Here is a 57,671-nt window from a genome sequence, read left to right as displayed (position 1 = left end):
GGAGACTCCGGCCGATTGTCACTACGGCTGTTGGCTCTCCCGTGCAGCAGGTCGAATTCTTATGCGTTTGGTAACCGGGATGGAAAGGGCCGGTGGCCATTGCCCCTGTTCCTCTGCTAGAGCAGTTCCTTCAGCATCGGGGGCGAGGCGGACCATGAACAAGGAAATCCATATCCAGTCTGGGGAACTTGCGGACGCAATAAGGATAGGGGGGCGGGCGGCGGCGCAGCCTGTTGTTTTCAATCGGACGATTGGACTTTTTCAAAGGGCTGATGCGGATCATCCGGGCAGTACGGCGGTGCTTTTCGCCAGCCCGTGGGGGCTGGAAGAACTGTGCACCCGCAAATTCTGGCGCATCATTGCGGAGAAACTGGCTGAGAAGGGCATCCCGTCCTTCCGCTTCGATTGGCCGGGAACCGGTGACGCGCTGGATGATGGCGACTTTTCCAGGGGACTGGCGGTCTGGAGTGACGCGCTTGTGGCCGGGGCGGAGCTGTTGAAGGACCTCTCGGGCTGCCAGCGCATCATCGTTCTGAGCCAGGGATTGGGTTGCGTTATCGCCGCCGATGCAGCGGCTCGGATGGACGGGCTTGAAGCCATTGCGTTCATGGCGCCGGTTGTTTCAGGCCGACACTATACGCGTGAACTATCAATCTGGTCCGGCATGGTTGACGCCGACCTTGGCTTGCCGGAAGCCCAGCGCGACAAGACTGGCGTGTCGATTGCCTCGTTGAAACTGCCCACCGAAGTGGCGGAAGGATTGCGCCGGGCAAACCTGATGACACTTGGCAGCAAGATTGCAGCGGAATGTATGGTCTTGGCGCGGGTGGACCGACCGTCCGACCGGGAGTTCGCGGCGCATCTCAGCCAGCTCGGCATGGATACGGTGACCGAGGACTACACCAGCTATGACAAACTGGTTTCCAATCCTGTCATCTCGCAGCTGCCGCTCGCCGTTGCCGACCGCATTGTCGATTGGGCCGCCGGTGTTGCAGGACGCTTCCCGCCCATCGAAGCCCGTGCACTTGTCGTTCAGGACGTGAAAGCCGGGACGTTGCAGGGCGATGGTTTTGCGGAAACCCCGCTGCGCTTCGGCTGCGGTGACCGGCTCTATGGCGTGCTGTGCGAGCCGCAAGGTACACGGCGCGGGGCGACGGTGCTGTTCCTGACCTCTGCCTATGACCGGCATGCGGGATGGGGACGCACGATTGTCACCACAGCGCGCGCGCTGGCACGGCGCGGCGTCGCCTCGCTCCGGTTTGATACGGCCAATGCGTCCGATAGTCCGCCGGTGCCGGGTATTCCGGATCAGGTACTTTATCATGATGCACAGAATGCTGACGTTGCCGAAGCGTTGTCTTTCCTCAATAGTCTTGGCACTGCGGCAATCATCGCTGCGGGCCGTTGCAGCGGCGCTTATCTCGGATTTCAGAACATCGTTGCCGATCCGCGGCTGTCCGGTGCGGTCCTCGTCAATCCCATTACCTTTTACTGGGAACCGGGACGTTCGGTCGATGAGGCCGTGCGTGAAGGCAGCCGAACCCTGGAAGAATATGGCAGCCGGCTCTTGCGCGCCTCGACATTCAAACGTCTCGTCCGCGGCGAACTGGATTTTGTCGGCATTGCCCGAAACGTTGCCGGAGGAATGGTCCGGCGCATTGCCAAACGGGCGCGGCATCTGCTTCGCGGCCGGACGACAGAAGGCCGGGCCGTCTACAAGGCATTCGGCGTGTTGAAGGAGAGGCAGAGTCCCGTTGAACTGCTCTACAGCTACCGGGATCCCGGACTTGAATATTTCGGCTACTATTTCGATGCGCGGGAAGGCAGGATTGCCGGGTATCCCAATGTGTCGGTCAAGAAGATCGCCGATGCGGATCACAATCTCACACCGCAACACGCCCGCGATATCTATATTGACGCGCTCGAACGGATGGCGGTGCGTTTTCCGGGCTGACGATCACTCAAACCAGACGGTGCGAGGACTTCCGGCAATGCGGATTTCGCCGGCTGGGCGGGTTGAAAGCGCGGTGCCGTCCCGCGGGATCAATTCGAGCCGCTTGGTCTCGCCAGGCGCCAGATGAAACCAGTTGTCATCGGGGCGGTATCCCTCGATATCCACATGGACTGACTGGGCGAGCACGGGCGTGGTCAGCTCAAGGAACCAGACATTCCCCTCCAGGGTAAGGGCGGTTTCCACTGCCGCCTCATGGAAGGCTTTCGTCCGGCCTTGCGGAAAATGGAAAGCCTCGGCGAGAACCCTGCCGGACTGCGGTTCTTTCAAGCGGGCCACGGTCACGTCATGGGAAACCGGGCCAAAGCGATAGGCATAGGTTGTGTCAAAGAAGGCACCGAACAGATCCGTCGCCGCCAGCGTCAATTGCTGGCCCGGTTCGAGTGTCAGATCACGGCGGCCCGACACGACGGGCTGCCTCCCGGCGCGCAGGCACGTGACTTCGACGAAAGCTGCCATGCTCTTTGGCCGTTCATTGACGATGTGAAGCGCAAGACCATTAACGCCCTCATCGGTGAGGGTGAGATTGATGGCGCGCCAGGCACGTTTCAAGCCGTACCATGCGGCCTTCGGCTCACCCGTGCTGTCGATGACGCCCCAGCCCGCACCTGGCAAAAGATCCTGCAGCATCCAGACAAGCCCGCCCCAGCAGCTGCTTCCCGGCCGCCGCCATTCGGCAAAGGTGGCTTCCATCACTTCGGCCGTTACCGCCCGGGACAGGTGCAGGTAGGACGGCATGTCTTCGCGGCGCAGTGTCGTCGGGTCGAAGCCGTACAGCATGGCGAGATAGGCCTCCCGCACATCCTCGAAGTCCCAGGATACACCGTTGTCGCGGGGTACCCTTGCCTTCCAGCGGGGATGGTGGACCGCAGGCACGTTCAGGTGCGCCGTCAATGTGCGGGCTTCCGGAACGTTGGAAAACGCCAGGCATTCCGTGGCGAAGCGGACATTGGCGCGGCGCGCATCCTCCAGCGGGCGGCAATAGGCACTGACGCCGTAATAGTGGCTGACGCCGGCATTGGCGATAAAGGGCAGCGCACCATCGCATGGCGAATTGGCGACGTAGGGTACGTCGGGACGCAGACTGCGGGACAGGGACGGCAGGATTTCCTCGGTCAGCGGCCCTTTCCAAACGGTTTCCGGCAGGCCCAGCATGGAGCCCTGCTGGTAGATTTCGCTGCCACCGCACAGGACCGCCAGGGATGGGGCCGCGCGTGTTCGCTTGAGCAATTGCCGGGCTTCCGCGTCGACCTGCGCCGCGAATTCCGCGTCCTTCACCGGATAATCGAAATTGGCGAACATGAAATCCTGCCAGACCAGGATGCCGAGCTCGTCGCACAGATCGAAGAAATCATTGCTTTCGTAGACCGTTATGCCGCTGATACGGATCATGTTCATTCCGGCTTCCGCGGCAAGGCGCAGCCAGACTGCGTAATCCTCGCGCTTGCCCGGCAGGCGGACAATGTTGGCGGAGCTCCAGACCGCGCCCCGGCAGAAAATGCGCCTGCCGTTGACGATCAAGGCAAAGCCCTGGCTGTCCTCACCCCGGTCGATCTCCAGGCTCCTGAAGCCGGTGCGCCCCAGCCGATATGTTTCATGCCCGGCACGGAGCACGACGTCATGCAGGACCGGCGAACCGTGCGTGTGGGGCCACCACTGGGTCACACCCGGTAAATCAAGACGCGCATGCCAGCGGCCGTCATCGTTCAGAACGGCTTCGCTGCTGCAGCCGGCACATTCCACCACGGGATGTTCAAACGGGCCCGACCAGGCAAAGCTCACGCGGAGAACGCCGTCGCCACCGCCGGTCAATTCGCTGTGGATGTCAATATCCGCTATCGGCTCGGAGCCCGGCCGCAACAGCCTTACCGGGCGCCATGGACCTGCCGGGTGAATTTCGGGACACCAGCCAGGCATGTAGCCCAGAGGCGTGGTCCGCAGCAGACGCAGGCCCTGTTCGTTCATCAGTTGCGTGCGCCAGCGTGCGCGCGGCCCCTTCCGGTTGAGAAGAGGCGCCAATGCGCGAAAACATATGGCGAGCTCGTCCCTGCCGGTCAATTCGACTGTGACGTCCGACGACAGGAACATATTGCCGGACTGCAGAATGCGGCTGCCGTTCCAATAGACTTCAGCGATTGTCGCCAGCCCTTCGAAACGAAGAATGGCCGTTCCCGCCGGTTCGTTGCCGAATGCCCTGATATACCAGGCGTCCTGTTGATTGAGCGGAAAGGGAGCGCCACGTTCAAACCGGCCGGCCTGTTCCAGGGCTTCCGCTACTGTGCCGGGTACCGGGACATTGGGCAAAGCGCCTTCGCGGCGCAACTGATCCAGCTCGGCTGCTTCGCCCGATGCCGTCAGGATGAGGTGCCACGCATCGCCGAGAAGTTGACCACCCTTGTTACTGATCGGCAGCGGCACGCTCTCCATCCGCGTCAGGCGTCCACGCGGCTTTCGGCAGCGGCGTGCACTTTGGGATGGCCGAGTTCCGAAGCCAGAATATCCATCATGCTGTCCCATGCATCGGCGGCGGGAAGGAGCGCATCGGCCAGCGGGGCAAATTTCTTGCGCGTGACGGCACGGGCAAGCTGGAACTGCGCCGCCTTGGCGACCTCGGCAATGCGGATCGCATCCTTTGCCGCCGCCGCAAAGGCCCCATCCGGGCGCAACCATGTGAGATGGCTGGCGGCAAGCTCGAAGTTGGCGCCCAGTTGGCGCATCGTGTTGAAGGCGTATTTATGGAAGAACGCAAAGGGCCGTTCCGCCACGGCCTCGGCCTGCAGCGGAAACACATCCATGAACGCACGAATGGGATTTGCTGCGGGCCGGCGGGCGAAATGGCCGGGCAGCAGACGTGCGGATTTCGCGCGTATGGACGCGGCATCGGCTGGCTGGTCCGGGAATTTTGCAAATTCCGTGTAGGGCAGGAACGGCATGTCCTCATCAGTCAGATGACGCTGAAACAGGCCGTCAAAATCGTCGCCGTCCAGGCGGAAGAAGCCGCCATTGTGGAAATAATCGAGGCTGCGGTTTTGCGGATCCATGCGGTTGATGGCGACCGTCGTCTTGCCGTGCTCGCTGCGGTAGCCCACCCCATGGGTGTCCGGCATGAAATAGCTGTCCATCTCCACGAGGGTGAGGCGGCCCCGTGCCATCTGCGCGGCCACGTGGCTTTCCACCGTGTCAAAGATGGCAAGCTCGCCGACGCGAATGCCATAAAGCGTCTCCAGATCCTCCAGCGGCACCTTGAAAAACGTGAACTGATCGCCTTCAAAGTCCTGGTTCAGGGTGAAGCCCAGCATTGCTTCCGGCGGCAGGTTCTGTGCGGCAAGAACCTCGATCCACAGATCTACATAGCAGTTGGTCTCCGGCCAGATCCGGTCCTGCGCATGCAGGGCATGCGGCCGGTAGGTCTGCGGATCGATATGGGGGAAAACAGCTTGCATGCCGCCGGTCAGCCCCACAATTCCTGGCGAACCTGTTCCGGCCAGGCTTCGATGTCCAGGCCATGGTGGTGGAACAGGGCAAGCGCAATCCGCTCCAAGCCAAATCCGACACAGGCAGTATGGGCTGTCGTGCCATCGGCGAATTGAATGCCCCATTTCGTGCCGAAATGATCCTGATGATAGTTGAAGCTCATGCAGGCGGTCGGATTCTCGGTCGATGTGATCGGGATAAGCAGTTCGAATTTCAGGTTCTGGTCGCGCTGATTGTTGACCAGCATGCGCCCGGCGCGGCCAAAGAACGGATCGTTGGCAACGTCGATGTGAACGGGAAGGCCCACCCGCTGCATGATGTCCGTGCCGCGCTCGATCCAGAGCTGGCGAAACTCCGTCACGTCATCGGCCTTGCCCATGCGGACATATTCACGCATGCGGAACATCTGCTGGCGCGCCGGGTCTTTCGACGGTTCGTGCCGGAAGCAATAGGATTGCAGGTCGAACAGCCCGCCATCGGCCGGCAGGTCGCCGCGCTGGGCAACGACGGGATAGAGCGGATAGCAGGCGGCCGGCGTCAGCACGATGTCGGTCGCTTGCTGTTCCTTCGTCCAGTCTTTGCCGGCATCCATGCACTGGATGAGATTGACATGATCAAGCTCGCATCCGCAGAAACTATGGATGGTTCCGGCCAATTGCGGAAAACTCTTCATGTAGCCGCTTTTTTCGAAGATGGCGCGGTTCATTCCGGGCGGGAAGCGGATGACTTCGGCACCATCGCTGCCGCCGGTGCGGTCAATCAGCCGCTCGAACGCGGCAATGACGTCCTCGAAACGGCCGCTGCGTCCATAAAGACCGTCAACGCCGGTATCGAGCAGGAGACCAGCCGAAAACAGGCGGTCGAGAAAAGATATTTGAGCGTCCATGCCGTGTTACCCCAAGAGACTGGTGTTCTGTTTATGGATGAGCAGCATCGTGGCCGTGTTGCCAAGAATGCGCTCATTGGAGACCATGAGCTGTGCCGAATTGGCATCGCGCAAATGCCGGCCGAGGCTGTAGGGTGTTCCGTTCTTGTAACCCATGATGCCGCAGACGAGCATGGCATGATTGATGATCTGGAGAATGGATTGCGATGCGCCAACCTTGAGGTTGTTCATCGTAATGGCAAAGCCCATCGAGGCGAGCTTGTCGCTGTCGTCCTTGGCATGCCGGTAGGTATTGAGGCAGGCGACGATTTCGGACTTCAGCATCTGCAGCATGTTCGACGCTTCGGCGACGCGCAATGCTCCCGGCTGCTGAACGCCGGGCGTACGCTTGGCGGCCGCCCTGACGAAGGACTGGGCCCTGGTGACAGCATCGACTGCAATGCCATACCAGAGCGCGCTCCAGAGGAGATGTGCCATGGCCAGCATGGACTGCGCTGCGATTTCCGCGAAAGGGTGGGGCAGTATCTGTTCCGTGCTGCCGGTTCCCCGAAAAACAAAGCCTTCCGAGCAGGTGCCGCGCATGCCGAGAGTATCCCAGCCGTTTGTCTTCTCCAGCGTATACTGATCCCTGACAAAAACGGTCATGACTTGGTCGGAAGATGCGGCCTCCGCGCCCGAGCGGGACGTGATCAGGATCGCATCGGCTTCGGTGCCGTAGGAAATGACTGTCGCGTTCTTTTCGAGGCGACAGGTATCGCCGTCAATTTCGATGGCGCACAGGCTGTTGCGCAAATCCCCGCCAATGCCGCCTTCGGTGGTTGCAGACGCCAGCAGCAGCTGTTCGGCCGCAACCCGGTGCATGAAGGCCCGGTGCCATTGCGCGGATTGGCCATGTTCGACAAGGCTCGACAGCTTGATGTGGTGCATCGCGAAAATCATCGCGCTGGCAGCACAGGACTGTCCGATAATGGAACATATTTCCGCAATCTGCTCGACCTGCGCCGCTTCGCCGCCAAGATCGGTGGGAACTTGGATACCAAGCAGATGCTCGGCCTTCATCGCATTGATGGCTTCGCGCGGAAAGCGTGCTTCGGTATCGACATTGTCGGCGAACTGGGCGGCGATGGCGGCAACGCGCGACGCGCGCTGCTGCAGACTGTTACCGGCGCCGGCGTTCATCAGGCGTCCTCATTGTTCTTGAGGATCGCTTCCACTGTCCGTTCGATAGCCTTGATGCTGGCAAAGGATTTGCGGTTGAGGAACTGGTCGGAAAATTCGATATCGAATGTGTCCTCGATGCCCAGCATCAGCTGGACAGAGGCGAACGAGGACAACCCCGCATTGTATAGGTCTTCTTCATCGCTGATCTGATCGACCGCGACCGGCAAACCGCCTACCTTAGCCAAAAGTTCCCGAATGGCTTCATTCATTGGATGCACCCCCGCACATATTTATCGCTGTCTGCAATACGCGAATATGTCGGCAGTTTCTATCGTCTGAAGTCTTTATTTCTAGTTATGGTTGTTTTTTTGGGAATCACGGCAGGAACGGGTTGATTGCGACCCGAGACTTGTAAGTCCAGCATCCGGTCATTCCACCTCATAGCGGCTTGCGCCTTCGATGTGACGGCGCAAAAGGGCCTCGGCAAAGATCACGTCGTTCTCGGACAGGGCGTCGAGAATGGCAATGTGTTCGATGCAGACCTGACGGATGCGTTCGTGCGGGAGCCTTTCGAAATAGGCATATTCGGTAATGCGCCGCAGGCTGTTTTGCTGGCGAACGGCCTGAACGAGAAAGCGATTGCCCGACCAGACCGCCAGGGCTTCGTGGAACGACGCATTGACGTTGAACCACTGATCCCGCTGAACCGATGCGGGCGGGATGCGCATGATATCCGCCTGCGCGGCGCGGATGGAAGCAAGATGGTCCTTGTCCACCTTGAAGCCCGGATGCCGCAGGGCGCCGCATTCCAGAATCATACGGAACTGATAGCTTTCCTCCTCCACCTGGTCGGTATCGAGGCTTTCGGCAAAGGCCCAGCCGTGGCCCCTCTGGCGCTGGACCAGGCCTTCGGCGGCAAACCGCAGCAGGACTTTGCGAATGGTTCCGCGTGTGGAGCTGTAACGCTCCGCCAGCAGCGTCTCTGATACCTCCATCGGTATTGCGCCCGTCGCCCGGTCAGCCATCAGCCGTTTGTGGATGTCTTCCAGCTCCGACGGGGGCGCGATACCATCGATATCGCCGTTGCCATCAGGCAGGAGAGCCAGGACATAGCCCCGGCCGGGCGCATGAGCCAGAACGCCGCGGCTCGCCAGCAAGGCAAGGGCCGAGCGGATCGGCGATCGTGAGACCCCCAGCCTTCTGGCCAAAGCAAAATCCGATACGCGCTCCCCGACAGGCCAGCGCTCCGACGAGGCCAAGGAAACGATCTGGCGGGCGATTTCTATTTGCAGGTCACTGACGGTCAATCCTAGCTCCATATCCTATGCGGCTTATTTTTGCATAAAAGCCAATTGACACGCAATCATTACGTATTAAAGTGTACGTAAATTGAACAAAATACACTATAAGGCGCAGCGATGAGTTCATATCCGACATCCTTTCCCTTCGTAACCGTCTCCGGGACGCCGTTTGAGCGCGGGCGCCAATACGGTGCTGCGGTGCCCGAGCGCGTGAAAAAAAGCGTTGCGCTGTATGGCGACCAGCTTGCCAAGCTGGGCTACAGCGCATCCGAAAAGACGCGGCTTATCGAGGAGTTTGCCGGGGAAATCGCGAATTTCGGTGCGCACTACATCGAGGAGATGCGCGGCATCGCCGAGGGCGCTGGCGTTGCTTTCGACGATATCGTCATGATCAATGCGCGCACCGAAGTCATCGCCAAGGCGCGTCTGGAAAAGAACGCGCCGCTGGACGAGGAAGATGAGATCGACGACGGGTGCACCGGCGCGGTCATTCTTCCCGAGAGAAGCCTGGACGGCACTCTTATTCACGGCCAGAACTGGGACTGGAAGACGGAGTGCGCCGAGACGGCCATCGTCTTGCGGGTTCTGCAGGAGGACGGCCCGGATTTCCTGACATTCGTCGAAGCGGGCGGTCTTGCGCGGAACGGCATGAACAGCGCCGGCGTCTGCATCACGGCAAACTATCTTGAATCCGATCGCGACTACCGGCAGCAGGGCGTCCCCCTGGCGCTGATCCGGCGCAAGGCATTGGAGCAGGAGCATTTCGCCCTTGCGATGCGGGCGGTGGCGGGAACGCCGAAGGCCTGCTCCAACAACATGATCCTTTCGACCGGCGCGGGTTTTGCAATCGACCTTGAGTGCGCGCCGGATGAGGTATTCCATATATTGCCGGCCAATGGGTTGGTTGTTCACGCCAACCATTGGGTGAGCCCCGTGGCACTTTCAAAACTCCGGGACACAGGACTGCCGCATGTGCCGGAAAGCCCGTACCGTGACTGGCGCGTGCGCAAGATACTGGAGGAAGCCGGGGAAAAACTCGGCATTGCCGATATGAAGCGCGCGTTCTTCGATGACTTCCTGACGCCCTATGCCGTTTGCAGGCCGCCGAGATTGAACACCGAAGGGAACCTCTCGGCCACGGTTGCCATGGTCATCATGCATCCCGCCAGCGGCACCATGGAGGTTGCCTGCCTGCCGGCCATCAACCGCAACTTCACCCGTTACAGCCTTCGGTCGGACCCGGTTCAAGTCGCGGCCGCTTAAGGGGCGGAAATCTTTCCTTCTTCAACCAACGGGCGCCTAAGCCCGAATGAATAATGGGGTTCAGAATATGAAGAATGCTATTTTGATGTCATTGGCATTGGGGCTGATCGCGGCGCCTGCCGCCGCCCAGTCGATTACCGCGGCAATTCCGGCTGACATCCGCAGTTCCAATCCCGGCGTCAACCGCGACGACTATACGGATGCGGTGGTCCTGCACACGGTGGAGGGTCTCGTTGGCTATAAAGAAGACGGCTCCGTTGGACCGCTGCTTGCGCAGAGCTTCGAGCTTTCGCCGGATGGGCTGACCTACACGTTCAAGCTCAGGTCCGGCGTTACCTTTCATAATGGAGAGCCGTTGACCGCTGCCGACGTGCTGTGGAGCTGGACCCGTTACATGGACCCAAAGACCGAGTGGCGCTGCCTGCCGGAATTCGACGGCCGCAATGGCCTCAAGGTGGACGCCGTCACGACACCCGATCCGCAAACCGTGGTCATGAAGATCAATCACCCGAGCGCGATTTTTCTCGATACGCTGGCGCGCACGGATTGCGGGATGACCGCCGTCCTGCAGAGGGCGTCGGTCAAGGCCGATGGCAGTTGGGACAAGCCCATCGGCACCGGGCCATACAAGTTCGGCAACTGGAAGCGCGGGGAATACATCACCCTCGACGCCTTTGAAAACTATGTTTCGCCGGGCGGAGACAAGGCCGATGGCTATGTCGGCTCCAAGCGCCCGCTGATCAAGGAAATCAAATTCCTTGTCGTACCCGATCCGGCGACGGTGAAAGCCGGTCTATTGTCCGGCGCGCTGGATGTCGCATCGGTTCTGAGCACCGACATTCCGGAGTTTTCAGCCAATGCGAATTTCACCGTAACGACGGGAGCGGAAGCGTCCAAGCATACATTCCTGATGCAGACCAAAGATCCGCTGCTTTCCAAGGTGGAGATGCGGCAAGCCATCGCCGCGGCGCTCGATCTTCCCACCCTCGTCGCGCAGGCGACCAACGGAACCGGCCGCCCCAACAATTCCGCGATCTTCCCCGGCTCGCGCTACTACAGCGATATCCAGAAAGAAGCCTTTGCCCCTGATCCGGCAAAGGTGGCGGACCTGCTCGCCAAGGCCGGCTACAAGGGCGAGGAAATCAACATCATCGCCAACAAGCGTCCCACCGCACCGAGTTTCGATGCGGCGGTGGTGGCGCAGGCCATGCTTCAGGCCGTCGGCATCAACGCCCGCATTGAGGTCCTCGACTGGTCAACCCAGCTCGACCGCTACAATTCCGGCAAATACCAGATGATGTCCTTTTCCTATTCCGCGCGTCTCGATCCGGCTCTGAGTTTCGAGCAGTTCTCCGGGCCCAAGGACAAACAGCCGCGGAAGGTCTGGGACAATCCGGAGGCGCTGGGGCTGATTGCCAAAGCCATGGAAGTATCCGATCAGGCGCAGCGGCAGGTCATCTTCGACGAGCTTCACAAAAAGCTGCTGCATGATGTTCCCCTGATCATTTACTGCAATGGCACGGGTGAAACCGTCAACAGCAAGCGCTTGAAGGGCATACCTGTCTGGCAGGCAAAACTCCGGCTTTGGGAGCTCGGTCTCGAGCAGTAGACGCTGTGTTCCCGTAAGCCCGAGAGGTCAGCATGCTGAAGTTCGCCATTACCCGCGTTGGCACTGCGATCCCGACATTGTTCATCGTGGCGGTGTCCGTGTTCTTTCTCATCCGCCTCATTCCCGGTGATCCGGCATCGCTGATGCTGGGTGACCTGGCGGATCCGGCGAGTCTTGCGGACCTGCGCGCCAGGCTGGGGCTCGACCAAAGCATTCCGGCCCAGTTTGCAATCTGGCTCGGCAATCTGCTGCACGGGGATTTTGGCCGGTCGATCACCAACCAGCAGGAGGTTCTGCCGCTGATATTGGCGCGTTTGCGCATCAGTGCGGAAATCGTCCTGATCGCAGTTTTCCTGGCGAGCATCGTTGCCGTGCCTGCAGGAATGATTGCCGCCTGGCGACAAAACAGCATGACGGACGTGGCGCTGGTCGGCGGCGCAACCATCCTGCTCTCCATCCCGGCGTTCTGGATGGGGCTGCTCCTGCTGTTGTTCTTCGGGCTGAAGCTGGGCTGGCTTCCGGTGCTGGGTTATGTCTCCATGTCCCAGAACCTTCCGCAGGGATTGCTCTATATCATCCTGCCGGTGGTAACGCTCTTCCTGCACGAGATCGGCGTGATCCTGCGCATGGCGCGCGCCTCGACGCTGGAAGTCATGCAGCTGGATTACATCACCCATGCCCGAGCCAAGGGCCTGTCGGAATCCGCGGTCCTCTGGCGGCACGCGTTCAAGAATGCCTTTGGCCCGACCTGGACCCTGATCGGCATCGTCCTCGGCAATCTGCTCGGCGGTATCGCCGTGGTTGAAACGGTGTTCACCATACCCGGTCTCGGACGTTTGCTTGTCGATGCCATTTTCGCCAGGGACTATCCGGTGATCCAGGGCTGCCTTCTGCTCATTGCAACGGTGTACGTGCTGGTGAACCTCATTGTCGATCTGCTCTATCCCCTATTTGATCCGAGGGTGACTGCCGAATGAGAAATCTCGCTCCCAATGCGCTCCTTGGAAGCGCACTGATTGGAACATTGCTGGCCGGGGCATTCATGGGGGCGGTATGGACGCCCTATGATCCGCTCGGCCTCAACTTCAAGCTCAAACTTGCCGGGCCAAGCGCCGCCCACTGGCTGGGAACGGACGAGTTCGGCCGCGATGTGCTCAGCCGGTTGCTGGCAGGTGCTGCGACCAGTTTCTGGATAAGCCTGCTTACCGTGGCGCTCGCCGTAACCGCCGGCACGCTGATCGGGATATTGACGGGCTATTTCCGCGGCTGGGTCGATCGGATCGTCATGACCTTCAATGACGCGCTGCTCGCCTTCCCGGGCATCCTCTTGGCGCTCGGGCTGCTCGCGATTGTCGGGGCGAACAAGTATGGCATCATTCTGGCGCTTGGCCTCGCCTATACCCCGACTGTCGTGCGGATTGTCCGCGGCAACGTGCTGTCACTGCGCGAGCGGGAGTTCATCGAAGCCTCGCGTGTCATGGGCAACTCGAACGCCTATACGATGGGCCGCCACATCCTGCCCAACTGTGTCGCACCGCTCACGGTCCTCGCCACGTCGATGTTCGGCTGGGTGCTGCTTGCCGAAAGCGCGCTCAGCTTCCTCGGCCTCGGCGTGCCGCCGCCCGCGCCGACCTGGGGCAACATGCTTGCGAGCGGACGCCCCTTCATATCCCAGGCGGTGTGGCTGGCCATATTTCCGGGTCTCTGCATCTCGCTGACGCTGCTCGGGATCAATCTGCTTGGTGACGCTCTGCGTGACAAACTTGATCCAAGGATGAGGGGCTGACGATGCAGGAGAACACACCACTGCTGGATGTGCGCGGCCTTTCCCTTGAGGTGGCACGAACGGGAATTCAGATACTCAAGACCATCAGCTTCAATGTCAAAGCGGGTGAAATCGTCGGAATTGTCGGCGAGTCCGGTTCCGGAAAGTCGATGGCAGCCCGTGCCGTCATTGCCCTCAATCCCCCAGCGGTGCAGCGTACCGCCGGAACGATATGTTTCGAAGGACGGGAAATCGGCAGCCTGCACAAGCGCGCGCTGCAGGCGTTGCGTGGCGCCCGGATTGGCATGGTTTTCCAGGAGCCAATGACATCGCTCAATCCATCGATGACGATCGGCCGCCAGTTGGAAGAGGGCCTGCGGCTGCACCGGCGGCTGACGGGACGGGAGCGTCATAGGTTGATTGTCGACATGCTGGCCCGGGTTGGCTTGAATGATCCGCAGACGGCACTTGCAGCTATGCCGCATCATTTTTCCGGCGGCATGCGCCAGCGCATCATGCTGGCTGCCGTGATGCTGCTCAAACCGGCCTTGCTTATTGCCGACGAGCCAACCACGGCATTGGATGCGGTGGTCCAGCGCGATGTGCTCGAACTGATGGTTGATCTCACACGCGAGAACAACACAGCGGTTCTCATGATCAGCCACGATCTGGCGATGGTGGCAAAATATTCGGACCGCGTTGTCGTCATGTCGCAAGGCGAAATCGTCGAGCAGGGAGATACCCGGGATCTGCTGCGTGCGCCGAAGCATCCCTATACGCGCAAACTGCTTTCCGCCCTGCCGCACCGCATGCCCGCAAGGGTCGTGGAGGTCTCGCCGGTGGCGCGGATCACTGTCGATCGCCTCATCGTCGACTTTGCCGCGCGCCGCAGCCTGTTGCGCAAGGGGCAGCCCAAGCGTGCCCTGAGCGGCGTCAGCCTGAGCGTTATGCCCGGAGAGGTTGTGGCGGTGGTCGGCGGATCGGGATCGGGCAAGACCACTTTGGGGCGCACCATCGCCGGATTGATCGAACCGACGGATGGCAAAATCCTTTTCAACGGCAAGTCGGTCCAGACATCGGCGGCCGACTACGCGGAGTATCGGCTCAATTGTCAGATGGTGTTTCAAGACCCTTATTCGTCGCTTGATCCGCGCATGACGATTGGCAGCCTGATCGGGGAGGCACTTCGCCATTCGACGGAACTGACGAGCAAAGAAAAGAGCGCGCGTGTCGCGGAAGTTCTTGACGAAGTGGGCCTGTCTTCGGCGTTTGCTGCGCGTTTCCCGCACCAGCTTTCCGGCGGCCAGCGGCAACGCGTGGCCATTGCCCGCGCCGTTGTCAGGCGGCCGCAATTCGTCATCGCTGACGAGCCGGTTTCGGCACTGGATGTGACAGTCCGCGCGCAGGTGCTCAAGCTGTTCGCCGAGCTGCAGCGAAAGCACGGCTTCTCGTGCCTGTTCATCAGCCATGATCTGGCTGTGGTCGAGCAGATCGCCGACCGGGTCATCGTCATGAACAACGGTGTCATCGTCGAAGAGAGCAGTCGTGATGCGATCTTCGACAATCCGCAACAGGATTATACCCGCAAACTGCTCCAGGCCATTCCGGCTCTGTTCAGCACCGACAATGGCGGCGTCGAACTGGGATGGCGTTTTGATGCGGTTGGCAGAAAATCCGCCGGCGGCCGGCCTTGAATCATCGTAGCGAGGAATAGCATGTCACCATCATCTGAAAGCCGGGCGCAAGCGATCTATGATCTTGGCCGCACGGCCATTTTTGCCTGCAAATCCGATCCCCGGTTTCATTATTGCCTTTACGTGCCTCCCATCGTCGGCAAGGGCGGGAAGGTCGATCTTCTGGTGGCCGTGCACGGTACGGGACGCACATCGTTTCTCGATTTCCGCGATGGCTTTGCCGAATTCGGCCGGTGGAACGACTGCGCCATTCTTTGCCCGGTTTTCCCCGTCGGCGTCCGGGGCGATGACGCGCGCAGCGGCTACAAGTTCATGATCGAGGGCGATATCCGGTACGATCTGCTTCTTCTGGACATGGTTGCGGAGGTTGCCGCAAAATACCAGCAGAATTGGGATATGTTCGCCATGTTCGGGTTCTCCGGCGGCGGTCACTTCACCCACCGCTTTGCCATACTGCATCCGCAAAAACTTTGGGCCGCCTCAATCGGCGCGCCCGGTTCCGTGACCCTGCTTGATCCGGACAAGGACTGGTGGGTGGGTATCCGCAATCTGCAGGAACGATTTGGCATCACCTTCGACCGGGAGAAACTGGCCCGTATCGCCATGCATATGGTCGTCGGCGATGCCGACCTGGAAACATGGGAAATCACCATTCCGGAGGGCAGTACAAACTGGATGCCGGGCGCAAACGATGCGGGGCGCACGCGGCCGGAACGGCTGTCGGCCCTTCGGCGCTCCTTTGAAGGTGCCGGTGTCTCCGTGAAATTCGATCTTGTTCCCGGTATTTCGCACGATCGCATGCAGGTGCTCGGCCACGTTCAGAATTTCCTCGCGGACGTTTTGGCGGACCGGCGCGCGGGATAGGTCGGGGGTATACCGGCCGCGGCGCAGCACTGTGACTTATAGTTGCATGGAGTTGTGAAGTCCCCGCGCATTTACAATTGGTCCAACTCGTGCAGACTGGTCTGGCTGAAGAAGGGAGAGCGGTGCGCTGGGAGGCGCATGGCAAAATCTCATGTCGCTGCATTCGGACCATATTCGCGAAATCGAGACGGTGAGTCTGGGAGGCTCGACCAACCGTGATGAAACCGTGGTTGAATCCTGGTTGCGCTGCATCAAGCAGCACAGGCTGGACCCGGCACAGGCATGCGAGGCCTACATCGTTCCCGAAACCCAGTTGCGCGAGCATCGGCAGCAGTCGGAGCAGCTGATTTCAATCGCGCGGTCGGGACTCGAAAACCTGTTTCGTCATGTTGCCGGCCAGAACTACGTGCTGCTTCTTTCCGATCGCGACGGGATCACCGTTGAATTCCTCGGCGATCCGCTGTTCGACAACAATCTGCGCAAGGCGGGTCTTTATCTCGGTTCGGAATGGTCGGAGGCGCGGGCAGGCACCTGTGCCGTTGGCTCCTGCCTGGAGACAGGCGAGCCGTTGACGATTCATCAGACCGATCATTTTGACAACACCCATACACCGCTGACCTGCACCGCCGCGCCCATCTATGATGCGCAGGGACTGCTTTCGGCCGTGCTTGATATTTCGCTGCTGCGTTCGCCGCAAATCAAGACGAGCCAGAACTTGGCGCTGCACCTGGTAACGGCTACGGCGCGGCGGATCGAGCTCGCCAATCTCATGGCCCAGACGCGCAATGAGTGGGTGTTGCGTTTTTCGCGCTCTCCTGAATTTCTCGACGTCGATCCGGAAGCGGCGATCTCGATCGACGGTGCGGGGCGAATTATCGGCATGACCCACGACGGCGCAAAGATCATGGCACGCGCGTCCGGGCTCGATTGGCGGCAACCGGCGAATCTGATCGGGCAGTCCATATCGCGGTTTTTCGATATGGATGTCGACGATCTCGGCAATCTTACCCGCACGAGGCCGTCCGAAGACCGGCTGGTATTCGCGCGGGACGGCAATGTTCTGTTTGCGCATGCGATAGAACCGCACTACCCATCGCGCGGTGCACCGATTGTTCAGGAGCGCATCCCCGCCTCGCTGCGCCGGTTGAGCGGCGGCGATCCGCATCTGGCTGGGCTGCAGACAAAGGCGGCAAAGCTTGCCGGCAAGTCATTGCCGATTCTGATCCAGGGCGAAACCGGTACAGGCAAGGAATATCTGGCCCGCGCCATTCATGACAGCAGTGGTGCCAGCGGACGCTTTATTGCCGTCAATTGTGCTGCTATGCCGGAGCAGCTTATCGAGAGCGAGCTGTTCGGTTATGCGCCGGGTGCCTTCACAGGAGCCTTGGCGAAGGGGCGCAAGGGGCTTGTCGAGGAAGCCGATGGCGGCACGTTGTTTCTCGATGAAATCGGTGACATGCCTCTGGCGTTGCAAAGCCGGCTTCTGCGGGTGCTGGCCGAAGGCGAGGTTTTGCCTCTCGGCGCATCGCGGGCCAAACCGGTCAATGTACGCATTCTCTCCGCATCCCACCGCGACCTTGCCGAACTCGTGCGCAACGGCACATTCCGCCAGGACCTGTTCTATCGCCTGAACGCCGCCACCCTGTCACTGCCGGCGCTGCGGAACCGCAGCGATTTTGATTGGCTGCTCGCGGAAATCCTGAAGAAATGTACGGCGGATACGGGTTCGGCTCCGGTCGTTTCCGCCGAAGCGCAGTTGGCGTTGCGGCGGCACAATTGGCCGGGCAATATCCGCGAACTTTTCAATGTTCTTGATGTTGCGGCGGCACTCTGTGAAAACGGGCGTGTAGACCTGACGGATCTTCCCGAGCACGTCCAGCGGCAGGCCCAAAATCATCCGGTCAGCGCAGGCCGTGAACAGCATGATGAACACTCCCGGTTGACGGAAGCTCTGGCGGCAACGGACGGAAACATTTCCGCTGCGGCGCGCCTGCTTGGTGTCGACCGTTCAACCGTACACAGGCAGCTGCGCCGCGTCCGCCAAAAGGCAGCGCATTGATGTCAGGCCTGTTGTGGTGTTGCAACTGTTGCAGGGCGTCGCGCCACAGCTGTGGCGAATTGCAACAACCGCGCTGTCGCCAATTCTTCCTTCGTCATAAAAACATTTGAAAGTCAGTCAGATAGAGGAAACTCCGGCTGCTGGCACGTTCCTTGCAGTGCTTTCGCACACCAGCTGCTTGCGTTGATCGCAATGCGGGAAGCTTGATGCGAACAACAGACAGGCCTTGTCACGAAACGGGGCCGGGAGGAATGAATGAAAGCACTGCGTTTTCATGCGGCGAAAGACCTTCGTCTTGAAAATATCGACGCGCCTTCGTCGGCGCCGCAGGCCGGGCAGGTATTGATCCGCAACCGGTTTGTCGGCATTTGCGGAACGGACCTGCACGAATATGTGTCGGGGCCTATCTTTATTCCGGTTGAGCCGCATCCGTTCACCAGGGCCAGCGGGCCGCAGATCTTGGGGCATGAGTTCGGCGGTGTCGTTGAAGCGGTCGGCGCGGGGGTGACGTCGGTTAAACCGGGCGATCGCGTTTCCGTCCAGCCTTTGATCATGCCGCGCTCCGGCGACTATTTTGCCGATCGCGGTCTTTTTCACCTGAGCACGGATCTGGCCTTGGCCGGGTTGAGCTGGCAGTCCGGCGGCATGGCGGAATATGCGCTGCTGAATGAATACAATGTGCAGCGCATCCCGGATGAAATGACCGACGAGGAAGCGGCGCTGGTCGAACCCGCCGCCGTGGCGGTCTATGCCTGTGATCGCGGCGGGGTGACAGCCGGAAGCAGTGTTCTCGTGACCGGCGCGGGGCCGATTGGCGTGTTGACGCTGCTTGCGGCCCGGGCTGCCGGTGCCGCCCAATTGTTCCTCTCCGATATCAACGATACGCGGCTGGAACTGGCGGTCGGCATCCTGCCGGATTTGATCACCATCAACCCGAAGCGCGAGCTGGTCGGCGACATCGTCCGGTCGAGAACCGAAGGCGGTGTCGGTTGCGACGTTGCCATTGAATGCGTGGGCAACGAACACGCTTTGAAAGCCTGTACCGATGCCGTCCGCAAGCAGGGCGTGGTGGTGCAAACGGGGCTTCATCCACACGAAAATCCGCTCGACTGGTTCCAGGTCACCTTCAAGGATATCGATATCCGCGGATCGTGGGCCTACCCGACGCATTATTGGCCGCGGGTCATCAGACTGATCAGTTCAGGTCTCTTGCCTGCACATAAGGTCGTTACCAAGCGGATCACCCTGGATGAAGCGGTGACAGAGGGTTTCGATACCCTGCTTGATCCTGCGGGAAAGCATCTCAAGATTTTGATCGATCTGACGTCATAGGTCGTGCGGGCTGGAGGAGCCCGCATCCGATCTTGCAGAGTTTATACGATTGGCAGGCAGAATGGAGGAGATTTCATGCTTGACGACAGCCCCCACCAAAAGATTGAAACGGTACTCGGAAAGCTCGAAAAGGCTTTCGTGAACGGCGATATTGAAGCGGCAGTCAACCTGTTTCAGGAGGACTGCTACTGGCGTGATCTTGTCACGTTTACTTGGAACCTGAAGACCCTTGAAGGCCATGATCAGATCCGTGCCATGCTGACCGAACAGCTGGCGCGCATCAAACCGCATGACCTGCGGCAGGATATGAACGAAGTTGCCACCGAGGATGACGGTGTCACCCAGGGCTGGATCGAATTTGATACCGGCGCGGCGCGGGGATACGGGCACATCCGCCTCAAGAACGGCCGCATATGGTCGCTGCTGACGACCATGTCCGAATTGAAGGGACATGAGGAACCAAAGGGTTTTCTGCGGCCCATGGGTGCGCAGCATGGCAGCGAACCCGGACGGAAGAGCTGGAAGGAAAAGCGCGAGACGGAAGCGGCTGAGCTTGGCTACTCCGTCCAGCCCTATTGCCTCATCATTGGCGGCGGACAGGGCGGGATCGCCCTCGGGGCCCGGTTGCGGCAGCTTGGCGTACCAACCATCATCATCGAAAAGAACGAGCGGCCGGGGGACAGCTGGCGCAAGCGCTACAAGTCTTTGTGCCTGCACGATCCGGTCTGGTACGACCATCTGCCCTACATCCCGTTCCCCGATAACTGGCCGGTTTTTGCCCCCAAGGACAAGATCGGCGACTGGCTCGAGATGTACACGAAAGTGATGGAGCTGAATTACTGGAGCTCGACGGTTTGCAAGTCGGCACAGTTCGACGATGCACGCAATGAATGGACCGTCATCGTCGAGCGGGATGGGAAGGAGATCACGCTGCGGCCGAAGCAGCTTGTCCTGGCCACCGGCATGTCCGGAAAAGCCAACTGGCCGAAATTCAAGGGAATGGACGTATTCAAGGGCGAGCAGCAGCATTCGTCCCAGCACCCCGGCCCTGAAGCCTATGCGGGCAAGAAAGTCGTGGTCGTGGGGTCCAACAATTCCGCCCACGATATCTGCGCAGCGCTGTGGGAAGCGGGCGCTGATGTCACCATGCTGCAGCGCTCCTCGACCCACATCGTCAAATCCGATTCCCTGATGGAAATCGGCCTGGGCGATCTCTATTCCGAGCGCGCCGTCGCCAACGGCATGACCACACGCAAGGCCGATCTGATCTTTGCCTCGCTGCCCTATCGCATCATGCATGAGTTCCAGAAGCCGGTTTACGACAAGATCCGTCAGAAGGATGCGGCCTTCTACGAGCGGCTGGAGAAGGCTGGCTTCATGCTGGACTTCGGTGACGATGAGTCCGGACTGTTCATGAAATATCTGCGCCGCGGTTCCGGCTATTACATCGATGTCGGTGCTTGTGACCTTATCGCCGACGGCAAGATCAAGCTGATCAGCGGCGTGAATATCCGCGAACTGAATGAAGGCGGTATTGTGCTGGACGATGGGCGGGAACTCCCGGCCGATCTGATCGTCTATGCCACCGGTTACGGCTCGATGAACGGCTGGGCGGCGGACCTGATCTCGCGCGAGGTCGCCGATAAGGTCGGAAAGTGCTGGGGGCTTGGTTCGGACACCACGAAGGACCCGGGACCATGGGAAGGCGAACAGCGCAATATGTGGAAGCCGACGCAGCAGCAGGCCCTGTGGTTCCATGGCGGAAATCTGCATCAGTCACGCCATTACTCACAGTATCTGTCGCTCCAGCTGAAGGCCCGCATGGAAGGTATTCCGACACCGGTCTATGGTCTTCAAACGGTGTATCACCTGTCCTAGCGTGAAAACAACGCAGCACGCGGCCGTGTAGCCGCGTGCTGCTTCACCCGCCTTGACCGAAAAGCAAACTAGCTTACCCTAGGGTCAGGACGCCTGGACTTTGGGAGGAGACCGATGGCTTCGCGGTACGATGGACAGCATGCGGAACACATCCAGTCCGCCCTTCTGGGAAGTGCCGCTGCGCAATCTGCGCTCGTTGCCTCCTGGGGGCGCTCCATGCGTCTCTACGGGCTGAATCCGGAAGAGGGGACGCTGCCGGATTTTTTGAGCGAACGGGAACTGACGGTCGCCCGCGAACGGCTGGGATCGTTGATCACCACTGCGCAGGCGACGCTGGACCGTCTCTATTCCGCCGTTGGCGGTGCCGGATGCTGCGTGCTCCTGGCGGATAAGGACGGCGTGCCGGTTGACCGCCGCGGCAGCGTTTCGGACGATGCAACCTTCTGCAAGATTGGTCTGTGGACCGGAGCGGTGTGGAGCGAGGAACGCGAAGGCACGAACGGCATTGGAACCGCCCTGGCCGAACAGCGGGCTTTGACAATTCATCGGGATCAGCATTTCCGCAGCCGCAATACGGCCTTGTCCTGCACGGTTGCGCCCATTTTCGATCATTGCGGGCGCCTGATGGCGGCCATTGACGTATCATCCGCGCGTCACGACCTCACGGAAGATTTCGTCAAACTGATCGCCATGGCTGTCGTTGATGCCGCGCGCCGCGTGGAAGCGGAAAATTTTCGTCTGGCCTTCCCCAAGGCGCGGATCATGCTCGCCAAGCTGGGGCCGGATGTGAGCTATGAGCGCAGTGCCAGCGCGCTGATTGCCGTCGATGAAGACGACCTTGTCATCGGGGCTTCCCGCACTGTCCGGCATGTTCTGGGTCTCACCGATGAATCCTTGAGCAAGCCGCTGCCGGCGGCCAGTCTTCTGGGGCAAAGCATGGATGTGGAGCAGGAATTTGCTGCCGCCGAGCGCAGCGTCATCCAGCGCGTGCTTGCCAAAGCTGACGGCAATATCTCGGTTGCCGCCACGATGATGGGTATGGGGCGTGCCACCCTGCATCGCAAGTTGAAGAAACTCGGTATTCACTGACGCTACGGCGTATTCGCTGATTGCCACGGGCAATTGTCTCAAAAGTGAGACAATGCGCTCGCCCGCATGGTCGATGCGGGATGACACCCGCACCTCCGCGCGCGATCCTCTCCGGGCCGCAGGAGGCGGTATCAATCAGCGTGCAGATGGCCTTTCCGAAGTTTTCAAGGCGCGGAGGCCCCTGCAACAGGGAGGAACACCATGAACAAGGTAGAATTCAACCGCACCATTCGACCCAATTTCAAGAAGCGCTACGGCAATTTCATCGGCGGCAAGTTTGTCGAACCGAAGTCGGGACGGTATTTCGACAATACCTCGCCGGTGAACGGCCAGGTCCTGTGCGAAATCGCCCGGTCCGACGCCAGCGATGTCGAGGCCGCGCTCGATGCGGCCCATGCGGCCAAGGATGCGTGGGGCCGCACGAGCGTTGCCGAACGCAGCGTCATCCTCAACAAGATCGCGCAGGTCATGGAGGACAATCTGACACTGCTGGCGCAGGCCGAGACCTGGGACAACGGCAAGCCGATCCGCGAGACGACCGCCGCAGACCTGCCACTTGCGATTGATCACCTGCGTTACTTCGCTGGCGTGATCCGGGCGCAGGAGGGCAGCATTTCCGAGATTGACCATGATACCGTCGCCTATCACTTCCACGAGCCGCTGGGCGTTGTTGGCCAGATCATCCCGTGGAATTTCCCGCTCCTGATGGCGATCTGGAAACTCGCGCCGGCACTGGCCGCCGGCAATTGCGTGGTGCTGAAACCGGCGGAACAGACACCGGCTTCCATTCTGGTGCTGGCGGAACTGATCGGTGATCTCCTGCCGCCGGGCGTTCTGAACATCGTCAACGGCTTTGGCCTCGAGGCAGGCAAGCCGCTTGCATCCAGTCCGCGCATTGCCAAGATTGCCTTTACCGGCGAGACGACAACCGGCCGCCTGATCATGCAGTATGCCAGCCAGAATCTCATTCCGGTGACCTTGGAACTGGGCGGCAAGTCACCCAACATCTTCTTCAAGGATGTGACGTCGGACGATGATGATTTCTTCGACAAGGCGATTGAAGGCTTCGTCATGTTTGCCCTCAATCAGGGCGAGGTCTGCACCTGCCCAAGCCGCGCCCTCATTCATGAATCCATCTACGACAAGTTCATGGAACGCGCGCTGAAGCGTGTCGAGGCAATCGTCCAGGGCGACCCGCTTGATCCCGCGACGATGATCGGTGCCCAGGCGTCCGGCGAGCAACTGGAAAAAATCCTGTCCTACATCGATATCGGCAAGCAGGAAGGCGCTGAAGTGCTGACCGGCGGTGAACGCAACGCGTTGGCCGGCGATCTCGCCGGCGGTTTCTATGTGAAGCCGACGGTGTTCAAGGGCCATAACCGGATGCGCATTTTCCAGGAGGAAATCTTTGGTCCGGTCGTTTCGGTCACCACCTTCAAGGACAATGACGAAGCGCTGTCGATTGCCAACGATACGCTTTACGGCCTGGGTGCCGGCATATGGAGCCGGGATGCAAACACCTGCTACCGCTTCGGTCGTGCCATTCAGGCCGGGCGTGTCTGGACCAACTGCTACCATGCCTATCCGGCGCATGCGGCATTCGGCGGATACAAGCAGTCGGGCATCGGCCGGGAAAACCACCTGAAGATGCTGGATCATTATCAGCAGACCAAGAACATGCTGGTCAGCTACAGCCCGAAGAAGCTCGGATTCTTCTGAGCACTCTGACGTTGCAAAGCTGGCGGCGCCTGCGTGGCGCTGCCAGTGTCACCATTGGGGAGGCATCATGCAAAATCAGGTCAGTGCCACGATCGCTGCTCTCGATCTCATTCGGACGCTGCAGGCGGAATACGGGCCGATCATGTTTCACCAGTCGGGCGGCTGTTGCGACGGCTCGTCGCCGATGTGCTACGCCCAAGGGGACTTCATCATCGGCGACCAGGACGTCTGTCTGGGTGAAATCGGCGGCGCACCGGTCTATATCAGCGTCTCCCAATATGGCGTGTGGAAACATACCGAGTTGATCATCGATGTCGTGCCGGGCCGCGGCGGCATGTTCTCGCTCGACAATGGCCGCGAAGTGCGGTTCCTGACGCGCTCGAAAGTGTGCGTCGTGTCTCCGCTTGAGACGAGATAGTGAGCCGTCGGTTGATTAAAACCGATCGGCGCGGTCCGTCGGGGTTGGCTGTCGAACCAGATCTCGCCTATACCCGGATATCGCCGCAAGATCCGGCAACCGGCTCCGCGCCATAGACAGTCATTGTCGATGGCTCCATGCCCCTGAATCGCACCCGGTCAACATTCTTCATCCTGCCACAACAATAGTTCGATTTTTGGCGTTGCACGCTTGACAAGTTTGACGAGACGTTATTAGTTCGGTGATAGAACGAACTAAATATGTGAGGCTGTGTTGAACGAAGCTGTGCGCCTGTCCCGTAAGTTCTCCCAGCGGGCTGTAATCGAAGCTATCGTGCAGGGTAGTCCGATTTCGCGGGCCTCGATCTCCAAGCAGACAGGCCTGTCGAAACAGACCATTTCGGAGATTGTCCGCCAGCTGGAAGCGGAAGGCTGGGTTCAGGAAACCGGACGTACCAGCGGTCACGTCGGCCGCACCGCGGTCACCTATGAGCTTATTCCAAGCGCAGCCTATATTGCCGCCGTTGATCTGGGCGGCACGAAGGTGCGTGTGGCCATCGTCGATCTGGCCTGCCAGGTCTTTGCCGAGGATACGGCGCCGACGGACCCGAGGGGCGGGCAGGCGGTTATCGACCAGATCGCAAACATGTGTTTTCAGGCGGCCGCTCGTCAGGCTATCCCGCGCGAGAAGATCAGGCTTGCCGTCGTCGGTGCGCCGGGTGCGCCGGACAGCGATACCGGCCGTATCCTACTTGCGCCCAATATTGCCGGCTTCGACACCATGGATGTGGCAACGGCATTTGAACGCGCGTTCGGCGTCGACGTCATGCTGGAGAACGATGTCAATCTTGCCGTCATTGGTGAGAACTGGCTGGGCCAGGGGCAGGGCATTGACAATCTTGCTTATATTGCGCTGGGAACCGGTATCGGCGGCGGCCTCATGGTGGGCGGGCAACTGGTGCGCGGCAATATCCATGCGGCGGGAGAACTCGGCTTTCTGCCCTTCGGTTCCGACCCGTTCGATCCGGAATCCTTGAGCGCAGGCGCTTTCGAGCGGGCGGTCGCCTCGACGAGCATCATCGAGCGTTACCGGGCCTTGTCGGGGATATCATTGGGTGTACCCGCTATTTTTGAGGCTGCAACGGCTGGCGATGCCAATGCCAACAGGGTTCTCGATGACACTGCCCGCCTTCTTGCGCGCGGAATCGGCGCCATTGCCGCCATTGCGAATCCGGAAAAAGTCATCCTCGGCGGTTCAATCGGCCTGCGGCCGGAGATGCTGTCGCGGGTAAAAGACCTGCTGCCACGCTGTTTTCCCTATCCGATCGATGTCGAGGCCAGTGTGCTCGGGTCGCGTGCCGCCATTATCGGCGCGGCCGCCATAGGGTTGGGGCACCTGCACAATACGCTCTTCGGTGCCGATGCGCCCGATAGCCGTATCTCGCTGCCGCCCGCCAGCACGGTCACATTGCGGGAGGTCGTATGATGAAGGATGCAAGCAATCTCGCCTCGCGGTTACGCAGGAGTCTCGACGCCGATGACGCCGTGGCACTGCTGCGGGGTGCAATCGGGCGCAACAGCATCACCGGAAATGAAGCAAACTTTGTTGCCTATCTGAACGAACAGATGCGTGCCCGTGCGCTCACCGCCATTGAAACCGCCGATTTTCTGCCGGGGCGCCCGAACATCTGGGGCGAGCGCCGGGGCAATGGCGGTGGAAAGCGGCTCCTGTTCATCGGCCACACGGATACGGTCCATGTCGATGGTTGGGCCGAACATTGGGCGGGGACCGCCCATGCGGATCCATTCGCCGCTCCCGTCATCGACGGCCAAATCTGGGGCAGGGGTGCCGGAGACCTGAAAGCGGGCATATGCACCGCGCTTGCGGCACTCTCGCTGCTGGACAAGGCCGGTATCCGGCTTGCCGGGGATGTCGCCTTCGCCTTTGTCGGGGATGAGGAGAGCGGGCAGCCGGGAACGGGCGTCTCGGCGGGCATCAAGGATTACGTCGCGCGCATCGAGGCAGGCGCCATCCCGAAGCCGGATTTTACCGTCTATGTCGAGCCGACCCAGCTGTCGGTCTATTCGGCACAGATCGGCTTTTTCATCGCCGACATCACGGTAACCGGAAAGTCGGCTTATTTCGGCGTGCCGGAGCTCGGAAAGGATGCGTTGAAGGCGAGCCATGCCATCATGTCGGCCCTGTGGAACCATTCGGACGCGGTGGCGGCGCGCGCGGAGCATGACCTCATCGGCCGCGGCTTCCTGTTGATCACGGGGTTGAAGGGAGGCGGCTTCATTGCCGTACCGGAGGAGTGCACGCTTTCGCTGATCCGCAAGCTTTTACCGGGTGAATCCCTCGATACGGCCGCGGCGGAGATGGAAGCCGTCATTCACGGCGCGGTGTCCGATCCGGATATCAGGATCGACATCTCCTATCCGGCGGGCCGCGACCATCCGCTGGGCGGCACCGCCGCCGAGATCGACCGGCATGCGCCGGAGGTTGCAATGCTGTCAAAGGCCGTTGCCGATGCAATGCAGGGGCGCGGCGTGATCGAGGGCGCGCCCTTCTGGTCCGAGTCACCATTCTTCGTCAATCAACTGGGAACGCCGGCTGTGTACTGCGCCCCGGGCGATATCCGCAACTGCCACACCTATGAGGAACGCGTCGACGTGGAGGAATACCTGGCCGGAATCGTCGCGTTTGCCAGCTTTATCGCCGAATACTGCGGCGTTATTGAATGACCAACGACACCACAATAATAAAAAGGGAACATTCCAATGCTTGTGAAAAGATTTCTGAATGCAACGGCTCTGACCTGTTTCTTGCTGTCGGCTTCTGCGTCATTTGCGCAGACAGTCGGGCCGTCGGGAGAAGCGGCAACGCCAAGCTCCGCCATTACCCTGTCTGATGCCGATCTCGCCTCGCTGAAAGACAAGGGCTACAAGGCGGCCCTGCTCTGGCATACATCATCGGATTTCGTGAATGCCGTTTCGGCAGGCGCAAAGGATGAGTTTGCCCGCGCCGGTGTGAAAGTCGTTGTCACGACGGATGCCGGGTTTGATGCCGCGCGCCAGCGCAGCGATATCGAAACGGCGCTTGCCGCCAAACCCGATGTCGTCCTGGCCCTGCCGCTTGATCCGGTGACCTCGGCCGAGGCTTTCAAGCAGGCGATTGCCGATCATACCAAGCTTGTGTTCCTGTCGAATGTGCCGGCGGGTTACAAGCAAGGCTCCGATTATGCGGCCATTGTCACGGATGACCTTTTCCAGATGGGCAAGCAGGCGGCCGATGCCCTTGCGAAATCCATCGGCGGCAAAGGCAAGGTTGGCTGGATTTTCCACGATGCCACCTATTATGTCACCAACCAGCGCGACAATGCGTTCAAATCGACAATCGAGAAAGACTATCCGGACATCAAGATCGTTGCCCAAAAGGGTATTTCGGATCCATCACGCGCCGAGGAACTGGCAAGTGCGATGCTGCTGCAGAACCCTGATCTTGACGGCATCTATGTGACCTGGGCGGAGCCCGCCGACGGCGTGCTCGCTGCCTTGCGCGCTGCCGGAAACACCAAGACGAAGATCGTCACGCTCGATCTTGCCGAGCCCGTGGGTCTCGATATGGCCAAGGGCGGCAATGTGACGGCGCTGGTTGCCGACAAAGCCTACGAGCTTGGCCGCACAATGGCGGCGACAGGCCTGAAATCCCTGCTCAATCAGGCAACGCCGCCCTTTATCGTCGCTCCGGCATTGACCGTAACCAAAGAGACCATCGCTTCAGGCTGGAAGGAATCGCTCAACCGCGATGCACCGCAATCCATCCTCGACGCCGTGAAATAGCGCGAAGCAATACGGTTCAACTTTCGACAAACCAATCAAGGGGGCAGTCATGTCCAGATTTCTCACATTGTCGGCAGCGCTTGCTGTCAGCATCTTCGCAACGCAGGCCTTCGCGGCTGAAGGGGTAACCGTCGGACCGCATGGCGAAAAGCCGACGCCCGCCGCCAGCGTGACCCTCACCGCTGATGAGGTGCAGAAGATCAAGGACGGCAACTATACCGCCGCGCTGGTCTGGCACGAGATGAGCGAATACACCAATGCGGTCAATCGCGGGGCGGAAGCAGAATTCGCCGCGCTCGGCATCACGATTGTAGCGGAGACCAATGCCAGCTTTGACAGTGCCCGCCAACAGTCCGACGTAGAAACGGTTCTGGCGAAGAAGCCGACGATCATCGTGTCACTGCCCGTCGATCCGACCACCGCTGCAGCGGTCTATGATCCCGCACGCAAGGCCGGGGTCAAGCTTGCCTTCATCGACAACTCGCCGGCGGGATACGAGCACGGCAAGGACTATGTGACCATTGTCTCCGACGATCTGTTCCAGATGGGCAGCAAGGCGGCCGACGCCATGGCTGCCTCCCTCGGCAAGAAGGGGAAACTCGGCTACATTTATCACGATGCCGATTTCTACGTGACCAATCAGCGGGATCGGGCATTCAGAACAACCATCGAGACAAAATATCCTGATATGAAGATCGTTGCCGAAGCCGGCATGGCCGATCCGGCGCGCAGTGAGGAAATCGCCCAGGGGCTTTTGATCAAGCATCCCGATCTTGACGGCATCTATGTCACCTGGGCCGAACCGGCGCTCAATGTTCTGGCGGCGCTTAAGGCTGCCGGCAATACCAGCACCCGGATTGTCGCCCTCGACCTGAATGAACCGGCAGCGCTTGACATGGTCAAGGGCGGCAGCTTCACGGCGCTCGTTGCCGACGAGGCTTACAATATTGGCCGCACCGCCGCGCGCGCTGCGGCGGGGTCGCTGATCGGGAAGAAAGCCGAACCCTTTCTGGTCGTCGACTCATTGGCTGTGACGAAAGAAAACGTCCTTGCGGGATGGAAGACCTCGCTCAACAAGGACGCCCCCGAGAGCATCGTCGAAGCATTGAAATGACTGTGCGGGCGGCCGTCCCGGCAGGGATCGGCCGCTCCCGTTTCACCTTTCCTTTGAGGAAAATACCATGTCAAAAACCAACCCAAGCCTGGTGCCGTCCGGACGGTCGCTGTCCCTTCTGGGCAAGGCGAATCTACAGCAATATGTCGTCTATCTCGGGTTTCTCGCCATCTTTCTGTTCTTTGCGATCGTGCTGAGAGACAGCGGCTTCCTGACGGTCCGCAACCTGTCGAATATTGTGCTCCAGACAGCGCCGGTGACCATCATGGCAATCGGCTTGGTGTTTGTCCTTTCCGCCGGCGAAATCGATCTTTCGATCGGGTCCATCGTCGCTGTCTCCGCGCTTGCCGGCGCAGTTGCCATGAACGGCTACGGCATAACGGCCGGTATTGCCGCCGGCCTGTGTGCAGGTCTGCTGATCGGCCTGGTCAATGGTGTTCTCGTCGCTTACGTAAGACTTCCGTCCTTTCTCGTGACGCTTGCCACCATGGGATTGTTTGCCGGTGTCGCCCGGTCGCTGACCGATCTTCGCTCCATTCCGGTGACCAATAGCGCCTTCACCGGCTTCTTCGGCTCCGGAACATTGCTCGGCATTCCCTCGCTGGTGTGGTGGACGGTGGGGGCCATATGCATCGGCCACATTGTCTACCGCCATACCCGCTTTGGGGCGCATGTGCTTGCCACGGGAGACAACAACCGGGCTGCGAGCGTATCCGGTATCAGCGTTCCACGCATCCGCCTGACGGTCCTGATGATGAGCGGCGTGCTGGCATCACTGGCTGGCCTCCTCTATGCCGGCCGCCTGCAGGCCGCCAAATACACGCTGGGTGAAACCGATCTGATGACGGTTATTGCCGCGGTCATCGTCGGCGGAACGCTGCTCAACGGTGGCAAAGGTTCCATCATCGGTGCGCTGGTCGGTTCGCTGATGATGGGCATGCTGAACAACGGTCTGATCCTGATGGGCCTGTCCGTCTCTGACCAGATGATCGTCCGCGGTCTGATCATTCTTGCTGCCGTGGCGGTTTCGCTACGCGAAAAGTCGCGCTGAGGGAGTTTTCCATGTTTCTCGATATTCTACGCCGCCGCAACCCAGCCTTTGTGGAAAGCGCAATTCAGCTGCATCAGGCCGGCCGCATTCCGGCCAATGCCTATGTGCTTGATCTCGATGCGGTGGAAGCCAATGCGCGTGTCCTCAAGTCGGAAGCGGACAAACAGGGCTTGAAAATCTTCGGCATGACCAAGCAGGTCGGTCGGTCCAGTTCATTCTGCCGTGCCATCAAGCGCGGCGGTATCGATGCTGCCGTCGCTGTCGATATGGCCTGTGCCCGGGCCGTGCACAATGCCGACCTCAAGGTCGGGCATCTCGGCCATTTGCAGCAGGTCGCGCGTCATGAAGCCGCCGCTGCAGCTGCCCGTTTTCGCCCGGACTACTGGACGGTGTTCAACGCGGAAAAGGCGGCGGAGGCCGGCAAGGGCGCGAGCGCTGCCGGTTACACGCAGAACCTGCTTGCCCGCATCAAGGCTGAAGGCGACACCTTCTATCGCGGGCATGAGGGCGGATTTGATGCGGACGATATTGCCGGGGTTGCCGACCGTCTGGACGATGTGGAGGGCGGCCGCTTCGCCGGTATCACGACATTCCCGGCACTCCTGTTCGATCATGCCGCGCGCAAGGTGAAACCTACGCCCAATCTGGCAACGCTCACCAAGGCTGCCGAGGCCCTGCAGAAGGCCGGTCGGACCAATGTCGAGGTGAATGCGCCGGGAACGACATCGTCGGTGTTGTTGGCCGCATTGGCCGAAGCGGGCGCCACCCAATGCGAACCGGGCAACGGACTGCACGGAACCACGGCGCTTCACGTCATGGAGGATTTGCCGGAACTTCCCGCGGTGCTGTATTTGACCGAGGTATCGCATCTTGCCGGGGGCAAGGCCTATTGCTTCGGTGGCGGCTTCTACATCGACCCGATCTTCCCGGATTATGACGTGAAGGCGATTGTCACCCGCGAACCGACGGTGAGTGCCGCGGCGCTGCGCAGTGTTGAAGTGCCGCCGCCCGCGGCCATTGATTACTACGCCATGATCGACGCGACTTCCCCCGGCTCACCCCGCCCTGGCGATACGGCCGTTTTCGGCTTCCGTGGCCAGGCTTTCGTGACGCGCGCCTATATTGTCGGCGTGTCCGGTATTTCAAAAGGTGCGCCCAAGGTCGAGACAATCGAAAACGGTTTCGGTGAAACCGCCGCCTGGCCTGTATAGGAGAAATCGAATGACTGTCACCGACGTGTCACCTGTTCTCAAACTGACCGACATCCGCAAGAATTTCGATGCCGTGACGGCCATCGAAAATTTCTCGCTGGACATCTTCCCCGGTGAAATCGTTGCTCTTGTCGGCGACAACGGGGCGGGAAAATCCACGCTGATCAAGATCATCTCAGGCGTATACGCCCCATCTGCCGGCACGATCACCATCGAGGGTGAAACAGTGACGATGGCGAGCGCCAGTATGGCGCGCGCCCATGGCATTGAAGTCGTGTACCAGGATCTGGCGCTCGCCGACCAGCAGACCGTTTACATGAACATGTTCCTCGGCCGCGAGCCGGTCAACCGCTTCGGTCTGCTCGATCGCGGCAAGATGATCAGCGATACTGAAAAGCTGGTCCAGGAGCTTGATGTGCGGATACCTTCGGCCCATGCCACGATCCGGGATTTGTCCGGCGGGCAGCGTCAGGGGGTGGCAATTGCACGGGCAACCCATTGGGCGAGCAAGCTGATCCTGCTGGACGAGCCGACGGCGGCGCTGGGCGTGGCCGAAACGGCCAAGGTCGAAGCCATCGTGCAATCCTTGAAAACCCGCAACATCGGTGTACTGATCATCAGCCATAGTCTGGACCAGGTCTTCAAGCTCTCCGACCGCATCTGTGTTTTGCGGCGCGGGAAGCAGATCGGTATCCGCAAGACGTCCGAGACGGACAAGAACGAAATCGTGTCGATGATCACCGGCGTCAATTGATGGGCTGGTGTCTGTCGCTCTCGCCTGGGATCAGTTGCAGCGGCCAGACGAGCTGCACCCTTTCCTGCGGATAATGGTCTTCATAAGCAGGCATGGTTGAAAGCAGGGATTCCGCCAGCTTGATGCCAAGATCGCGCAGGGAAATCCTGAAACAGGTCAGCGTGGGCGACAGAAACCGGCTCTGGGTGCTCTCGCGGAAACCGATGACGGCGATGTCGCGGCCCGGGTGAACATCGGACTCGTAGAAGCGCCGGTACAGTCCGAGGGCCATGTTTTCATTGACGAGGATGATGGCTGTCGGCATTCGCCCTTGGGCAAGGACGGCACTTGCAATCTGGTAGCCGCCTTCCTCGTTGGCATGGGACCGGAACACATAGTCCGGATCAAACGCTATGCCGCTGGCGGCGAGGGCCTGTTTGTAGGCATCGAGAAAGATGTAGCCGAGGTTGATGTCGCTGGCCGGGACGGCAATGGCAATGCGGCTATGCCCCAGCCCGGCAAGCCGCCTGACCGCTGCCGTTGCAACGCCTTCGAAATCGAGGTCGATCCATGGGTAATTGCCCGCTGTTTCGCTGCGGCCCAGCGTGATGAACGGAATTTTTCGCTCCAGCAGGAAATCAATGCGGGGATCGTGACGTGTGGTTGCCGATATGATCAGCCCGTCGACAAAGCGACGCGCAACCACGCGGTTGAGATAGGCGGCAGGCTCTTCGTCGGTGCCGCACAGAAGTGCAACGAGGTCGAGGTGATGGCGCCGGAACACCGACTGAACGCCTTCGAAGACAGGCATGAAGAAGCTGCCGCCGGTGTCGACCGTCTCGATGGTTGATTCAATCATGAAGCCGATTGTGTTGGTGGTGCCCTGTCGGAGACTGCGGCCGGACTGGTTCGGCACATAGCCAAGTTGCTTCGCCGCCTCAAGCACGCGCTCGCGCGTCTCCTGATTGACGTCAGCCTTCCCGTTGAGGGCACGGGAAACTGTTCCGATCGAAATATCGAGATGGCGGGCAAGGTCCCGGATGCTCACGCTTTTTCTCCCTGTGCGACTCGGCGCTGATGCCCTTTCATTCTTAAAACACCGAAAGGGGGATTGACAAAAATAATTCGCCGATATGAAATCGTAAACGTTTACGGAAGGCATTTGCAACCGATTTAGCCGGTTTCTGGTGAATTTCGTTGGGAGGAGAGACAATGCAGCGTGCCGTTTTAGTCGGTTGCGGAGCCATGAGCAAAGCATGGTTCGAGGCAGCCCGGACCATTGGCGATATCGACATCGTCGGTGTTGTCGACCTGACGCGGGAGCGCGCGGAGGCGCGCATCGCAGAATTTGGTCTCGGCGCGGCAATCGCTTCAGACAGTCTTTCCGCTGTTCTGGCAAAGACCAGTCCTGATCTCCTGTTCGACGTCGTCGTTCCGGCCGCCCGCCATGCGACCGTGGCCGCCGGGCTAGACGCGGGCTGTCATGTGCTGTCGGAGAAGCCGATGGCTGAAACCATGGACGAGGCGCGGGATCTCGTCGGGCGTGCACGCGGGGCCGGACGTATTCATGCGGTTGTACAGAACAGGCGTTATCTCGCCCAGATCCGCCGCATCCGCCAGCTTGTTGCCTCTGGAGCCATTGGTGATGTGACCAGCCTGCATTGTGATTTCTTTCTCGGCCCGCATTTCGGCGGATTTCGCGAGGAGATGCGCCATGTGCTGTTTCTGGACATGGCGATCCACACCTTCGATGCGGCGCGCTTTCTCGCCGGGGACGCTGCGAGCGCGGTTTATGCCCGGGAGTGGGAACCAAGCAATTCCTGGTACAGTCAGGGTTCTTCCGCCGCCGCGATCTTCGAATTCAGCAATGGTGCCATCTTCACCTATCGCGGCAGCTGGTGCGCCGACGGTCTGCGGACCAGCTGGGAAAGCAGCTGGCGCATCGTCGGCAGCAAGGGAACGATTGTCTGGGACGGGCATGACGACATACGGGCCGAAGCCGTCACCTCCGGCAAGGATGGCCTGTTCTCCGGGGTGACCGCCGTCGAGATACCTCCCCTTGATGCGTCCCACCGCATCGGCGGTCACCTCGGAGTCATGCAGGATTTCATCGCGGCAACCCGGGGCGGCTCCGCGCCGGAAACGGCCGGGACCGAAAATATCAAAAGCCTCGCCATGGTGTTCGGTGCGATCCAAAGCGCCGAAACCGGACGGCGTATTGAAATCACGATCTGAAGGAATTCGGAATGAGCAACCCGGCACAATCGATCCGCATCGGCACCATGATCAGAGGCAATGCACCCGATCCCGCCGCCTATGTCAAAACCATCCTGCCGCATGGCTTCGAAAGCATCGAGCCATTCTTCTGGCAGGTGATGAACAAGGACCTGCCGACCCTCGCGGCGCAGTTGAAGGACGCCATCGGCGACGCCAATGTGACGATCTCGACCCTCGGCATGTTCGGCAATCCGCTTGAGGACACGGACATCGATCGTGAGACGCTGAAAGGCTGGGAGGCATTGATCGACAATGCCCATCTCTTCGGCGCCAACACCATTGCCGGGTTCACCGGCCGCGTGCGCGGCAAGCGGATTGAAGACAGTCTGCCCCAGTTCAGGAAGGTCTGGGGCGAACTTTCGCGGCGGGCAGCTGACAAGGGCGTCAAGCTTGCCTTTGAGAACTGTGCCATGGATGGCAACTGGGCAACCGGCGACTGGAATATCGCCCATACGCCGGATGCCTGGGAAATGATCTTCAACGAAGTGCCGGCCGACAATCTCGGGCTCGAATGGGAGCCCTGTCACCAGATGGTCTATCTCATCGATCCCCTGCCGCAGATCCGCAAATGGGCACCCAAGATTTTCCACGTTCACGGCAAGGATGCCACGATCCGCTGGGAGGTTATCCGCGAGCACGGGATTTTCGGCAAGGAGAAGTTCGTGTTCATGCGTTCGCCGGGATTTGGCGATACCAACTGGACCGATGTCATATCGGAACTGCGCCTCGCCGGCTGGTCGGGATCAATCGATATCGAGGGCTGGCACGATCCGGTCTATCGCAATGATCTGGAAATGACCGGGCAGGTGCATTCCCTGAATTATCTGAAACACAGCCGTGGCGGTGATTTCGTCGCCAATCCCTGATTTCCCCGAGCGGGCCCGCTGCCGGACGGGAGTTCCGGTGATGATGGAGATTAAATCCGACCAGGAAAGACGCGCCGCCAAGAAGCGCAATACCGGTGTCGAGCAACACGAGGAGGAAACCTATGAAGAGCATTTCGCATTGGATTGCCGCTGCCGCACTGATGCTGTCGGGCACGGCTGCGCATGCCGAGCCGGTGACGCTTGATATCTGGACCATCGACCGGCCGGATCAGTATATCTATCTCCTGAAGGACGAGTTCGAGCAGGCGCACCCGGACATCAAGCTGAATGTCAAAACCGTGCAATTCCGCGATATGGTCAATGATCTGGCGCGCGCCACAGCGACCGGTGAATCGCCTGACGTCACCTATATCGACAATCCCGAAGTGGCGCTCTTCGCCTCGCGCGGACTGCTTCTTGACCTCTCGCCGATGCTGGCGGAATCGAAGGTGATCAGGAAGGACGATATTTTTCCGGGCCCGCTTTCCTCGGTGACATGGGATGGCAAGATCTATGGTGTTCCGCGCGGCGCCAACACGCTGGCGCTCTACTACAATGCCGACATGTTCAAGGCAAAGGGGCTCGACCCGGACAAACCGCCCAGGACCTGGGATGAGCTTTATGACGCTGCCAAGACGCTGAACGATCCGGCAAAGAACATTTATGGAATGGCCTTTTCCGCCGTGGCAACCGAAGAGGGAACGTTCCAGTTTCTGCCGTGGCTGCAGATGGCGGGCGGCGACTACAACAAGGTGGATACGGATGGCGGTGTGAAAGTGCTGCAGTTCTGGAGCAAGCTGCTCGATGAGAAGCTGGCCTCGCCCGATACGCTCATCCGCGGGCAATACGACTCGACCGGCACCTTCAATGCCGGAAATGCGGCCATGGCGATCTCCGGACCATGGGAGCTGCCGCGCATGAGCAAGGAAGCGAAGTTCGATTTCCGCGCCGCGCTGCTACCGGTTCCGCATGAGGGCGCCACCCGGGCTTCGGCCTTGGGCGAGGGCGACAATGTCATTCTCGCCAACAGCAAGCACCCGAAGGAAGCCTTCATCCTGCTGGAATTTCTCTACGGCAAGATGCCGGATGTCTGGAACCGTTTCGGCTTTCTGCCCGCGGCGAGGATTCAGTCCAACAACCCTAAAATACCGGCCATCTACGCGGTCTTCGAGGAAAGCATGAAATATGCGCGCAACCGCGGCCCGCATCCGGAATGGCCGAAAATCTCCAAGGCCATCTACACGGCCATACAGTCGTCGCTCACCCGCAAGAGCGACCCGAAAACGGCCTTGGCAGCGGCGCAGAAGCAGATCGACGTGGTTCTGAAAAAGTAGATCAAATCCTGTCCTCGCATTCGTTATGCAGGGACAGGCCAACAATCCACATGGGGCGGGAGGGCACTATGCAGGGCATTATCAGGACCATCAGGGACGGGAGCGGCTTTGATATCCTGCTGCTCGGTCTGGCATTGGCTTATCTGATCGCGTTTTCGGCATTTCCCATTCTCTACAACATCATCATGTCGCTGCAGACGGTGGACATGTTCACGATCACCTCGTTCAACCGCCCCTTCGTCGGCCTGCAAAACTACTATGACGTGATATCGCAACCCATTGCGATGGCGGTGCTGTGGAACACCGTCAAGTTCGTCGTCCTGTCGATCGTCTTCCAGCTGTCGATCGGTTTCGGCCTTGCGCTGTTTTTCCAGCAGGATTTCCCGGGAGCCACCTATCTGCGCGGGTTGTTCCTGGCCGGCTGGATCATGCCGGCTCTGGTGGTCGGGGCGATCTGGAAATGGCTGTTCGCCGGGGATTTCGGTGTCATCAATTATGTGCTGATGTCGCTTGGCATTGCCGGTGAGCGTGTCTTCTGGCTGTCCGACCCGGATGTCGCGCTTTACGCGGTCATCATTGCCAATGTGTGGCTCGGCATCCCCTTCAACATGATCCTGCTCTCCGTTGGTCTTGCCGCCATTCCGCGCGATGTCTACGAGGCTGCCGAACTCGACGGCGCGGGACCCTTCGAACGCTTCCGGTCGATCACGCTGCCCCTGATGCGGGCTCAGCTCGGCGCGGTCATTTCGCTCGGTGTGATCTTCACCCTGCAGCAGTTCGATCTCATTGCGGCCCTGACGCAGGGCGGTCCGGCCGACAGTTCCAACGTCGCGCAATACTGGTCGTGGCAATTGTCCTTCCAGACCTATGAAATATCGCTGGGCAGCGCGGTCTCGGTGATGATGATCCTTTTCGTCATTGTCGTTGCCGCCGTCTATGTCCGCTCCACCCGTCACGAACACAGTTACTGAGGAGAGTGCCGGTGAAACGTTATATTCTCCTCGCCATCGGTCTGGTGATGACGGCGATCTACCTGTTCCCGTTGTACTGGATGTATCTCACCGCCTTCAAAGGCAGCTCCGAGATCTTTCAATATCCGCCAACATTCTGGCCGACAAATCCCCAGTGGAGTTTTGCCGAGGTGTGGCAGAGCCGGGGCATGGGGCGGTATATCTGGAATTCGCTGCTGATCGCGGTTGGGGTCACCATTCTCGTCACGTTCATGGGGACGGGATGCGCCTATGTTCTCTCGCGTGTCCGCAATATCTGGATGGACATGGCCCTCTTCGCCATCCTGATGATGCAGGTGCTGCCGTCCTCGCTGATGGTGACGCCGATCTTCGTCATGTTCAATCAGATCGGCCTTTTGGCCAGCCCGCGCGTGGCGGTCATCCTGGCGCAGACGGCCAAGATGCTGCCGCTCTATATCGTGCTGTGCCGGGCCACATTTGTGCAGGTGCCGCGCGAACTGGAGGAAGCCGCCCTCGTTGACGGCTCCTCGCGCATCGGCGCGTTCTTCAATATCATGCTGCCTTTGGCGCGCAACGGCATTCTCGTCACGTCTGTGCTGATCTTCCTGCAATCCTTCGGCGAATATGTCTACGCCCGGTCCCTGATTGCCAAGAACGAGCTGCAGGTGGCGACGGTCGGCCTGCAGACCTTCATGGGTCCCGATGCCAGCGACTGGAACGGGATCATGACCTATGCCGCAATCTACGTCACGCCCATCCTTTTCGTATTCATGCTGCTGCAACGGCGCATCGTCAGCGGTCTTACCGCCGGCGCGCTGAAATGAGGTGAACCATGTTTCAGATCGAAATCGACCACCTGAACAAGCATTATGGCGGGTTTCACGCGCTGAAGGACATCAACATTGCCATCGAGCAGGGCGCCTTCGTTGCGCTGGTGGGGCCTTCGGGCTGCGGCAAGTCGACATTGCTGCGCACCCTCGCTGGCCTTGAGAAGACAAGTTCCGGCGATCTGCGCATCGCCGGGGAAAGTGTCGTCCACAAGCCGCCGCGCGAACGGGACGTGGCGATGGTGTTCCAGTCCTATGCGCTCTATCCGCATATGGATGTCGAGCACAACATGAACTATTCGATGCGCCTGAAGCGGCGCCCGAAGCAGGAGATTGCCGAGCGCACGCGTGCCGCCGCGCAAACGCTGGGTCTTGGCGCTCTGCTTGACCGGCTGCCGAAAGCCCTGTCCGGCGGCCAGCGCCAGCGCGTCGCCATGGGGCGCGCCATCGTGCGCAACCCCAAGGTGTTTCTCTTCGACGAACCTCTCTCCAATCTCGATGCGGCGCTGCGGGTGCACATGCGCAGCGAGATCCGCAAGCTGCATGAACGCTTGCAGGCGACATCGGTTTACGTGACGCATGATCAGGTCGAGGCCATGACCATGGCCGACCATATCGTTGTCATGCGCGCCGGAGTGGTTGAGCAGCAGGGCAGCCCGCTCGACCTTTACGACCGGCCTGCCAACAGGTTCGTTGCCGGATTTATCGGGTCGCCCGCCATGAATTTCATTCCGGTCACGGTCGGGCCCGATGGCAACAGGCTGATGCTGGAGAAGGATCAGGTTCAATCGCTCATGCTCGGTCGCGCGCTGGCCCCCGGCCGGCGTTTGCTGGCCGGCCTGCGTCCGGAGCATCTTGCCTTCACCCGCGAAGCCGGCGATCTGGCGATCAAGGTCGTCGTGGAAGCGGTCGAGTCGACGGGGAGCATGACATTCGTGACGGCATCCATCGCCTCCCAGCAGGTGGTGGCCGCCCATAGCGGCAGGCCTGAGGTGAGCCGGGGCCGCGAGACAGAGCTCTTTATCGCGCCGGGGAACGTGCACCTGTTCGATCCGGAAACGGAGCTTGCCATCTTCTGACCCTTTCCGCTTTGCCCGCTCAAATGCTATAGGGCGACACCCGCTCTCACATTCGCTTTGCGAACGCGGGAGGATGGCATGTATGGCAAAGGATGCACCTTGGAGACTGCGCTCTATCTCCCGATCAAAGGCTTTCTTGAGGAGGCCGGCTATAGCGTCAAAGGTGAGATCGTCGGTTGTGATATCGTCGCGCTGAGCGATGGTGAGCCGCCTTTGGTGGTCATTTGCGAACTCAAGCTCAGTTTCAATCTTGAGCTCCTCCTGCAGGCGGTCGACCGGGCGGCTCTCAGCGATGAAGTCTGGCTTGCGGCGCGCATTTCAGCGCGGGGCAAGGGACGTGAAAGCGACCGCCGGTTCCGCGACCTCTGCCGCCGGCTGGGTTTCGGCATGCTGGGCGTCTCGGATGGTGGTGTGGTCAGCATCATTGTCAGCCCGGCCGCGCCGATGCCGCGAAACAATGCGCGCAAGCGTTCGCGACTGGTTGCGGAGCACCGGCGCCGCAAGGGCGATCCGACATGGGGCGGCGGTTCCCGCACGCCGATAATGACGGCCTACCGCCAACAGGCGCTTGCCTGTGCCGAGGCGCTGCAGCGTGGTCATTTGCGGCCGCGCGATCTGCGCGCCGTTGCCCCCAATGCTCCGCAGATATTGCGCGGCAATGTCTACGGATGGTTCGAGCGTGTCGACCGGGGTGTCTATGCCCTGACGCAGGCAGGAATGGATGCGTTGAAGCGCTGGCCTCCATCCCCGGCAAGCGACCCCGTCTAGGCCGTAAACTCATGCGTGCGGTCGATTTTGCGCAGGCGGGTTTCGGAGTCCGCCATGCGGCGCTTGAGGGCCGGGACTGCATTGATGATGCGCAGTGCGCCGCGCATGACCGCCAGCTGGATGCGACCGAGCACGGGCCTGTGGCTGAGGCCGTTTGCGTCCATCTGCTTGCGTGACTCGAGCACTGCCCGCGCGCTGTATTCCAGCATTTCGGCTTCGTAGGCGTGCAGGGCTTCCACCAGCGGCCTGTCGCCGTCGCGTACCTCGGTGAGCCGCCTGCACAACAGGGCTGCATCCCGCAGCGCGGTATTGGCACCGACGCCGCGTCCGGGCGTCATCGTGTGTATGGCATCGCCGAGCAGCGTCACGTTCGATGACTGCCACGGGGAAACCGGCACCGACGTGCGGATATTGACGCGAAAGATGGTGGTTGGATCGGAAAGCGCAATCAGGCGGCGCAGATCGGGATGCCAGTTCCGGGTCATCTTCGCGGCGATCCTGGCAAGGTCGGGGCCGGGGAGGGACACGGGATCCTCCGGCAGGTTCTTGCGCGCGCCCCAGACACCCCACATGATGTAATCGCGGGTGTTGTCGAAAAGCAGTCCGGGCCATTCGGCAATCAGGTCGGCATCATTGCCGCCGACCCCGTGCTTCACGCCGTCATTGTCCCATTTGAACTCCATGACGTGAAGAATGGCGCCGTAGCCCTTCGGTGCCATGATCATCGATATGCCGTGAAAAACCTTGTCGGGAAGAAGCGCTCTGGTTTCGGGTGTGAGCGCGACCTTGCCGCCGATGGAGACGATGCCCGTATCCTCCATTCGCGCCTCGGGCAGGCGTTGCTGGCGAACGCGCGAGTTGGCGCCGTCGGCACCGACCAGCACATCGCCCGTATCCGTTGAACCGTCATCGAAGACGACGGTAACCGTGCCGTCTTCATTATTCCGGTAGCTTGAGAATGTCTTGTCGAACACGACACAGTCCTCGAGCCCGGTGAGCAGGACTTGGCGCAGCGTCATGCGGCTGACCGATTTTTCGCTGTCGACCGGATCATCGCTGCCGGGTACCGGCATGGATATCAGCTCGGACATGTTTTCCGTCAGCATGTTGAAATGGCGCGGTGCCCGTGCGCAGGTGGCAACAAAGAGATCAAAGAGCGGCGACGGCAGGCAGGTTTTGAGCGCCTGGCTTCCCGCAGGGCTGATGCCGACGCGATAGCCATACAGGCCATCGCGCCGCGTGCGGTCGCGTTCGTACACCCGGACACCGATGCCGGCCCGCTTGAGACCATGCGCAAGGCAAAGTCCTCCGGTCCCCGCGCCGATGATGATCACCTGCAAGGTATTCGTTTTCATGGTCTTGGCCTTTCGCTAGGAAGACGTGTGTTCGCTGGGCTGGGAAAGTTCCATTGCAATCTGGCGAAGCCAGGCTTCGCTCCAGGTCAGTTTGCCGGACTGAAGGTCGGCGGTGACGGCGCGTACCCACGCAAGCTGCGTGCCATAGGTTGCGCTCAGATAATCCATTTCCAGGAGAAAGAGACGGGGCACCGGCATCGCGCTTGCGTGGCGCAAATTCTGTTCGATCCGGTCGATTTCCGCCTGCAGCGCGACGGCGCGCTGTTCGAGGTGCTGCCGGGCATCGTCGGGCGTCAGGAGCGGCAGAAACGAGATCGCCGCGGGAAAATCCGGGAATTCCTGTGATGGCGTGGAAAGGATTTCCCGCATCCATTGCAGCATGATTGCACGCCCGGCCGGGCTGAGCTCGTAGACGGTGCGTTCGGGCCGGTTCTCGTCGCGGGAGACGCCCTGCGAAGCAATCAAACCCTCCCGTTCCAGCCGGTTGACAGTCTGATAGAGACTGGCGCGCTGGGTGACATTGATGACCTCATCCTTGCCGCGTTCCTTGATGAGCTGTTGCATGCGGTAGGGATGCATGGGTGCCTCATACAGCATGGCGAGGATTGCGAGGGCGATCGGGGAGCGTTTGATTGCTTTCATAGTCATATATATACTAGTAATAAAAATACTATGTCAAGCCCATTGCGAAGCGCTGCCCGAACGGCAGGTCTCGATATTTGTTCTCCTGCCCCGGCAGGTGCTTCCCACATTCAGCGACACGCTATATTCTCCGCCGACGTCGGATGGATTTCTTGCCAGAGCCAGGAACCGGGAAAATGAAGACCATGTCTGAAACGCGTCGCAAGCTCACCACGATTTTCTCTGCGGATGTTCAGGACTACACCCGTCTCATGCAGGTGGACGAAGAGCGGACGCTCGATACGCTCAACCAGTACCGCGATGCGATGAGACGTTTGATCGAGGCGCATGCCGGCCGGGTCATCAACACATGGGGCGATGGGCTCATTGCCGAGTTTTCCAGCGTCGTCGAGGCGGTGCGCGCGGCGATCGATGTGCAGAACGAGCTTGCCGGTTATAACGCCAAACGTTTGAACGATGCCCGCATGCTTTTCCGCATCGGCATCAATCTCGGGGATGTCATTGCCGAAGGCGACGATATCTATGGCGACGGGGTGAATGTCGCCGCGCGGTTGCAGGCCTCTGCCCCTCCCGGCGGCATCGTGATTTCAAGCACGGTTTTCGATCAGGTCCGCAACAAGCTGACCGTCGGGTTTGACTATCTCGGCGAGCTTTCGCTCAAGAACATTGAAGGCGGTATAGCCAGCTATGCCGTGCGTATCGGAGAAGACAGAGGATCTGGTCCGCAGAGGCCTTCCCTGCAATCCGGGCAGCCGCCGTATCATGACCATTTACGGCGAACCCAAACGCAAGCACACCCGGAGCCTTTGCCGTTCAGGAGAGCGCGGTTCGGTGTGCTGGCAACCATCGCCGCCGGGATTGCCGCGATCAATTTTCTCACATGGAGTGGCTATTTCTGGGCTGCGTGGCCTCTCCTGGCCTTTGCTGCTCTTGCTTTCGGTCTGTGGGTGCGGACCACCCGCCTTGACCGGTTCGTCGCCACGCTGGCGATGGTCGGGTTCGTCCTCCTCGGCATCAACCTTATCACCTGGAGCGGGACGTTCTGGGCCGCATGGCCGCTGCTTGCCTTTGCGGTTGCCGGCAGCATCCGCTGGTTCACGCGCCAGAGGAGCGGTGTCCGGAGCTGAGCCCGCCAATGAATTTACTATTCGCCGCATCATATTTTGGCCGATAGTTGGAGATATCATTGGCCAATATTGGGGAGTATACAGACGGGAACAGGTTTTTTCTCAAGGCGATGACGTCGCAGGGATCAGCCTCAAGGACAGGCATGCCATTCGCAAGCGGGAACGGGACAGACATATAGCATTTTAACAGCAAACAAAAAGGGTGACTGCAATGCCCCATATCGTGCTGATTAATCCGCGTTTTGAAGCTTCTTACTGGGGGCTGGAACATGCCCTGCCCATATTCGACGCAAAAGCCAACCTTCCTGTGGCCTGCCTGCCTTTGCTGGCGGCCCTGACCCCTGCCGAACACACGGTCACGCTCATCGATGAGAACGTGGAAGACATCGACTATGATCTGTGTGCCAGCGCTGACATTGTCGGGGTTACCGGTATGATCGTGCAGCGCTTCCGCATGAAGGAGATCATCACGGAATTGAAGCGACGGGGCTGTTTTGTCGTGGTCGGAGGCCCATGGATCACCGTTCAGGAGAACTATTTCGCCGATCTCGCTGATGTGGCGTTCATTGGTGAAGCCGAAGAAACCTGGCCGCAATTTCTGACCGAATGGGCTGAACACCGTCATTCACGCCGGTATGAGCAGGCTGACAAGACAGATATGAGCACGGTTCCGGTGCCGCGCTTTGATCTCCTGAAAATGGACGATTATGCGGTGGGAAGCATCCAGTTCTCCCGGGGCTGTCCCTTTACCTGCGAGTTCTGCGATATCATCGTTGTCTTTGGCCGCAAGCCCCGCATCAAGACGGGTCAGCAGATTCTGGCCGAAGTGGAGGCATTGCTGGCGACAGGCATGGACACGGCCTTCATTGTCGATGACAACCTCATCGGCAACAAGAAGGCGATAAAGGAGGTTTTGCGCGAGGTCATCGCGTGGCAGGTCGCGCACAATTATCCCATGACCTTCGTGACCGAAGCCTCCATTGATCTGGCGGATGATCCGGAACTGATGCAATTGATGGTCGATACCAACATTCGCGTGGTCTTCATCGGCATTGAAACCCCGAACGAGGCAGCACTGCGGGAGACGAAAAAGCTGCAGAATCTGCGCAAGGGCGGCACCATGCTGGAAAAGGTGCACACCATCCAGCGCTCAGGCATGGAAGTGTGGTGCGGTATGATCCTCGGTTTCGACAGCGACGATGCCTCGATTTTCGACGCGCAGCGTGCCTTTATCAAGGAAGCGCGGATCGTCAACGCCATGGTTGGCATGCTGGCGGCCATACCGAAGACCCCGCTCTATACGCGGTTGCTCAAGGAGGGGCGGCTTGACCCCGAGGATCAGCAGCCCTTTGGCACCAATGTCATTCCGCTCAACCTCAGCCGCGAGGCACTGCGCGACGGCTATCTCGCGGTCATGCAGGATCTTCACAATCCCCAAGCCTATTTCGACCGGCTCGATGCGCTTTATCTGGATGAACGCATCGAACCGGAACAGACGCGGCTGCGTCATTTGCGCCGCCATCCCTTGCAGTTTGCAAAGCTCAATGCGGAATGGATGCTCGAAGCCGTCGGCATCTTTCTGCGCCTGATGCGCCAGGTCCCCGACAAGGAATTGCGCCGCACCTACCGCCGGCGGATATGGGCCATGTTGAAGCGCCGCCGCTCGCCGGTGGTGATGCAGATCTATGCGATAAAATGCGCGATGCACTATCACGCCCATACGATGATCGCGCGGATGCAGACCGGCCAGATTGTGAACTCGTTCTAGGGGACGAAACGCCGGGTGGCGTGACCGGGAGTGTTTCGGCATTTCCGGCGTCCGCAGCCATTTATGCGGCTAAAAACATTGGCGGGAAGGCCGCTATGGCTGCAAAATTACATTTTGTTAAGGCCATCTAAATGCCATGAATCTGGATCGAGATCATGCTTCCCCTAAAAGGAGGTGAGTGAAAATGAATGCCGATGAACAGAAACTTCTCAGTGGGCTCTTTGACCGTACAAGGCAGGCGGCCGATACGCCCCGGGACCCCGAAGCCGAGCGCTTCATTCTGGACCAGATTAAAAGCCAGCCTTCGGCCCCCTATCTCCTGGCTCAGGCCGTCATCGTCCAGGAACATGGCCTGAACGCATGTCACGAGCGCATCCAGGCCCTGGAAGCGCAGGTGAAGGATTTGCAGAATGCGCCGCCCCCGCAACAACAGTCGGGCGGCTTGCTGGGTTCGATCTTCGGCAGTTCCCAGAGTGCGCAGCCATCCCAGCCTTCTCCCGGCCGGTTCAGCGGACCGTGGGGCGGTGGCGGGGCAGCACCCCAGGACGCATATGCAGCGCAGGGACAGCCACCTCAGGCCGGGCGCTGGGCAGCCCCGCCGCAGGCCCAAGGCGGCGGCTTTCTGCAAGGTGCGTTGACCACGGCAGCCGGTGTTGCCGGCGGCGCGCTCATGTTCGAAGGGATCAAGAACATGATGGGCGGCAATTCGTTGTTTGGCGGCTCGGGCGGCGGAACCGGCACTGTGCCGCAAGCCGGCGAGACGGTCGTCAACAACTACTACAACGACGACAAAAATACCGGCACGCAGAACGATTACGCCGAAATGGACCGTCTCGACGACGCCTATGACGATGCACAGGACAGCGATACCGACGACGACAATGTAGCGTGACGCACCGGGCGACAAACAGGACAGCGCCCTGTTTGTCGCCTGTCTTCCCGGTCTTTCACCGAAGATCTGTCAGGCGTATGAGATCCAGAGGATCGCCAGGCCGAGCAGAATCCGGTAGCAGATGAAGGGCAGCGTTGAAAAGCGCTCCAGAATGCGCATCAAGCCCCACAGGGCTGCGAAGGATGACAGCGATCCGACGACAAGTCCGACGAGCAGGATCATCCAGCCTTCAAAGGGAAGATGAGCGCGGGCGAGGACAACAAGTTCATGCAGGCCCGCCAGCGCGATAGCCGGAATGCCGAGCAGAAAGGAAAAGCGCGCGGCGTCCTGCCGCGTAAAATCGCGAAACAGGGCCGCCGTCAGGGTCGATCCGGAGCGTGAAACGCCGGGGATCAGGGCACCAACCTGTGCGACGCCTACGATAAGCGCATCGCGCAGCCGCATGCTGTCCGCTGGACGTTTATGCTGGCATACCCATTCGGCAACCGCGAGCAGAACACCCATGACGAGGCAGGAAAAACCGATGACCGGCAAGGTGCGCAACGGACTGTCGCAGGCATTGAGAACCGGCGCCAGAAGCAGGCCAGCGATGACGATCGGTACGGTGCCGAGCACGATGCCGATAGCCATGCGCAGCTTGGGCGACATCCAGTCGCCCGTCCTGATCGCGCTGAGCGATCCGCCGGTTATGGCGTAGATATCGCGCCGGAAATAGCAGATGACCGCCGTCAACGCGGCCAGCTGCATCGCCGCCGAAAAAGCCGATCCGGGATCCTGCCAGCCGAGAAGTGCCGGAACCAGCCGCATATGCGCGGTGGATGATATCGGCAGCAATTCTGTAATGCCCTGAACCACGCCCAGCACGGCGACCTTGGCGGTGCCCAAAGCCACAAAGCCGGTATCTACCCCTTGCGTGCATACGCCACTCATAAAGTGTTTCCCTCGATCTGGGTGATGGATGTCGATCGATTGCTTCGATCGCTGCGGAGGCTACATGCAAATGCGCTGCAAGTGTAGACGCCACGCGCATCTGGAGCCGCTGAAACAACAGAAAACAGCAGCGCCAAATGTCACGGTTGCCTGGTACTGTCCGCCACGCAATTGACGCGGATGCGACTTTAATAAGCCGCAACTTGTAATGTAGTATAAAGCACTAGAAGCGCGTGAAATTTAAAGCGCATCATCGACAATCGGCAGGATCACAGTGGCAGAGTTTTCGGAAGTCTTGAGCTCAATGATTATCGGTGTGCTGGCGCTTGCCGTCGGCATGGCGGTGCTCTGGGGCGCTTGCCGGTATCAATGGCGGGCCGAGCGGACCGCCGGTCTGGCGTTGCTGGGACTCTTGCTGCTTTTTGGTGTTGCGTCCCTGTTTGGCATTGAAGCACCGAGTGCGATTTTGCTCGGCGTCGTGGCGTGCGGGTTCATTGCCATACTGATCTTGAAGCGTGCAAAAGCCGGTTCGCCGCCAAATCGGCCCCAACTCCCATAAATGCCGATCTTCTGCGGCTCAGCCCTTACTGAGGGTTTTCCAGGCTGAAAAGCTCGGCCTGCTCGTCATAGGCAAACAGCTCGGCATAGCGCGCCCAGGACACCACGGTCTTCAGTGTCTCATCCGCATAGTCTTCGCTCATGAAGTCTTCCAGCTCGTTGCGGAAACGGGCTGCTGGAGCCGTATGCGTCGGCCGCTCGTCAAGCACGCGTCTGATAAGGCCGATGAGCGGAACATAGGTGACGAGGTGTTCCGCGAAAACCTTCTTGCGGGCATCGGTATCGAGATGGGCGAACCGCATGCCGGCGTCGGTCAGGACGAGGTCGCCCTCGTTCAAATGGGCAAAACGCAGGAGTTGCAGGGCTTCGCCGAGATGAAACAGCTCGTCGGCCTCCATCTGCAGCGTACCGGCAAGAACAGGCAGGTCGGCGCGCCCATTATACGGTTCGCCCGCCAGAGACTCCATCAGGCCAGCCAGGATATTGGTCGAAACCGGGTTCAAAATCATGCCCATTCCCGTACCCGGAATACCTTCCACGGATGGCAGGCGAGGCTCGGTACGCTGGGTCATGCGGGCATAGATATTGTCGACCAGCTGCCGGAAGACCGGATCGAGGCGATTGCGCGGATGGGGAAGATCGACCTTGAGTTCCTGCGCGACCCGGCCGGGATTGGACGAGAAAATCAGGATGCGGTCACACATCAGCACTGCTTCTTCGATGTTGTGGGTGACAATCAGCACCGATTTTATCGGCAGGCGCCCTTCGATCCACAGATCGATCATGTCGGTGCGCAGGGTCTCCGCGGTGAGGACATCAAGGGCCGAGAAGGGTTCGTCCATCAGCAGCAGGTCGGGATGCACCACCAGTGCCCGGGCAAAACCGACGCGCTGGCGCATGCCGCCGGACAGTTCCTTGGGATAGGCGTTTTCGAACCCGTCCAGACCGATGAGATCGATTGCCGCGAGCGCCCGCTTGCGCCGTTCCGCCCTGTCGACATCCTGCGCTTCAAGACCAAGCTCCACGTTCTGCAGGACTGTCAGCCAGGGAAAAAGCGCAAAGGACTGGAACACCATGGAAATGCCGAGGGGCGGGCCCTGGATGACGGAACCGCGGCACTTTGCTTCGCCGGAGGACGGCGCGATCAGGCCGGCGATGATCCGCAGCAGCGTCGACTTTCCCGAGCCGGAGCGGCCGAGCAGTCCGACGATCTCGCCCTCCCTGATGTTCAGGTCGACATCGTCGAGCACCATGACATCGTTGCCGCTGCCTTTCTTGAAGGACCGGGAAACATTGCGGATGTCGACGAGCAGGTTTCTGTCAGCTTGATCAAGCATTGAACATTCCTTTGATCCGATAATCCGGCACTAGCCGAGACGAAGGCGCCGCTCGCCAAAGGCGTAGAGCGGGCGCCAGAACAGGCGATTGAACAGCGTTACAAAGATGCACATGACGGCGATGCCAAGCACGACACGCGGGAAATCTCCCGCCGTGGTGGCATTGGCGATGTATGATCCGAGCCCCGGTGTCGTCAGTTGCGTGTCACCCCAGCTGGCCACTTCGGCAACGATGCTGGCATTCCACGCACCGCCGGAGGCCGTGATCGCGCCGGTGATGTAATAGGGGAAAATGCCGGGGAGAATGACTTTGAACCACCAGCGCCAGCCACGGAGATGAAAGCTGTTCGCCGCTTCCTTGAGATCGCTGGGAAAGGCGCTGGCCCCGGCAATGACATTGAAGAGAATGTACCACTGCGTGCCTAGGATCATCAGCGGGCTGAGCCAGATATTGGCGTTGAGACCGAAATGCACGATCAGCACGACGAAGGCGGGGAATGCGATGTTGGCGGGAAACGCCGCCAGAAACTGGGCCAGCGGCTGGACTTTCTGCGCCAGTTTCGGCCGCAGTCCGATCCATACACCGACAGGCACCCAGACAAGTGTCGCGAGTATCATCAGAACGGTCACCCTCAACAGGGTGATGAACCCGTTGCCGACGGCGGTCGCCACATCGGACCAGGCAATATTGGCCTTGAGATAGATGATGCTGATATAGGCCGCATAGCCTGCGGCAAGAACAATGAAGGCAAGCCAGAGCCGGTCGAGAAGGCGTGACGTCGCGGGCTTTGCGTCACCCGAGCCGAATGTCGGCAGCGCCGGCAAACGCAGGTTCCAGACCAGACGGGAAAGAAAGGCGACCGGGGCGGCGAGCAGGCGTGTGATCCGGGCCCGGCGAAACAGGTCCAGCATCCAGGAACTTGGAACCGTTTCCGACGAGGTTGTTTCAAAGCGGAACTTGTCGGCCCAGGCCACGAGCGGTCGGAACAGGAACTGATCGTAGAGCAGGATGACGGCGAGCATCGCCATCGTGGCATAGAAGATTGCCATGATGTTCTGCTCCTTGATGGCCAGCGCGACGTAGGAGCCAACCCCCGGCAGGGTAACGGTGGTGTCGCCGACGGTGATTGCCTCCGACGCCACGACGAAGAACCAGCCTCCCGACATCGACATCATGGTATTCCAGACAAGACCGGGCATCGCAAACGGAACGTCCAGCCGCCAGAACCGCTGCCAGCCCGTCAGGTGGAAACTCTGCGTTGCCTCCTCCAGGTCTTTCGGCTCGTTGCGCATGGATTGATACATGCTGAACGTCATGTTCCAGGCCTGGCTGGTGAAGATGGCAAACACGGATGCCAGTTCGGCGCCAAGGACGCTGCCCGGAAACAGGTTGAGGAAGAAGGTGACGGTAAAGGTCAGGAAGCCGAGGATCGGCACGGACTGGAGAATATCGAGAATGGGAACCAGCACCATCTCGGCACGCCGGCTCTTGGCGGCGGCTGCGGCATAGATGAAGGTGAAGACGAGCGACAGGGCAATGGCCAGGAGCATGCGCAGCATGGTGCGCAGTGCGTAAACCGGCAGATTGGATGGATCGAGGGAAAGCGGGGCGGCTTCAAGTGTCGACAGCGGAACCGTGGTCACGCGGACGCCATAGGCGATCAGCACGATGGCGCCGATCACCAAAAGCAAAGCCATCAGGTCCCACATGCTCAGCCACATCGAGCGGCCGATGGCAGGCGGTGTATACTTTTGAAACGCCATAAGCCGGGCCCCCAAATGGCTTGAATGCAATGAATAAAGGACGCTATTCGCGGTACTCTGCCATCGTTGCCGAAGCATTTGCAAGGGACTTAAGAAGGACGATCATGACAGTGTCATGACGGAAAATGGGCAGTGGAAAAAATTGCGCGGATCGCCGGATTGGCTGCGGCTGTTTCACCCGTGGCGGCGCAGTTGCCAGCGCACAATTCCCATGCCAATCCGGTTGAGTTTCCCGATAACCCGCCACAGGGATCGGGCACGCCGCTTTGCCAGGCGGCCGGTGGCCAGCCGGGGCAGCGCGAACCAGATGAGGCGCAGGGAACACCAGTTCAATATGGCAACCAGATGCGCGCAGGCCCTGACCTCAGTGGAGCGCAGGCGCGCCTGCAGCCACCCCTGAAGGTGAAGACTGGACGGCGCATGCAGGTTACGGCTTTGGCGATGCGCCTTCTGGATTCGCGCGAGCTCCTGCGTTGTGTTCAGGCGCAGTTGGCGGCGCTTTGCCAGGATATGGTCCAATTCACTGCTGCTGTTCTGCATCGTGCACCGCTCTGCAACCGGAATTTGCACGCTGCTCGTCGTTTGAGGGCGTCAATGCGCGGCTGCCGTTTGACAATCGGGTGTCAATCTGCATCCTCCAGTGGCTATAGGAGCAAGCGAAATATGGTGCGCTCGGGCCAAAAAGCCATGCGAACGGCTCTTGTGTAATTTACCGGAAGCGGCAGTGTAGCATTATGGATCACAGTATGTGTCGGTCATATTCTGGTCGTGTTAATCCTGCCTTGGTTGGCATATAATTATCCTGTTACCACGTTTTGGGGTAGGCAGATTTTCTGGAAGGAATGCAAATGGTACGCAGGTTAACGCTTCTCATGGCCGGAGCCCTGATGGGTGCAACGGCAATGGTGGCTGTGCAGGGCGGGCTGCATATAACCGCCGCGGAAGCTGCGGGCACGGACACATACAAGCAGTTGTCGCTTTTCGGCGAAGTCTTCGAGCGGGTGCGCAACCAGTATGTCACGCCGCCGGATGACCAGAAGCTGATCGAAAGCGCCATCAATGGCATGCTGACGTCGCTTGACCCCCATTCGTCCTATATGAACGCCGAACAGGCGAAGGAAATGTCGGTGCAGACCAAGGGTGAGTTTGGCGGCCTTGGCATTGAAGTCACCATGGAAAACCAGCTGTTGAAGGTGATCACGCCAACGGAAGATGGCCCCGCGTTCAAGGCCGGTGTTCTTGCCGGCGATTATATCTCGCAGATCGACGGGACCGATGTCCGCGGCCTGTCGCTGAACGACGCGGTCGACAAGATGCGCGGCGATGTCAACACTCCCATCGAGCTGACGCTGATCCGCCAGGGCGCCGACAAGCCGATCAAGCTGACCGTCGTGCGCGACGTGGTCAAGGTGAAGGCCGTCAAGTACCGCGTCGAGAACGATGTCGGCTATGTCAGGGTGATTTCCTTCACCGAACAGACCTTTGAAGACCTGCAGAAGGCGATCAAGGACATCCAGAGCAAGGTTCCCGCCGACAAGCTCAAGGGCTTCGTGCTGGATCTTCGCCTCAATCCGGGCGGCCTGCTGGACCAGGCGGTTGCCGTCTCCGATGCCTTCCTCGACAAGGGCGAGATCGTATCGACCCGCGCCCGCGACCCGCAGGACATCACCCGTTTCGATGCCCGTCCGGGCGATCTGATCAACGGCAAGCCGATGATCGTCATGATCAATGGCGGTTCTGCCAGCGCGGCTGAAATCGTCGCCGGTGCGCTGCAGGATCAACGCCGGGCGACGGTGCTGGGCACGCGGTCCTTCGGCAAGGGTTCGGTCCAGACGATCATCCCGCTGGGCGAGAACGGCGCGCTGCGGCTGACGACGGCGCTGTATTACACGCCGGCCGGCAAATCGATCCAGGGCAAGGGCATCGTGCCGGATATCGCGGTCGAACAGCCGCTGCCGGACGATCTGAAGGGCCGGGCCGAACCGATGAGCGAATCCAGCCTGAAGGGCCATATCAAGGGCGTTCAGGAGGATGCGGAAGGATCGGGTTCGATTGCCTATGTCCCACCGGATCCGAAGGATGACCTGCAGCTGATCGAAGCCCTGAAGCTGCTGCGCGGCGAACAGGCCAATGCCGCATTCCCGGCAGACCCGACGAAAGGCTTTTCCAAGTAACCGGAAAGCCGGAGACCATCATGAAAGGGACGGGCCCGTCCGGTCTGTCCCTTTCGGTTGCCGGCCATTCTGCAACCATCACGATTTCTCATTCTCATCAGGCACAATGGATCTTTCCAATATTATCGAAGCCACGATTTCCTTCACGCGGGAGCACGAAAAATGGGCGCCGGTCATCGTCTTTGCGCTCGGCTTGGTTGAATCCCTGGCCTTGCTCTCCCTGCTTGTTCCCTCCACGATCATCCTTCTGGGCATCGGCGGCCTGTTCGGGGCGAGCGGGCTTCCCTTCTGGCCGCTGCTTGTTTCCGGCGGCATCGGCGCATGCGTGGGCTATACGCTTTCCTATTGGGTGGGGCGGCACTTTCACGAACCCATCTTGAGAAACTGGCCATTTTCCCGTTATCCGGCCATGGTCGAGCGGTCCGAGCGGTTTTTCGAGCGATATGGTGTCTTCAGCGTTTTTCTCGGCCATTTCTTCGGTCCGGTTCGCGCTGTCATTCCGGTTGTCGCCGGGGTGGCCGGCATGACGGAATTCCGGTTCCAGCTGGCCAATATTCCGTCGGGTTTCCTGTGGGCGTTTCTCGTCATCGCTCCGGGTTATTTCTCCACCCAGTCCGACCAGATGAAACCATTCTGGGACTCAGTCAAAAGCCTGGCCGGAAGCTGAGTCTGCGCAGACATCAGCATCGGCGGCCCGTTTCCCGCGCTTTCATATCAAGGCAAGGTCACGCGGCTGCACGGCGGCAAAGACGCGGTGCAGTCCGGTCTGGTCCAGGCCATACATGCGCTGGAACAGTCCGCCGAGCAGGGAGCGGTAGTCGGTCAGAACGGGATAGTCGCGGTTCTGGAAAAGATGGGCCTGGTCGACCGCGATCTGCTCACCGGCGATGCGGCCGCCCTTGATGCCGCCGCCCAGAACCCAGTAGACGCTGCCATGGCCGTGATCCGTGCCGCGATTGCCGTTCTCGCGAAACGTGCGGCCGAATTCGGAGAGGACCACCACGACGGTGTCCTGCCATTGCGGGCCGATCTCTTCGGCGAACCCGGCAATTCCCCGGCCGAGCTCGCTCAGCCTGTCGGCGAGATAGCCGTTCGCCGCCCCCTGGTTGACATGGGTGTCCCAGCCGCCGACATCGACGAAACCCAGGTTGAACTGCTCGCGCATGAGACGGCCGATCCGGCGTGCGGACAGCTCGAACCCCTTGGCGGAGACGGCGCCGCGGCTGGCTTCCATCATGTGATCGGTGATCGCATGGTAGACATCATCGCGGACGCGAAAGCCTTCCCGCACGGACCCCTCCAATGATTTCCCGTCATACATGGCGCTGATGAGACTCGCCTGGCGGCTGTCGATGCCCGGCTTGCCCACGCTGTTGATGGCGATGTTGGGGACCGGCTCTCCGCCCTGGAACGTGAGTGGCATCTGGTCGGTGAAGGAGATCGGCCGCACGCGTGTCAGGGCGCCGGCGAGGCGCGCCATGAAGCCGGACCGGTAATCCCGCGTGCCGTTGACGTCCTGTCCGAGCTCGATGGTGTCCTGGGTTTCAAAGTGGCTGCGGGTGAGATCGTCCGTACCGGCGAATGGAATGAAGGCGGCCTGCCCTTTCTGATAGAAGGGGAGGATCGTGTCCTTCAGGGCCGGATGCAGGCCCCAATTGACGTCGAGGGAAAGCGCCGAGGCGGCATTGGCCGCGTCCGGACGGGCGATGGCGAGGTTCGGCCGCGATGCATAGTAGAAATCACTGCTGACCGGGATCACCACATTGGCGGCATCATAGGCGCCGCGCAGGAACACCACGAGCAGGCGCGCGTCGGTTTTGGGCGCTGCCCACACACGCCCGGCAACCGTCAAGGAGGTCAGGGCTGCCAGTCCACCAATGAGATCACGGCGATTGATATGCATGATCGTCTCCTCGTCGGGTTGCTGTTACTGCATGAATTCGGGTGAGGACAGGAACAGCGTGTTCCAGTCCTGTGGTGAAATCGCCTTGTCCAGGGCGGTCTGCGTGGGCGCTGAAAGCTTCAGATGCAGGCTTGAGAAATACAGCCCGTTCTCGATGAGCGGGAATGCCGGCTGGTCCACCGCATCGGGCGTTGCCGCCTTGAAAAGCCCGGCGGAATTGGACCCGATCTGGTGGGCAATCTCAAAGCGCGTCATCATCGCCCCCGATCCGTTCCACGCCGTCGACATCATGGAATAACCATCGGGGGTCTGGTGGTTATAGAGGCCTTCCGCCAGGCGGTTCAGCCAGTTCTGGACGGGCGCGCTGTTGACGATGACTTTCGTGTCATAGGCAAGACGGATGGCGGAAAGAACATACCGGACAGGATCCTTGAAATGCCCGCCAAGCGAGGCCGTAAATTCGGGGGAATGGAACAGCGTGTCGAGGACGCTCGCGATATTGCCATCCGTCCGCATGAAGGTCTGCGCCATCCGGTCAACCAGGGCTGGCGGCGGGACATCGGCGACAAAATAGGTGGCAAGCTGCCGGGACACATGCTGGGCCGTTGCCGGCTGTTTGCATAGGATATCGAGCGCTTCTTCAACTTCGGCAAAGCCGCGCCCTTTGATCGTTCGCCCCAGGAAAACTTTGTCGCCGAAATCATGGCGTGCCGGATTGAATTCAAACAAACCATCGCGCACGAGCAGCGGCTGCAGGTCCGGTTTCAGCTTGGGATTGTCCGGTTTGAGATCGATCCCGACACCGGTGAGGATGCGCGCCAGTTCCTCGACATCCTTCTGCGTATAGCCGGAGCCGACACCCATGGTGTGCAGCTCCATGATCTCCCGGGCGTAATTCTCGTTGATGTGGCCAACGGCGTTGTCGGCATTGTCGAGGTAGCGGATCATGGCGGGGTGACGCAGCGTCGCCTCCAGCAGATCGTGAAACCGGCCGAGCGCGTGCGCGCGGATGGCCTTGTTCTCGTAGTCGCCGACAAGGATGCGCAGATTGGCCTTGTATTGATGCACGTTGAAATGATTGAACCAGAACCACGTCATCCGTTCGCGCAGCTGATCGGGTGAATAGAGCGCCCGCAACAGGCTGGCGGTTGCAGCCTGCCGGGCCATGTCGCTCATGCCATCCTGAAAAACCTTTTGCGCAATGGCTTTCTGGTCGGGATCGGCCGTCTGGTTGGCGGTGCGCCCCTGCGCGTCGAAGTCCGTGGCAAGATCGAAGGCGGATTTCTGGCTGACCGGCAAGGCCTCGATCTGTGCCTGGACGGCTGCCGGTAGCGCGTCGGACGCGGGATGGAGTTGCGTTTGCAGCCATTTTTCCCGGCCAAGCGTGTGATAGGCCGCCATCGTCGATGGATTGACACCCCACGTTATTGCATCGACCAGCGCAAGATCGCGCACGATCTGCGCTGCAGGGTTGTCAGCGGCCGGCGCTGCCGCCGCATGGAGCGGGCTGAGCAGGATCAGCCCGCAGATTGAAAATCTTGCTATTCGACCCCTGTGCATGCTCTCACTCCGCCGAATAAAGGTTGGGTGCATCGCAACGGCGTTTCCCGTTGCAGATGCCGTTTCTCATTTGGGGCAGGCGGGCTGATCCTGGCCGCCGCACTCTTTCTTCATGCCGGGCTTTTGCGGCGCATGTGGCTGGGGCCTTCCGGCTGGCGGCCTTGCCTCGACCTGCCGTCGCGGCTGCACTTGCACTGGCGTATGGGCTTGCGGCACCGCACCGGACGGCCTGCTCACCTGCGCATTGACCCGTGCCTGGTTCTGCGGCTGGGCCCTTTGAACCGGCGGGCGGGGAGCGGCCTGATTGTGCGGACGCGGGCTGGCATTCAATTTTGCTACCGCCGGTGGAATGGTCCGGGGTTGAGGATTGGGCGCAGCCTTGTGCCTGGCCTGTGCGGCAATAGTGGGCTGGCGGTTGACAGTAGCCGGCAAGGCATTTTTCCCGGCTTTGTTCTGGCCGGTCGACACCGCAGCTTTCCCGGGGGCAAGCGGTGCGGCACTGCCTGGGGCGGCCGGGAGGGCGTGCCCCGGCAATGGCGGCTTGACCGCTGCGGCGTTGGCTTTTCCGGGTGTTTTCGTCACAGCCTGCGGGGCAGGTGTCTGCACCGGTGCCGGGTTTTGCAGCGCGGGTTTGCCGTTGATGAGGGGCAGGCGGCTGCCGTTGGTTCCGGGGAGCGAATGGTTGTCCTGCGGTTTGATGGCCGCAGGTACCGGGCCCGGCACGGCGGGTTTGGTGGGGACGACGGGATTTTGATTTGGCATGACTGCCGCCTTCTTCTGCACCGATGGCGGCAGGGCAACGTGCAGGGCGGCCGCCGCGGCTCCCACCGCAACAGCGGCGCCGGCGACTTTCGCGCCGGTGCTCAGGCCAGGGCTGGGGGCAGCCGCCGGTTCCTGCACGATCGTCGTGGTGTTGTTGATCACCGTGTTATGAATATTGTTGAAGATGACATTGTTTTCAGGTGGTGCAATGTCACGCGCCGGGCGGACCCACTCGGCCACGGGCACGAACGCAGGCACCGGCAGAACATAGAGATCGACAGGTGGGGGCGGGGGTGCCAGCAC

The 57,671-nt window shown here is 60.2% G+C and carries 48 protein-coding genes and 1 pseudogene; 33 read left to right on the top strand and 16 right to left on the bottom strand.

Features of this window, described 5'->3' with window-relative positions:
• Positions 1-154 precede the first annotated feature (154 nt).
• Positions 155-1,954, top strand: coding sequence for an alpha/beta hydrolase (locus tag J1W56_RS21155; RefSeq protein WP_223615271.1), 1,800 nt, complete (start codon positions 155-157; stop codon positions 1,952-1,954).
• Positions 1,955-1,957: 3 nt separating this feature from the next.
• Here the strand turns inward: J1W56_RS21155 and J1W56_RS21150 are convergent, their stop codons facing one another.
• The 6 genes from J1W56_RS21150 to J1W56_RS21125 form a co-directional block, all read right to left on the bottom strand.
• Positions 1,958-4,429, bottom strand: coding sequence for a glycoside hydrolase family 2 protein (locus tag J1W56_RS21150; RefSeq protein ID WP_223615270.1), 2,472 nt, complete (start codon positions 4,427-4,429; stop codon positions 1,958-1,960).
• 14 nt (positions 4,430-4,443) lie between these two features.
• Positions 4,444-5,472, bottom strand: a complete 1,029-nt coding sequence (locus tag J1W56_RS21145; RefSeq protein WP_223615269.1) for a DUF1839 family protein — start codon at positions 5,470-5,472, stop codon at positions 4,444-4,446.
• Positions 5,463-6,371 carry an amino acid--[acyl-carrier-protein] ligase gene (locus tag J1W56_RS21140; RefSeq protein WP_223615268.1) on the bottom strand — a complete coding sequence of 303 codons (909 nt, stop codon included), beginning with the start codon at positions 6,369-6,371 and terminating at the stop codon, positions 5,463-5,465. The genes J1W56_RS21145 and J1W56_RS21140 overlap by 10 nt, the downstream gene beginning before the upstream one ends.
• Positions 6,372-6,377: 6 nt before the next feature.
• Positions 6,378-7,550: an acyl-CoA dehydrogenase family protein gene (locus tag J1W56_RS21135; protein ID WP_223615267.1), complete on the bottom strand. Its 1,173-nt coding sequence runs from the start codon at positions 7,548-7,550 to the stop codon at positions 6,378-6,380.
• Entirely contained in the window at positions 7,550-7,801 is a 252-nt protein-coding gene (locus tag J1W56_RS21130) for an acyl carrier protein (RefSeq protein ID WP_223615266.1), read from the bottom strand. The genes J1W56_RS21135 and J1W56_RS21130 overlap by 1 nt, the downstream gene beginning before the upstream one ends.
• A gap of 159 nt (positions 7,802-7,960) precedes the next feature.
• A complete protein-coding gene (locus J1W56_RS21125; protein ID WP_223615265.1) occupies positions 7,961-8,839 on the bottom strand; it encodes a GntR family transcriptional regulator in 879 nt (292 codons plus the stop codon).
• A gap of 111 nt (positions 8,840-8,950) precedes the next feature.
• Between J1W56_RS21125 and J1W56_RS21120 the strand changes: the two genes are divergently transcribed.
• The 19 genes from J1W56_RS21120 to J1W56_RS21030 all read left to right on the top strand — a co-directional run bounded on the left by J1W56_RS21120 (position 8,951) and on the right by J1W56_RS21030 (position 32,495).
• Positions 8,951-10,096, top strand: a complete 1,146-nt coding sequence (locus tag J1W56_RS21120) for a C45 family autoproteolytic acyltransferase/hydolase (protein ID WP_223615264.1) — start codon at positions 8,951-8,953, stop codon at positions 10,094-10,096.
• A 67-nt stretch (positions 10,097-10,163) separates the two neighbouring features.
• Positions 10,164-11,705, top strand: a complete 1,542-nt coding sequence (locus tag J1W56_RS21115; RefSeq protein ID WP_223615263.1) for an ABC transporter substrate-binding protein — start codon at positions 10,164-10,166, stop codon at positions 11,703-11,705.
• A 32-nt stretch (positions 11,706-11,737) separates the two neighbouring features.
• Positions 11,738-12,682 carry an ABC transporter permease gene (locus tag J1W56_RS21110; RefSeq protein ID WP_223615262.1) on the top strand — a complete coding sequence of 315 codons (945 nt, stop codon included), beginning with the start codon at positions 11,738-11,740 and terminating at the stop codon, positions 12,680-12,682.
• Positions 12,679-13,491, top strand: coding sequence for an ABC transporter permease (locus J1W56_RS21105; protein ID WP_223615261.1), 813 nt, complete (start codon positions 12,679-12,681; stop codon positions 13,489-13,491). The genes J1W56_RS21110 and J1W56_RS21105 overlap by 4 nt, the downstream gene beginning before the upstream one ends.
• Before the next feature lie 2 nt (positions 13,492-13,493).
• Entirely contained in the window at positions 13,494-15,164 is a 1,671-nt protein-coding gene (locus tag J1W56_RS21100) for a dipeptide ABC transporter ATP-binding protein (RefSeq protein ID WP_223615260.1), read from the top strand.
• 21 nt (positions 15,165-15,185) lie between these two features.
• A complete protein-coding gene (locus J1W56_RS21095; RefSeq protein ID WP_223615259.1) occupies positions 15,186-16,028 on the top strand; it encodes an alpha/beta hydrolase in 843 nt (280 codons plus the stop codon).
• A 151-nt stretch (positions 16,029-16,179) separates the two neighbouring features.
• Positions 16,180-18,087 carry a sigma-54-dependent Fis family transcriptional regulator gene (locus J1W56_RS21090; RefSeq protein ID WP_223615258.1) on the top strand — a complete coding sequence of 636 codons (1,908 nt, stop codon included), beginning with the start codon at positions 16,180-16,182 and terminating at the stop codon, positions 18,085-18,087.
• Positions 18,088-18,342: 255 nt separating this feature from the next.
• Positions 18,343-19,419 carry a 2,3-butanediol dehydrogenase gene (locus J1W56_RS21085; RefSeq protein WP_223615257.1) on the top strand — a complete coding sequence of 359 codons (1,077 nt, stop codon included), beginning with the start codon at positions 18,343-18,345 and terminating at the stop codon, positions 19,417-19,419.
• Positions 19,420-19,494: 75 nt separating this feature from the next.
• Entirely contained in the window at positions 19,495-21,297 is a 1,803-nt protein-coding gene (locus J1W56_RS21080; RefSeq protein ID WP_223615256.1) for an NAD(P)/FAD-dependent oxidoreductase, read from the top strand.
• A 114-nt stretch (positions 21,298-21,411) separates the two neighbouring features.
• Positions 21,412-22,386, top strand: a complete 975-nt coding sequence (locus tag J1W56_RS21075; protein ID WP_223615255.1) for a GAF domain-containing protein — start codon at positions 21,412-21,414, stop codon at positions 22,384-22,386.
• A gap of 201 nt (positions 22,387-22,587) precedes the next feature.
• A complete protein-coding gene (gene adh / locus J1W56_RS21070) occupies positions 22,588-24,105 on the top strand; it encodes an aldehyde dehydrogenase (protein ID WP_223615254.1) in 1,518 nt (505 codons plus the stop codon).
• 67 nt (positions 24,106-24,172) lie between these two features.
• Positions 24,173-24,523 carry a DUF779 domain-containing protein gene (locus J1W56_RS21065; protein ID WP_223615253.1) on the top strand — a complete coding sequence of 117 codons (351 nt, stop codon included), beginning with the start codon at positions 24,173-24,175 and terminating at the stop codon, positions 24,521-24,523.
• Positions 24,524-24,796: 273 nt separating this feature from the next.
• Complete coding sequence (locus tag J1W56_RS21060) at positions 24,797-26,008, top strand: ROK family transcriptional regulator (RefSeq protein WP_226904766.1); 1,212 nt, start codon at positions 24,797-24,799, stop codon at positions 26,006-26,008.
• Positions 26,005-27,267, top strand: coding sequence for a M20 family metallopeptidase (locus J1W56_RS21055; protein ID WP_223615251.1), 1,263 nt, complete (start codon positions 26,005-26,007; stop codon positions 27,265-27,267). Before J1W56_RS21060 ends, J1W56_RS21055 begins: the two co-directional genes overlap by 4 nt.
• 36 nt (positions 27,268-27,303) lie before the next feature.
• A complete protein-coding gene (locus J1W56_RS21050; protein WP_223615250.1) occupies positions 27,304-28,365 on the top strand; it encodes a substrate-binding domain-containing protein in 1,062 nt (353 codons plus the stop codon).
• Positions 28,366-28,414: 49 nt separating this feature from the next.
• Complete coding sequence (locus J1W56_RS21045) at positions 28,415-29,479, top strand: substrate-binding domain-containing protein (RefSeq protein ID WP_223615249.1); 1,065 nt, start codon at positions 28,415-28,417, stop codon at positions 29,477-29,479.
• Positions 29,480-29,546: 67 nt separating this feature from the next.
• Entirely contained in the window at positions 29,547-30,530 is a 984-nt protein-coding gene (locus tag J1W56_RS21040; RefSeq protein WP_223615248.1) for an ABC transporter permease, read from the top strand.
• An 11-nt stretch (positions 30,531-30,541) separates the two neighbouring features.
• On the top strand, positions 30,542-31,741 hold the full coding sequence (locus J1W56_RS21035; protein ID WP_223615247.1) for an alanine racemase: 1,200 nt from the start codon (positions 30,542-30,544) through the stop codon (positions 31,739-31,741).
• Positions 31,742-31,751: 10 nt separating this feature from the next.
• Complete coding sequence (locus J1W56_RS21030) at positions 31,752-32,495, top strand: ATP-binding cassette domain-containing protein (RefSeq protein ID WP_223615246.1); 744 nt, start codon at positions 31,752-31,754, stop codon at positions 32,493-32,495.
• On the opposite strand, the gene J1W56_RS21025 is transcribed toward J1W56_RS21030, so the two are convergent.
• Positions 32,488-33,522 carry a LacI family DNA-binding transcriptional regulator gene (locus J1W56_RS21025; RefSeq protein ID WP_223615245.1) on the bottom strand — a complete coding sequence of 345 codons (1,035 nt, stop codon included), beginning with the start codon at positions 33,520-33,522 and terminating at the stop codon, positions 32,488-32,490. The genes J1W56_RS21030 and J1W56_RS21025 overlap by 8 nt on opposite strands.
• Positions 33,523-33,686: 164 nt before the next feature.
• On the opposite strand from J1W56_RS21025, the gene J1W56_RS21020 reads away from it, so the two are divergent.
• From J1W56_RS21020 to J1W56_RS20990, 7 genes are all read left to right on the top strand, one after another.
• Entirely contained in the window at positions 33,687-34,709 is a 1,023-nt protein-coding gene (locus J1W56_RS21020; protein WP_223615244.1) for a Gfo/Idh/MocA family protein, read from the top strand.
• Between the two features lie 11 nt (positions 34,710-34,720).
• Complete coding sequence (locus tag J1W56_RS21015; protein WP_223615243.1) at positions 34,721-35,617, top strand: sugar phosphate isomerase/epimerase family protein; 897 nt, start codon at positions 34,721-34,723, stop codon at positions 35,615-35,617.
• Between the two features lie 122 nt (positions 35,618-35,739).
• On the top strand, positions 35,740-36,951 hold the full coding sequence (locus J1W56_RS21010) for an ABC transporter substrate-binding protein (protein ID WP_223615242.1): 1,212 nt from the start codon (positions 35,740-35,742) through the stop codon (positions 36,949-36,951).
• Positions 36,952-37,019: 68 nt separating this feature from the next.
• The gene (locus J1W56_RS21005; RefSeq protein WP_223615241.1) at positions 37,020-37,922 is read left to right on the top strand and encodes a carbohydrate ABC transporter permease; all 903 of its coding nucleotides are present in this window, start codon (positions 37,020-37,022) and stop codon (positions 37,920-37,922) included.
• Between the two features lie 47 nt (positions 37,923-37,969).
• Positions 37,970-38,746: a carbohydrate ABC transporter permease gene (locus J1W56_RS21000; RefSeq protein ID WP_223615371.1), complete on the top strand. Its 777-nt coding sequence runs from the start codon at positions 37,970-37,972 to the stop codon at positions 38,744-38,746.
• A gap of 8 nt (positions 38,747-38,754) precedes the next feature.
• A complete protein-coding gene (locus tag J1W56_RS20995) occupies positions 38,755-39,828 on the top strand; it encodes an ABC transporter ATP-binding protein (RefSeq protein ID WP_223615240.1) in 1,074 nt (357 codons plus the stop codon).
• 99 nt (positions 39,829-39,927) lie between these two features.
• Positions 39,928-40,596 (top strand): DUF2161 domain-containing phosphodiesterase, encoded by a 669-nt coding sequence (locus J1W56_RS20990; protein ID WP_223615370.1) that lies wholly within the window; start codon positions 39,928-39,930, stop codon positions 40,594-40,596.
• Here the strand turns inward: J1W56_RS20990 and J1W56_RS20985 are convergent.
• A complete protein-coding gene (locus tag J1W56_RS20985) occupies positions 40,593-41,951 on the bottom strand; it encodes an FAD-dependent oxidoreductase (protein ID WP_223615239.1) in 1,359 nt (452 codons plus the stop codon). The two genes, J1W56_RS20990 and J1W56_RS20985, sit on opposite strands and share 4 nt — an antisense overlap.
• A 15-nt stretch (positions 41,952-41,966) precedes the next feature.
• Entirely contained in the window at positions 41,967-42,593 is a 627-nt protein-coding gene (locus tag J1W56_RS20980) for a PadR family transcriptional regulator (RefSeq protein ID WP_223615369.1), read from the bottom strand.
• Positions 42,594-42,778: 185 nt separating this feature from the next.
• On the opposite strand from J1W56_RS20980, the gene J1W56_RS20975 reads away from it, so the two are divergent.
• From J1W56_RS20975 to J1W56_RS20965, 3 genes are all read left to right on the top strand, one after another.
• The gene (locus J1W56_RS20975) at positions 42,779-43,720 is read left to right on the top strand and encodes an adenylate/guanylate cyclase domain-containing protein (RefSeq protein ID WP_223615238.1); all 942 of its coding nucleotides are present in this window, start codon (positions 42,779-42,781) and stop codon (positions 43,718-43,720) included.
• 211 nt (positions 43,721-43,931) lie between these two features.
• Positions 43,932-45,488, top strand: coding sequence for a DUF4070 domain-containing protein (locus J1W56_RS20970; RefSeq protein WP_223615237.1), 1,557 nt, complete (start codon positions 43,932-43,934; stop codon positions 45,486-45,488).
• Positions 45,489-45,672: 184 nt separating this feature from the next.
• Entirely contained in the window at positions 45,673-46,380 is a 708-nt protein-coding gene (locus J1W56_RS20965) for a DUF2076 domain-containing protein (protein ID WP_223615236.1), read from the top strand.
• Positions 46,381-46,449: 69 nt separating this feature from the next.
• Here the strand turns inward: J1W56_RS20965 and J1W56_RS20960 are convergent, their stop codons facing one another.
• Positions 46,450-47,310: an undecaprenyl-diphosphate phosphatase gene (locus J1W56_RS20960; protein ID WP_223615235.1), complete on the bottom strand. Its 861-nt coding sequence runs from the start codon at positions 47,308-47,310 to the stop codon at positions 46,450-46,452.
• Between the two features lie 274 nt (positions 47,311-47,584).
• Between J1W56_RS20960 and J1W56_RS20955 the strand changes: the two genes are divergently transcribed.
• On the top strand, positions 47,585-47,869 hold the full coding sequence (locus tag J1W56_RS20955) for a hypothetical protein (RefSeq protein ID WP_223615234.1): 285 nt from the start codon (positions 47,585-47,587) through the stop codon (positions 47,867-47,869).
• A gap of 25 nt (positions 47,870-47,894) precedes the next feature.
• Here J1W56_RS20955 and J1W56_RS20950 read toward each other — a convergent pair whose 3' ends face one another.
• The 3 genes from J1W56_RS20950 to J1W56_RS20940 form a co-directional block, all read right to left on the bottom strand.
• Positions 47,895-49,205, bottom strand: a complete 1,311-nt coding sequence (locus J1W56_RS20950) for an ABC transporter ATP-binding protein (protein WP_223615233.1) — start codon at positions 49,203-49,205, stop codon at positions 47,895-47,897.
• 30 nt (positions 49,206-49,235) lie between these two features.
• On the bottom strand, positions 49,236-50,969 hold the full coding sequence (locus tag J1W56_RS20945) for an ABC transporter permease (protein WP_223615232.1): 1,734 nt from the start codon (positions 50,967-50,969) through the stop codon (positions 49,236-49,238).
• 174 nt (positions 50,970-51,143) lie between these two features.
• On the bottom strand, positions 51,144-51,509 hold the full coding sequence (locus J1W56_RS20940) for a hypothetical protein (protein ID WP_223615231.1): 366 nt from the start codon (positions 51,507-51,509) through the stop codon (positions 51,144-51,146).
• 308 nt (positions 51,510-51,817) lie between these two features.
• Here J1W56_RS20940 and J1W56_RS20935 point away from each other — a divergent pair, with 308 nt between their 5' ends.
• Together J1W56_RS20935 and J1W56_RS20930 are read left to right on the top strand one after the other, a co-directional pair.
• Complete coding sequence (locus tag J1W56_RS20935) at positions 51,818-53,143, top strand: S41 family peptidase (protein ID WP_223615230.1); 1,326 nt, start codon at positions 51,818-51,820, stop codon at positions 53,141-53,143.
• Positions 53,144-53,249: 106 nt separating this feature from the next.
• Positions 53,250-53,810, top strand: a complete 561-nt coding sequence (locus J1W56_RS20930) for a DedA family protein (protein ID WP_223615229.1) — start codon at positions 53,250-53,252, stop codon at positions 53,808-53,810.
• A gap of 42 nt (positions 53,811-53,852) precedes the next feature.
• Here J1W56_RS20930 and J1W56_RS20925 read toward each other — a convergent pair whose 3' ends face one another.
• The 3 genes and pseudogenes from J1W56_RS20925 to J1W56_RS20915 form a co-directional block, all read right to left on the bottom strand.
• Positions 53,853-55,040 (bottom strand): DUF1501 domain-containing protein, encoded by a 1,188-nt coding sequence (locus J1W56_RS20925; protein WP_223615368.1) that lies wholly within the window; start codon positions 55,038-55,040, stop codon positions 53,853-53,855.
• 30 nt (positions 55,041-55,070) lie between these two features.
• Positions 55,071-56,606: a DUF1800 domain-containing protein gene (locus J1W56_RS20920; RefSeq protein ID WP_223615228.1), complete on the bottom strand. Its 1,536-nt coding sequence runs from the start codon at positions 56,604-56,606 to the stop codon at positions 55,071-55,073.
• 66 nt (positions 56,607-56,672) lie between these two features.
• Positions 56,673-57,671: pseudogene (locus J1W56_RS20915) on the bottom strand (caspase family protein); the annotation flags it as partial.

Source organism: Phyllobacterium calauticae (assembly GCF_019991125.1).
In the GTDB taxonomy this organism is placed as follows: Bacteria; Pseudomonadota; Alphaproteobacteria; order Rhizobiales; family Rhizobiaceae; genus Phyllobacterium; species Phyllobacterium calauticae.
This window is presented reverse-complemented; position numbering and strand designations above follow the sequence as displayed.

Coding starts and splice junctions, on each gene's coding strand:
- J1W56_RS21000 (WP_223615371.1), top strand. CDS start 37,970: ATGACGGCGATCTACCTGTTCCCGTTGTACTGGATGTATCTCACCGCC.
- J1W56_RS21120 (WP_223615264.1), top strand. CDS start 8,951: ATGAGTTCATATCCGACATCCTTTCCCTTCGTAACCGTCTCCGGGACG.
- J1W56_RS20950 (WP_223615233.1), bottom strand. CDS start 49,205: ATGCTTGATCAAGCTGACAGAAACCTGCTCGTCGACATCCGCAATGTT.
- J1W56_RS20940 (WP_223615231.1), bottom strand. CDS start 51,509: ATGCAGAACAGCAGCAGTGAATTGGACCATATCCTGGCAAAGCGCCGC.
- J1W56_RS20980 (WP_223615369.1), bottom strand. CDS start 42,593: ATGAAAGCAATCAAACGCTCCCCGATCGCCCTCGCAATCCTCGCCATG.
- J1W56_RS21100 (WP_223615260.1), top strand. CDS start 13,494: ATGCAGGAGAACACACCACTGCTGGATGTGCGCGGCCTTTCCCTTGAG.
- J1W56_RS20920 (WP_223615228.1), bottom strand. CDS start 56,606: ATGCACAGGGGTCGAATAGCAAGATTTTCAATCTGCGGGCTGATCCTG.
- J1W56_RS20965 (WP_223615236.1), top strand. CDS start 45,673: ATGAATGCCGATGAACAGAAACTTCTCAGTGGGCTCTTTGACCGTACA.
- J1W56_RS21095 (WP_223615259.1), top strand. CDS start 15,186: ATGTCACCATCATCTGAAAGCCGGGCGCAAGCGATCTATGATCTTGGC.
- adh (WP_223615254.1), top strand. CDS start 22,588: ATGAACAAGGTAGAATTCAACCGCACCATTCGACCCAATTTCAAGAAG.
- J1W56_RS20995 (WP_223615240.1), top strand. CDS start 38,755: ATGTTTCAGATCGAAATCGACCACCTGAACAAGCATTATGGCGGGTTT.
- J1W56_RS20985 (WP_223615239.1), bottom strand. CDS start 41,951: ATGAAAACGAATACCTTGCAGGTGATCATCATCGGCGCGGGGACCGGA.
- J1W56_RS21085 (WP_223615257.1), top strand. CDS start 18,343: ATGAAAGCACTGCGTTTTCATGCGGCGAAAGACCTTCGTCTTGAAAAT.
- J1W56_RS21090 (WP_223615258.1), top strand. CDS start 16,180: ATGTCGCTGCATTCGGACCATATTCGCGAAATCGAGACGGTGAGTCTG.
- J1W56_RS21015 (WP_223615243.1), top strand. CDS start 34,721: ATGAGCAACCCGGCACAATCGATCCGCATCGGCACCATGATCAGAGGC.
- J1W56_RS21115 (WP_223615263.1), top strand. CDS start 10,164: ATGAAGAATGCTATTTTGATGTCATTGGCATTGGGGCTGATCGCGGCG.
- J1W56_RS21010 (WP_223615242.1), top strand. CDS start 35,740: ATGAAGAGCATTTCGCATTGGATTGCCGCTGCCGCACTGATGCTGTCG.
- J1W56_RS20930 (WP_223615229.1), top strand. CDS start 53,250: ATGGATCTTTCCAATATTATCGAAGCCACGATTTCCTTCACGCGGGAG.
- J1W56_RS21155 (WP_223615271.1), top strand. CDS start 155: ATGAACAAGGAAATCCATATCCAGTCTGGGGAACTTGCGGACGCAATA.
- J1W56_RS21065 (WP_223615253.1), top strand. CDS start 24,173: ATGCAAAATCAGGTCAGTGCCACGATCGCTGCTCTCGATCTCATTCGG.
- J1W56_RS21080 (WP_223615256.1), top strand. CDS start 19,495: ATGCTTGACGACAGCCCCCACCAAAAGATTGAAACGGTACTCGGAAAG.
- J1W56_RS21040 (WP_223615248.1), top strand. CDS start 29,547: ATGTCAAAAACCAACCCAAGCCTGGTGCCGTCCGGACGGTCGCTGTCC.
- J1W56_RS21055 (WP_223615251.1), top strand. CDS start 26,005: ATGATGAAGGATGCAAGCAATCTCGCCTCGCGGTTACGCAGGAGTCTC.
- J1W56_RS21135 (WP_223615267.1), bottom strand. CDS start 7,550: ATGAACGCCGGCGCCGGTAACAGTCTGCAGCAGCGCGCGTCGCGCGTT.
- J1W56_RS21005 (WP_223615241.1), top strand. CDS start 37,020: ATGCAGGGCATTATCAGGACCATCAGGGACGGGAGCGGCTTTGATATC.
- J1W56_RS20975 (WP_223615238.1), top strand. CDS start 42,779: ATGTCTGAAACGCGTCGCAAGCTCACCACGATTTTCTCTGCGGATGTT.
- J1W56_RS21030 (WP_223615246.1), top strand. CDS start 31,752: ATGACTGTCACCGACGTGTCACCTGTTCTCAAACTGACCGACATCCGC.
- J1W56_RS20945 (WP_223615232.1), bottom strand. CDS start 50,969: ATGGCGTTTCAAAAGTATACACCGCCTGCCATCGGCCGCTCGATGTGG.
- J1W56_RS20935 (WP_223615230.1), top strand. CDS start 51,818: ATGGTACGCAGGTTAACGCTTCTCATGGCCGGAGCCCTGATGGGTGCA.
- J1W56_RS21140 (WP_223615268.1), bottom strand. CDS start 6,371: ATGGACGCTCAAATATCTTTTCTCGACCGCCTGTTTTCGGCTGGTCTC.
- J1W56_RS21020 (WP_223615244.1), top strand. CDS start 33,687: ATGCAGCGTGCCGTTTTAGTCGGTTGCGGAGCCATGAGCAAAGCATGG.
- J1W56_RS21075 (WP_223615255.1), top strand. CDS start 21,412: ATGGCTTCGCGGTACGATGGACAGCATGCGGAACACATCCAGTCCGCC.
- J1W56_RS21050 (WP_223615250.1), top strand. CDS start 27,304: ATGCTTGTGAAAAGATTTCTGAATGCAACGGCTCTGACCTGTTTCTTG.
- J1W56_RS20970 (WP_223615237.1), top strand. CDS start 43,932: ATGCCCCATATCGTGCTGATTAATCCGCGTTTTGAAGCTTCTTACTGG.
- J1W56_RS20960 (WP_223615235.1), bottom strand. CDS start 47,310: ATGAGTGGCGTATGCACGCAAGGGGTAGATACCGGCTTTGTGGCTTTG.
- J1W56_RS21105 (WP_223615261.1), top strand. CDS start 12,679: ATGAGAAATCTCGCTCCCAATGCGCTCCTTGGAAGCGCACTGATTGGA.
- J1W56_RS21045 (WP_223615249.1), top strand. CDS start 28,415: ATGTCCAGATTTCTCACATTGTCGGCAGCGCTTGCTGTCAGCATCTTC.
- J1W56_RS21035 (WP_223615247.1), top strand. CDS start 30,542: ATGTTTCTCGATATTCTACGCCGCCGCAACCCAGCCTTTGTGGAAAGC.
- J1W56_RS21110 (WP_223615262.1), top strand. CDS start 11,738: ATGCTGAAGTTCGCCATTACCCGCGTTGGCACTGCGATCCCGACATTG.
- J1W56_RS21130 (WP_223615266.1), bottom strand. CDS start 7,801: ATGAATGAAGCCATTCGGGAACTTTTGGCTAAGGTAGGCGGTTTGCCG.